We start from the raw sequence: 57,671 nt of genomic DNA, 5'->3' as shown, positions 1-57,671 counted from the left end.
GTTCATTATTTAGATGGTCGTTTCGATTTATATGGAGATTTCCAACTTGGTATGACTGTTAGTACGGTATGGTGGTCTGAAGGTCTTGGTGAGTATATTTCTCAAGGTGACGGTAATGATTTCGCAATTTCTGTGGGTGAATCTCAAGAAGTGGCATTATCTGAAATCTTCAAGAATGACTATAACTCAGGTCAAACACGAATCTATCGTTGGGGTTACCTAGCAGTTCGCTTCATGTTTGAAAACCATAGAAACGATGTTGACCAAATCTTAAGCTTGACACGTACAGGTCAATTCACGGAATATCAAACTTATATGGATAACATCGGTACAAGTTACGATGCTGAGTTTAATGACTGGTTAGTGAATGGTGTTGTGTTAGGTGAAAGCAACATTGTTGAACTTGGTCCTAATGATGAAGACTCTACTACTTCTGGTACAGCAGGCAACTGGGCTGGTGAACCTGTAACAATCAGTACTGATTTCTCTCCTTGTGTAGTGAATGTTCAGGCGAATGCTCATGATCCAGAAAATACAACTGTATCAACAAGCCAAATCGTTGAATGTATTAACTCTTCAGGTGGCCACGCATCATTCTTCATCCGCAATGAAGATGCTTTATCTACTCGCCTTACACTAACAACTTCTGGTGGTTGGGGTAATGCAGACATTATGTTTAAAGCTGATGACTGGCCAACTGCGCAAGATAATGACGGTTATGCAAACGGTGACGGTAACTGGGATAGTTTAGATGTGCAACTAAACCCTGACGTTTACTGGCACTACATCACTTTAGATGGTGAGTTTGGTGGCGTTGAATTAATAGTTTCTGAACGTTAATCAACCGTGACTAACTAAGCATTTAATCGCTTAAATATTAAAAACCCAACACTGATGTGTTGGGTTTTTTTATACCATACTTAAAGTACATTTAACATGCGAGTAGAGATTATCACTATTGCGACAGTTAATATAAAAAAGAAAATTACAAAACATCCTTTCATGATAGAGGCTAACTTATGTTTAAACTTCGCAAGCCATGACTTAGTTTCTATTGAGTCTACTCTTTTACCAGAAAATGTGATGATGATACTGTAAAACAATAAAAGCCAAATCAGCCCTAACAGACAGATTTTCAGTAGATTATCATGTACTGACACCGCAACAGGAAAAATAAGCTGATAAGCTATAAAAAGCATTAAACAAACAGCGGAAAACAATAAGAACTGTCTTAGTGGCATTAGAGCATTAGAAATTTTTTGCAATGTTAAATACATCTTGTTTCCTAGCAAAAGATAACGTTTGAACAAACGTTTTTGATAAAAAAGCTTAAACTGACATTATAAATGTTATGTCTATCAAATAGTGTTATAAAGCCTACAAGCTACCCGATTATAGGTAAAAAGCAGTGATACTAAATTAATGGGGTTGTAATAAGATTATACGGGCTTTTAGCTATTGCCAAATGTCAGATACAAAAATGCGGCTCATTGAGCCGCATTTTATACTAGCTTATATCGTGCGTCCTGCACTAAATATGGTGTTCTCGTTTCTTCCTTGAATAACTATCCTTAGTTTATCCTAATGAGTCCTCTCATTGTCCTTTTACTACTGTCTTCCTGACGTTGATCTTCCTAATCAACCCACATCCATGTTTATTTCGTCCTTTAGCAACATCCTGCCACTATACTTTATCCTTAAAGGTCCTTTAACAAAACATCCCGTTTTGAGTTTCCTAGTTTCCTTACAACATCCTTATTATATCAATCCTTTGATATTTCCATTATCATGGTTTATCCTAAAACCACTCTTGCTTATCCTAAGCAAGTATTCCTGCGAGCGAATCCTTGTTCATAATAAAGCCCCCTGCTCCATGTCGTCCTGACAGTATTAATAATACACCTATTTCAAAATGCGAGAAGCATGATATAACTAAAAACTTAGTTGTAATATGAATGTAACAAAAGCAAAACAATAACAACCCTATACAAAACAATAAGATAGAAATAAAAACCTTCGGTTTTTCAACATCAATTGCCAACATATCTCACGACCTTGTGCGACATGTCTTACATAGTTTACAGAAATACTGAAGTTAAACTTATTAAAATAAGCTAAAAGTCTTACTTAGCCGCTTGTTTTGTTAAAATAATGTATAGTAAGTTAACAATTAAAGGTTAAAATTTCACAAATAAAACGTTAACTTTTCAAAATATTTTATCTGGATTTAAGCATTGCCAAAAAACTTTAGAAACTTCGCATTATGTATTGCAGTTATACTTACTTTGTTCCCATATGGTTATGTTCTGGAGTCTTCTGCAACAAATGTTAAACAATACGCTATTTTGATAATTCAACTTTTATGCTTTGTTTTTACAGTAATCGCGTATAAACACAGTCAGTCTAGAAGTTTGATACAGTTTTGGCAGTTTTTTAGCTTAGCGATTATTTCAGCCTCAATACCTTCTTTTATTGGCCTGTACAATCAAGTTTCGCTTTCCTTTTTTTTTAAAGACTTTACAACGTTACTCAGTTACTTTTTCATTTTACTCGCCATAGAAAGTACTCCTCACTTATCAGGAAATGCACAAAATAAACATATAAGTGGAAAGGTACCTGCTATATGCTTTTCTGTCCTTTGTTTTTGTTATTTTATTATCATGCCATTTGAATTTGCAGAACAAAAATACCAAACTCATTTGCCATCAATATCATTTAATCTTTGTATTACTTTATTTATTGTTATTCGCTTAAGTGTTTTAACAATCGCCAGTCAGCATAACTTTTGGTATAAAACCTATGGCTTAATGACTTTCGGGGCTATCGCGATTCTCCTCAATGAAACAATAAGCTTCATCATGTTTTATCAAATAGCCAACACAGAATATTTTTTCAATAGCTCAATACAGCTATTGCCCTATTGCGCACTATTATTTGCTGCAAACCTTTCTCTTATACAAAAAAGTAAACCTGTAACATATAGACAAGTACCTCAAACCGAAATATACATTTTAATGCTTTCAGTAAGCTTAATCGTGATACATATAGTTGGTATTGAGTTTTCATTGATTTATTTAGTACAAACCAGTTACCAGTCTGGTCTTATTATTATATGGCTATTCATAGCCATCACTTTAACTTCTCTTTCTTTGTATAATAGAAAGAAAATTCATCTCAAATTAAAGAAGCACATAGAAACCCTTAGTGATGAACAGCACTCCCTAAAAACCTTAAATACTCAACTTAACAATTCGTTGGTTCACAGCAAAGATAAAGCCATTGTGAACGCATCTAACAATGCTATATTAACCTGCTCAGTTAAAGGCAAAGTTTTATCTGCAAATCCTGCTGCGGTACAAATATTTCAATGCTTAGAGCAAGAGTTATTAAACTCTGAAATTGCTAATTTATTTTCACTCGATGATAAAATGCATTACTTCTTTAGTTTTAAAAGTAATGTTTATGCCTTACAAAGAAAAGATAACGGTATTTCTATTGAGTGTACTGCAAAACGAACTGACAGCTCAGAGTTTCCAGTTCAAGTAGAGTTACAATGGGCAGAAAGAGAGGAGCAGCCTTTAATTGTTATCACCTTTATTAACTTAACAGCAAGGAAATTAGCTGAAAAACAAACACTTGAATTAAAAGATAAATTCATCGCAAATATTTCTCATGAATTTCGAACTCCACTAACAATTATCAATGGAATATTAGATAGGTATTTAATTGATGCAAAAACTCAGCAAGAAAATGAAGAGCTCACTACGGCAAAACGTAATGGGTTAAGATTAGTGCGCATGGTGGAGCAATTACTAGAATTATCTCGCCTAACAGACAATCCATCATTAACACTGTCGACTTACAGGCTAAGTACCTTAATGTCTATGCCCTCAGATTCATTTTCAAGATTAGCTACACAAAGTAACTTAACCTATGATGCAAATATTGGGGATGATCTTTGGTTAGAATGTGATGCTCAAGCTTTTGAAAAAATAATATTTAACTTATTAGCAAATGCAATAAAATACACCCCTTCAGGCGGCCAAATAAAAGTTAACGCCTATCAAGATAAAGACACAATTATTCTAGATGTAATAGATACTGGTATTGGTATTAATAAAGCCTCCCAAGCTAAAATATTTGATCGTTTTCAGCGCGCCGATGACGATAAGAACCAAGCAATTTTCGGTGTAGGTATTGGATTGTCTCTAGTAAACGAGTTAGTTAAAGCACATCAATGGCGCATTAATTTAGTCAGTGAATACAACCAAGGAAGCAAATTTTCTCTTTCAATACCACTTGCACAACCCGTAAAAATTGAAAGTTCTCTCCCAATGAGTATTTCTGAAAATGAAGTATCATCATTATTGGTTGAACAAAAAGAACAAATAAATAAACAAACAGATCATTCACAACAAGTGATATTAGTGATCGAAGATAACTTAGATATGCAAGGCCATATTAAGCAAGTTATCGAACAAAAACATCATTGTTTATTAGCGAGCAGTGGAGAACTGGGTTTAACATTAGCTGAAGAGTACCTGCCAGATTTAATTGTTTGCGATATTATGCTGACTGGTATCGACGGTTTTGAAGTATTAAAACAATTGAAAGACAACGATATTACTTCACATATTCCAATTATATTATTAACTGCAAGGTCTGATCTTGATAGTCGATTACATGGATTAAATTTACAAGCTGATGATTACTTAAGTAAACCTTTTAACCAACAAGAGCTTTTAGTGAGAATTGACAACTTAATCGTAAATAGAAAACAGCTTCAACAAAGCTTTCAGCAAAAAATTGCTAATACACAAAAAGAAGAAAGAAAAGAAACATCACATCAAAATGTCGCCTATTTATTAGAAAACGATCACAACACAGATTCAATCAATGAACAATTTTTATCAAAATTGGAGCAAATTACCGCAGAAATGTATGCTGAAACAGAGCTAGGAATATCTCATTTAGCCAATGAAATGGCCATGAGTGAAAGACAACTACAACGAAAAATAAAAGTACTATTAGGGACAACACCTAATAACTTCATTAAAGAGTTTCGCTTAAGAAAAGCACAAGCATTATTAAAAAGTGGAACACAAATAGGACGTATTGCATTAGATGTAGGCTTCTCGTCACAAACTTATTTTGGAAGGTGCTTCAAAGAAAGTTTCGGCTGTACACCAAAACAATTCCAACAGAAGCACGTGGAATCCAGTTGATTACTATTTTTGTTATATTATCCCTGTTTAATTACGACTTGCTGCTTTAACACGACAAGCTTATTAACTTTCAACACATTCATGTAATTAAATGGCTGCTCTTTAGGCTCACATAAACCTAACCAAGACAAGTTTGACTCATCTTTAACTAAATTTAACCCTAACTCAATAATTACGTTGACTTGATCCCACGATACATCAACAGGCTGCTCACGGTTAAAAGGATAAAAAGAATACGCCATACTTACCGTTGTTTGAGGCCCCAAAATATCCTCAAGTCGCTTCGTTAAGCGTATAGATAATTCTGCGGCATTATTTTCTTTTTCATAACCAATAATAGCAAAAGTATCAGTTGACCAGCGTATAACTAAATCATCAGAATTACGGCTATAAAGCAGTAAATCAGTTAAGTTAACGAGTTGGCTATTAGTTACATTATCTAGATCATCGATTCTTATCATTAGGATATAAAGCCTAGGCAATATATTACGCTGAACAGGTAACAAATTTTGATGAATATTATTCATTAACTGGCTAGCTTGCTCTATGTAAATATCCAGATAGCGACGGCTTTTTACGCCAGTGACTTTATCGATAGTTGCTGCTTTTTCTAACTGCTTATTAACATGCTCTAGTTCAGAATTTTTTTGCGTATACTTTTCTGTTTTTTCTTCTACTTGTTTCTCTAATAATTGCTTTTGTTGTTGCTCTAACAGCAATTTTCGATTTAAAAAGCGTGAATACATTAAAATAGCAAAAGCAACTATTGAAACATAAATAAAATAAGCCCACCACGTATTCCAAGGTGCAGGCTTCATAATTACATTCAATTGATACGGTTTACTCCAAACATCATCGCTATTGCCTGCAATAATCTGCAACTGATAACTTCCTTGAGGTAAATTTGTATATGTTGCCCGTCTTAATTTATCAGCATTTACCCACTGTTGATCAAAGCCAAGTAATCTATACTTATATCGCGTTGATTCTGGATTGGCATAATTCAAACCAACATACTCAAAAGAAAGAACTTGATCCTTATAATTAAAAATAACTTCGGATAAGTCACTTAAACTTTCATCAAAAACAATCGGCTCATTTAAGTTTAGTATATTTGTTAAACGAACAACTGGTGCTTGCCTAGAACCTTCAATATCGTTTGGGTTAACACTAACAAAACTTTTACCTGCACCAAAATATATCGTGTTATCAGCACTAGAAAAAATTGAACCATGATTGAAATCTAAATCAATTAACCCATGACTAAGCCCAAAATGCTTAAAACGAGAATTTTTACTATCATAACGAGATATTCCTTTATTTGTACTAAACCATAAGAAGCCACGATCATCTTGAGATATCCCATAAACAGTTCGACTTTTCATACCATCTTTTGTATCTAAATACTGAAATGAAAATTGATTATTTTCCATATCATGTTGCTTCATTATGTTTAGTCCAGCAGCTTGTGTGCCAACCCAAAAGTTTTCATCTCTATCCTGGTACATAAACCATGATAAATCACTAGAAATACTTCCAGTTTTCGATTCATCATGACGAATATGAGTAAACTTCATGGTTTTTAGATCTAATCGACTTAATCCTCCACCATATGTCGCAAGCCAAAGCCCACCCTGTTTATCATCTAACATATGTAAAATATGGTTGCTACTTGGCTCGAGTTCAATATTACTTTTGTTATGAGCAAAGCGCGTAAAATTATCATCAGAATTAAGTCTATTTAGTCCTTGATGAAAAGTAGATACCCAAAGATTTTCATCACTATCTTTTAAAATATCAGTAATACTATTAGCAGAAATAGATGTATTGTCGGTTTCAATATGCTTATATGCGGTTATTAATTTACTCTGTAAGTCTATTTTGAATAAGCCAGAAGAGCGGGTTCCCACCCATAAATAATCTCCATCATAAAATAACTTCATTATGCGTAATGATGAAAAGTAATTGTCAAAATCTATACGAGTAACTTTATTATCAGATAATGACAACCGATAAATACCTCCACTGTAAGTACTAAAGATCACTGAGCTTTCATTATCTTGAGCAAAACTGGTGATATTGTCATTTTGTAATTGAGGATGTGTTTGGACACTATATTGTCTAAATTTAGTCATATTAGCATCCCATCGATTAACACCTGTCATAGTGCCTATCCACATCAAATTATTACTATCCTCAAAAAACGTTAAAGTAAAGTCATTACTCAAACTGTAAGGATTTGTCGCTGAATGCTTATATCGAAAGAAGTTATCATTGAGTTCATTGTAAATTAATGCACCTTTATCAGTAGCAATCCATATTTGCCCAGTAGAGTCTTGAAAGACATCTTCAATCGTATTACTAATAATGGATTTTTCATCGCTAATATCAAATTTATAATGCTTAAATTTTTTATCTTTAGGGTGATACCTTATTAAGCCATTATCAACAGTACCAATCCAAACGTATCCTTGCTTATCTGAAAGCAGAGCATTAATAAATTGATCATTACCGATATTTTTTTCCTGTGATTGGTAAGTTAGTGTTGTTAAAAAATTTCCTTTTTTATCAAAGACAGAGATTCCACCACCATTTGTACCAACCAATACTCGATTATCTTCAATTTCAGTAATGGCATGCACAGTATTGTGCGATAAGCTATTAGGGTTTCCTAATTCTTGGTGAATTTGTTTAACCCGCCATTTACCCTCTTCTGGGTAAATAATATTGATACCATTGTCAGTACCAACCCAAAGGTTGCCGTCATTGCTTTCATATAGTGTATTCACACTATCATTTGATAATGGTAAGCTTTTGTTTTTCGTTGAAAAGTGTATAAAATCTTGACTTTTTTCTTGGTAAAGGTTTAAACCTCCTCCTCGCGTTCCAACCCAAAGTTCATCGCGTTTATTTATAATAATACTACTAACAACATTTGAGCTTAAAGAGCTAGATAAGTTTGTATCATGATGAAAGCTCATATAATGGTAACCATCAAACCGATGTAATCCTTCTTGTGACCCTACCCACATAAATCCATTTTTATCCTGAGCTAATGTTCTAACAAAAAGGTAAGACATTGGATTATCTACATTGAACCTTTTGAATAACTTTACCTCTTGAGCAAATGTACTCTGATTAAATAGTAATAATAGTATGATAAGTTTTTTCACGAAGCTTGTACCAACGTCTGAGAAACAATATAAATAAAAATCTATATTAAATGAAAAAGCCACTACTTCAAGTAGTGGCTTTTATATGGAAAGGATAATAACTATTCTTGATCAACCCAGTTATTAACTGCGATTGTAGCGGCTTCACTCCCTTGCAGGTTATTCTTCCATATAAGACCATCAACTAAAGCCTGTTCATCCCAAACTAAAACTTTTGTTTCGAAATTATTTTTCCAAATCAAACCATCTGTAGTTGCAGAGTTTTTCCAAATTAAACCATCCGAAACAAAATGATTTTTCCAAATTAAACCACTACCATCAATTAACTTCTGGTTATGCTGCCAAACATACTCCTCACCCAAACCTTCAATATAAAAATTACCATTTTCATCTATATTTGCAGGTCCAAAGAAATGATTTTCACCAGCTAAATCTTTAGCAATATTTAATGATTGATTTGCACATCCAAAAGCACTGCTTTCAATAGCGTCTTTTGCATTCACTACACCAGCACCTTGCTGAAATACACTGTATGCCAGTTTTCCATTGTTGTCTAAAGCGTGATGAGCACTGTCCATCAATCTGCATTTCACATCATCAGGTGACAAGTTTGGGTTATCTGTTAACATTAATGCCACTACACCTGAAATTACACCAGCAGCTTGTGATGTGCCTGACATTTCAAAGTAACGTCCACCATCATGAAACTCAGGATGTTGAGTTACAATTTCAGAATCAAATGACATTAAACCTGAGATATGACCGCCGGGTGCCAGTATATCAGGCTTAACAAAACCCGAAGGCGTAGGCCCTGCTGAACTAAAGCTCGCGAGTTTATCGTCTTGAGTATTTGACTCTGTATAAAAGTCAGTCATTGCTCCTACAGTAATAATGTAAGGCACATTCCCTGGTACGCCCACAGTCATGGGTTCAGGCCCTTTATTTCCAGAAGATGCGATTACAACAATGCCCGATTGCCAAGCTTTCATCACTGCTTGGTTTAACGGGTCTTGCCAATAAAGTGATCTAACAGGACCACTAAATGACATATTTAATATACGTAAATTTATTTGGTCTTTAACTTGAATTGCCCATTCAATGCCACGAATAACATCTGCATAGGTCGCCTTACCTTCATAATCAAATGCTTTAATACCTACAATAGAAGCATTTGGAGCAACCCCATAAAGCTTCCCGTTAATATCAAAATCACTATTACCTGCAATACTAGCTACATGCGTTCCATGACCGTTAGCTTCATCGTCATAATTATGCAAGGTATTATTAATTGCATCATAAGTTCCCCAAGCTTTATCTTTACCATATAAATCAGTAGATAAGCCTGAAAGTTGATCTAAACCTGTATCTAAGAAACCTATCGTTACCGCATCTCCGAAGTTTCTTACTTGATGGGCTGATGTAGCATCGATAACTTGATTTACTGCTGCTTTTGGCTGCCAACGTCGTTGACCTTTTCTCCAACCATTATTTGCGTAAGCTAATTTAACTTGATAGTTAGGCGTAACAAATAGCTCCACTTTATCTTGAAGTAAAGTTAATTGTTGTTTAGATAATTCTATAGCCAGCGCATTAATAATGGCTAATTCATGGGATGGAGTTAGCCCTAATGAAGCAACATCTTCTTTTAATAAAGAAAAATCTTTTGCACTAAGAATATAAGATTGGGTTGTACTTTCTTGATGACTTATCCTTGTTAAGACATAACTTCCTGTTGCCAAACTTATAATTGTTAATATTATTAAAGGCTTTACAAATCTTTTATAAGATTCAAACAACATATTTTTCCCCTATGGTAAGTACACTAATCTACTGCTTATTACTTACAAGACCCGTGTTATATAACGTACATGCTCACTTGTTAAAATAAAGTAAACCTTTAGTTACTAGCTTTAACTTACCGAGTATCACCCTCACATGTCAATAACAAAGCAAACATAATTGCAATAAATAGCATATTTGGGGTTACTAAAACAAAAATATCCAGCTTACGAGAAGTAAGCTGGATAAGTGCAGTGTTTCTTACTTAAAACGAAACAGACTGTTCATTAGAACAATTATTTGTTCCTTGATCACATACTTTATAAGTATAAGAACCTGATTTTCTAAAGCTTTCAGTGTATGAACCATCATTTGCAGTTGTTGCAACTAAAGAGCCATTGCGGATAATGTCTACATTAGCTGTAGAAGCATCAGCCCAAGATAAAGTTACATTTGTTTTACGCTTAGCTGTTGATGTAGAGATACTTAACGTGATATCACCACCAGTCGGAGGAGGCGTAACGCCACCGCCACAACCATTTGCCGTTAAGTAATCACTAGCTGCTTTTGCTTTAACAATACCACTACCAAAATACACATCATGTCCTGCTGCACCTGAATCTTGTGCAGTTGCTTTGAGCGCCTCACGAATTTCAGTCCCTGTACAACCATTATGATTTGACCAGACTAGAGCTGCAATACCAGAAACAGCTGGTGTTGCCATTGATGTACCGCTCATAAAGCCATAATCACTTGTACCAATAGTAATATTTGCAGTTGAAGCTGAAAGTAATGCAGTGCGGTCTTCAAATGCGGCTCCTACTGCTGGAATAGACGTTGTGTTAGTATCGCCTAATGTAGCGTATAACATACCCGCTTCATTATTAATAATAACTGCGCCAATACCACCAGAGTTTTCACAATTTTGAACTTTATCGTGGAATGAAATGTTTCCGCGGTCAATTAGACATATATTACCATTTGCACCAGAGTCAGTAGCTTCAGCTGTGCCCATAAAGTAAGTATTACCCGATACACTGCCAGAGTTTTCCATTGACGAAGAAGCAAAAGCTTGACCATCAGCAGACATAGACGCACTTGTTGCCATACCTGCTGGGTAAGTTGATAACGTATCTACGCCGCCAGCTGTTACTTCAACACAAATTGTTTCATCTGTAGTTGTAGTTTGTCTTCTACCTTTGCCCGAAGTTGTTGTACAACTAGGGTATTGTGAGAAATCAGCAATATTATTGTCTGCATCATTAGCGCCAATCATCATTACTGATGAGTAACCTGCTGGAAATGAACGCACATTATTACCATCGTTACCAGCTGCTGCTAATACTAATCCACCATTATTTGTGAAAGCGTCAAATGCATTTTCTTCAGTGCTGTTTGCTCCTCCACCACCAAGGCTCATGCTAATAATGTTTGCGCCTGCTGCACTACATTTATCAGCAGCATGAGCTAAATCTGAAGAGTAACCCCAACCATCAGCATTAAATACTTTTACAATATGCATATCAACGCCAGGAGCCATACCTACAACGCCGACATTATTATCTGCAGCACCGATGGTACCAGCTACGTGTGTGCCGTGAGGACCACCATGCTCATCCCAATTGCCAGTGCCTGAGTCGTTATCACCTGAAATATTATTCCACTCAAAATCAGGATTTGAACGATCTAAACCTGAATCTATAACACATACTTTCATGCCAGCAGAAGCATTAAAGTTAACTTGGTTTGCTTGTGATTGGTAAACAGCGTAAGGAGTTAGCTGTGAAGTCATTGGGTTTCCTGCATCATCACTATATGCTGCAGATGGCATACGACGTTGATCTTCTTCAATTACCTTAATATGAGGATTATTCAAAATGCCCTTTACGTCATCTAAACTTTTTCCGTTAAATGAAGCTGCGATAAACCCATTACCGTCAACCTTTAAGTCGCCACCTAATTTTTTAGCAAGGGCTTTCACAACACCTTTCTTACTATTATCAACTTGAATAATGTATCTATCATCGGCAGCTTGTGCTGTAAAAACTGTTGATACTGCTACGGCAACTAACGAACTAGCAAACTTTGAAATTTTCATATATCTCTCCACCCTAGGGCATGTTTATTATAATTATCTTTTGACAAGATTATAGAATTCCATTTTTTTATTAATCGCTTCCTATCTGCAAGTGCTATCGATACTACAGAATACAAACAGGTCACCTAGCAAAAACACGACAAGTTTTCATACAAAAACGACAGCAAGAAAATTAAAGCCTAACAATCAATAACATAAAGAAAATAAAAACTTAATTTCTTTTCTTTCTTAGTCGTAAAGTCACTAAGAAACGTCTGATTATTGCTAGTGACATTACAATATTAATTACATGATGAATAAGGTTGATGTTGATTCAACTAAGGGTAAAAAAACAAGAGTAGTTAAAAGCTATCAATATTCAAAAACATAATGGAGACACCATTAAATGAAGACCCATAATAAATATGTACTCAGCACATTGGCATTAGCTGTAATTGCTTCAGCAAATTCCAATGCTATGTCAGCAAAACTAGAAAAAGCTGAAAAAGCTGTTACTCATAACAGTGCAACACAAACTAGTTTTGCAAACTGGCGTGAACAGCAAAAATTAAATCGCAATGATTATACTGATAGATTAATTATTACTTTTAAAGACAAAAAGCATGGTCCATTTGTACCACCAGGCTTAGCAAAAAAAGTTGGTTTAGACTTATCGCACGTTAAGATTTTGAAGCGTGGTAGCCATGTCATTTCAATGGGAAAATTAACACATGTTAAGGATATTAATAAACTGATAGAAAAGATGCTTAAGCACCCTTCTGTTGAATCAATTGAGCCTGATTATCAACGTTTCCTATTCTCACAAAACGAACCATGGGGTATTAATAACACTCAATCTAATTTATTGACTGATAATGATGCTTCAAACATGACTGTTTGTATTATTGATTCAGGCTACCAACAATCAAACCCAGATCTAAATGCGAATAATGCAACAGGCACTAATAACTCAGGAACAGGAAACTGGTTCCAAGCAGGTGGTTCTCATGGTACTCATGTTGCAGGAACCATTGCTGCAGTAAATAATACTGAAGGTGTAATAGGAATATTACCAAGCACCAATGTAAACCTACATATTGTTAAAGTATTCAATGAAAGTGGATGGGGTTACTCAGGCGACTTATCAGACGCAGTTGACACATGTGTTAACAACGGTGCCAAAGTGGTTAACATGAGCTTAGGTGGTGCTGGTTCATCTAATACTGAAAAAAATGCATTAGAGGCCGCTACAGATTCTGGTGTTCTTTTAATTGCAGCTTCAGGTAATGATGGCAACTCAACACTTTCTTATCCTGCCTCTTACGATACAGTAATGGCAGTTGGTGCTGTTGATCAAAATGGCCAGCATGCAGAATTTTCGCAATATACTAGCCAGGTAGAGATTTCAGCTCCAGGGGAAGCGATTCTTTCAACCGTTGCAGGTGACGGCCGTTTAGGCTCTATCACTTTAGGCTCAACGACTTATGCTAATGATCAGGTAGTACCACAAAGCCGTTACATAGAAAGTGGTGGCAACTTCTCAATTAACAATATAAATGGTAATGCTGCTGGCACATTAACGCGTTGTACAATTTCAGGTAGTAGTTATAGCTGTAGCAGTAATGTTGCTGGCAATATTTGTCTTGCTGAACGAAACGATAACCAAAAAGGAAGTAACTACCCTGAAATTAATCCAGCAAAGGCTTGTGCTGATGCTGGAGCATCAGGCATTATCGTATACAGCAATAGCGATCGCCCTGGTTTACAAAACCCTTTCTTAGTTGATGCAACAAATGCCGTAACAGTACCGACCGTTTCAATAAATAGAACTTTAGGTCAACAACTGGTCTCGCAACTAGGAAGTAACGTAAATCTGAGTGTCAATGCTAATCAAAACTACGCATATTACAATGGTACATCTATGGCAACACCACATGTTGCTGGTGTTGCTGCGCTAGTTTGGAGTAATAACTTTGACTGTACTGCAACTCAGGTACGCGATGCGCTTAAATCAACAGCAACCGATTTAGAAGCCGTGGGAAGAGATGACAAAACGGGTTATGGCTTAGTGCAAGCAAAAGCGGCATCTGATGCTTTAGCAAGTTCATGTAACGGTGGCGGCACAACAACACCTCCAACAACAGGCAACAGCTTAGAGAATGGTATTGCTAAAATTGGCCTCAGCGCTGCTAGTGGACAAGAGTTGAGCTTTACATTAGATGTTCCTGCAAACGCTACCGACCTATCATTTAATATGTCTGGCGGTACCGGTGATGCAGATTTATATGTAAAATTTGGTTCAGCACCTACGACGACTAATTATGATTGTCGCCCTTATAAAAGCGGTAACACAGAGAGTTGCCCTATTACGACAGCGCAGGTAGGTACTTATCATGTTAAGCTTATTGCTTACTCAAGCTTTTCTGGAGTTTCTTTAAGTGCTAGCTATACGGATAATTCTGATGGTGCAACGGGTGGCAGTGCAAATATAACGGATATCAATATTAGTAGAAGGGAGTGGAAATATTACACCATTGATGTACCTGCAGGTATGTCTGCACTAGATTTTAATATAAGTGGTGGTTCAGGTGATGCAGACCTTTACATTAAACGAGGTTCTCAACCAACAAGTTCAAGTTATGATTGTCGCCCTTATAAAAATGGCAACACAGAGTCATGCTCGTTCACAAACCCTATAGCTGATAAGTGGCATATAGGTATATATGGTTACTCAGCCGTGACTGGGTTATCACTTAATGCAGTATACAACCCTTAGCATTCTATTGAGGCATAAAAAAGCCAAAAGCATTGCTAACATTGCTTTTGGCTTTTTCATTTTGTCTAAATGTTAATTGGGATTAGACCAATCAGATCATCAGTTAAAGGTTAACTTCGGTGATGTACCATCACTGAGCCGCTTACATTCCCGACAGAAACTTCCTTAACAAGTTGATAATCAACATTTTCAAAAAATGCTTTAAACTTTCCTGAAGTCGCATAAACAGCAACCCCCTCACTATCAGGGTGTTCTTCAAGCACCGTATTTACCGCAGCCATTAAATAATGACCAAAGCCATGCTGCTGATGCAATGGATGTACTGCGATAAATGAAAGTAAATGAAAAGATTTTAATGGCACAGCAGAAAAAACACTCTCTTCTTTTTGGATCATTTGCTTGGTGCTAAAATATCCAGCATTTAGCAGCATCTTTAATCGCCAGTGCCAAAAGCGTTCACTTGATAAGGTATCATCAGGACTATTTAAACATGCTACGCCCACCATGGTCTCACCCAAATATAAGCCAACCATAGGTTGTTTTGCTTGCCAAAAAGCATTCAACTCTTCTCGAATTGCTGACCTTAAGCGCTGCTCATAATCTTCTTTGTCACCATTAAAGATTTCAAGAAATACAGGGTCGTCATGATAAGCTTGATATAATAATGACGCCGCTAATTTAAGTTCATGAGCTTTGAGGTAAGTGGCTCTGATATCAACGTTTTCAGGTGCTACTACAGTTTCTGTCATTTAATGCTCCAACTCTTATGGTGGATTATATTGTGTTACTTTACGCGTTAGTTTCGCTTTAATAGCAAAAATTAGTAGATAACAATAACAGTATTGTTAAAAATAGGTCAAATATATTGCAATAAATCTGAACCAATTAAGTATTCCATTGCAGTAAAAACCAAAACACCCCGACAGGCGAGGTGTTTGGTAGAGAAATTACTGTGAAATTAATCTTGGAAAATTAACCGCGTGAAAAACTTTCACCATTGCCTGTTTCAACAAGTTCACCATTGACGAATTTCAAATAAGTACACTCATCTTTAGTTGTTAAGCCATCTTTGTGTTTACGCTGTGTACGATAAAATAAAACACGCACCGTATCATCTTCGTTTTTAAAGGTTTCAGAAAAATCAGCAACACCTAATCTTTCTTGCATATCGGCAATGCTTTCACCTAATTGTATTTGCGCAATTTTTTTACGGTTTTGATAAGTTCTATCTTCACTAGCTGACATAAAGCTATGATCAACTTCACCATCTTTTACCGAAATAACACAACCCGATAATGTAAGTGTTAATGGAGCAGCGATTAATAATGCAAGTAATGATTTTTTCATGTTTAAATTCCCTATGGCTTTTTTACTTGTTAGCCTAGCTAACTTTTGTAAATATAATGGTAAGTAAAGCAACCTTTTAGCTACTTTATTTTCTCACACTTAAAATAGCAAAAAGCAAACCATGTTTTTAACTAATTGATTTTTAATGTATTATTAAATTACAGTCTCTGTAAAAACAAACATAAATAGCATTATTGCCTAAAATGTAGTTAAATTTATTAACTCTGATTATGAAGTTAAGCAAAATGACAACTATCGATGAAATTTTAATCTGTGCTAATCAATTAGCCAATCAAGGTAAAAAACCAACTGTCGCTTTGATAAAAGCAAAACTTATCAATCCTGCGCCCTTACCTATGATTATCTCAACTCTTAAATCATGGCAACATGATCCTGATTTCATTACATTAAAAAATGATGAAGTGATTGAACTAAGCAAAGAAAATAACGTAACTACCTCTGAAGAGGTAAAGTTAATAATTCAACAAACCTTAAATGAAGAGCTCGCTGAAATGAAACGTGAACTTAGCGATTTAAAAGACTTAATCAAACAACTAAGTAAACGTATGAACCCATAACGAACTTTTAAGATGTCTTAACTTATTTAGCTACTTTAATTAAAGGTTGAAGCTGCTGTATAAAAGTAGCTAAATTATCACTTAACTTTTTATGGCCTTTACAGCCAACCATTTCTGCCCATACTTCGCCAGTTTCATTATCAAGAGAAATAATAATATCTTCCTCATCAGTTACACCAAAGAATACTGTAATGGGTTGTTTAAGTCTCTGTTTCATCATGACATGACCAATGATATTTTCTTGTAACCGAGCAAAGTCATCCATATTCCATGCAAACAATAAACTCAATTCACCTTCAGAGCAGTTTGCATCTAACGTTTCACTAAACACTGTAGTGAAATAAGTCTTTATATCTGGATGTAAACGTATTTTAAGGGCTGACTCCACATTTTCAAAATTCAATTCTGAAGCGATGGTTTCTTCTAAAAGAAACTCTGTTAATGGTTTAGGTTGCCAATAGCTTTCTTCATCACTCTTGGTTTGTTCGCACGGTGAAATCCACGCTTCATCCTTTTCAATTACGGGTAGATGATGATGCACTTTTTCAAATGCAACAATGTATTGAGTAGAAAATTCAAGCAAAACATTTTTTAAACTAATATTTGAAGATGTCATCTAGAGTAAAGATCCTTTAAAATAACGACTATTCTAGTTAAAGATTTACATATTATGACACCATACCAAAATGCATCACAGCTTAAAGAGCTAACTCTAGGGAAAAAAACTGATTACACCAGTGAGTATGATCCAAGTTTATTACAAGCTGTACCCAGAAGTTTAAATAGAGATGAACTCGCGCTAAACGAAACTAACTTGCCCTTTATAGGGGAAGATGTTTGGTATGGCTATGAGCTTTCTTGGTTAAATGATAAAGGTAAACCTATTGTTGCTTTAGTTGAGTTTAGGTTTGCATGCACTAGTCCAAATATTGTGGAATCAAAATCTTTTAAACTCTATTTAAATAGCTTTAACCAAACTAAATTTACTAGCATTGAAGAAGTAAAGGCTTGTTTGGAGAAGGATGTATCTAATACGTCAGGCAGCCAAGCTCAAGTGACATTATTTCCAGTAGATAAATGCCCCGCACTTGAAATAGCCTGTGATGAATCAGTTTGTATTGATGCTTTAGACATTGAAATTGATAATTACCAATTCAATGCCAAACACTTGCAAAACAGTCAAACACATAGTTCATCAATTATAGAGCAAAACCTAGTCAGTCATTTACTTAAATCGAACTGTTTAATTACTAATCAGCCAGACTGGGCTAGTATTTATATTTCTTACAAAGGAAAAGAGATTAACCAAGAGAAACTATTAATGTATCTTATTTCTTTTAGGCAACATAATGAGTTTCACGAACAGTGTGTTGAAAGAATCTTTTGCGATTTACAACAGTATTGTCAACTTGAGGCGTTAACGGTATATGCAAGGTATACTAGACGAGGTGGGTTAGATATAAATCCATTTAGGAGCACCCATTTAACGAATGCTCCTTGGGGGCGTACATTACGCCAATAACTAAAGTGCTACTTTTTTGTGATTTTCCTATTGTTTAGTAGGAAAATCCAAACCTGTCCACGCTTTAAAAAATGCTTTTTGTTTACGCGACACTTTGGCTAATGGGACAACTTTCAACTTTTCTTTTGCTTCAGCACCTAATGTAATCGACTTGTTGATTAATTGATCTCGCCTGAATAAAGAAAACTCAACCTTTTGCGCCACTTTAAAGTCTTTAAGTCTTGATTTAAGATCATCACTGACTAAACGTAAACCATCAACCGCAATAATAATATCAGTAATAGTAATACCTGCCTGCCACGCTGGAGAGTCTTTTTCAACCGCTATCACTTCTAATCCATGGCTGGACTTTTTAACTTTCAAACCTGTCCATGGTGTTAATTTAGCCTTGCTGATATCACTGACATTGTCTTTTTTATCTTTCCCGTAACTCAATGTCAAACCGGCTTTAGCGAGTAACAAATTAAAATCTATATTCAAATGACTATGAACATGGTCTTGCCACCATTCACTGTAATCTCTATCTGTTATTTTTGTTAAAATATCAATAACATCTTGTTCATCATAACTTTTAGGGAGTGAAAATTGTTGATATAGCGCATTATGAACATCACGATAACTTCGCTTTAAACTTGTTTGGGATAAAATATCGAAATCAAGCAGCCAAGAAACCATAAAACCTTCAGAGTAAATATTTACACTATGATTATTACCATAATCACCACCTTGACTTTGCCACGTATCAAAACTAGCTTCAGCAACCGTTTGACTGCTTGTTCCAGGTTTACCTTGATGTGCTTTAATTCGCTTGGCTAGATCTGTCAAAAATTCTTTAGCCGTTATCACTTCACCACGCATAAGCAACTGACTTTGCAAGTAACTTGTAGAACCTTCTGCCAACCAAATCAAGTTGGAATAATTTTCACTTTGGTAATTATATGGCACAAGCCCTTTTGGCCTGTACTGCTTCACATTCCAGGTATGCACAAATTCATGAGCCGCGGTTAAAATAAAGCCTAGATAATCTTTTCTATCAGAGAACTTAAACCTTGAACGTTGAATAATAGTAGAGTTCAAATGTTCTGTTGCCCCTCTTGCACCACTTGTTGCATGAACCATAAAAACATATCGAGAAAATGGATAACCTTGCCAAATATACTTACTTTTCTGCACCATCACTTTAAGATCAGCAATCATTTTTTTTATATCGTAATTACCTTCTCCCCAAATAACGAGCTCGTATTCACGGCCATCTACAGTAAAGGCTTCAAACTTATTTAGTCCGGTTTCAATAGGTGAATCAGCCAAAACATCATAGTTTTTGGCGATAAATTGATGCGGATTGTCACCTGTTGGTAAGCCTGAAACACTGCGCCATGAAGGCTTAACATCAAGGTTAATAGTATGTTGTAATGGCCGAGTTTCATCGCTGTACATCACAACGGTAGAGTTATCCAAAAATGCATGGCTATCATCAATATGTCGAGTTCTTTTGCCTAACCCGTTTGCATAAAGCTGATATGACACCGTTATTTTCCTATTTTTTGTCCCTGTTATTTCCCAAGCATTTTTATTAATTTTTCTGAAAAGCAATGCTTTATCAAGGTTGTCTTTAGCTGAAAATTTTCTCACGCCGTCAGATAAATTCAGAATTTCATAACGTCCTGTCCGCCAAGTGGGAAGTTTAAGCACTACTGTGTCACTATTTGCTTCAGGTAAGGCTATAGTAACTTGCGCCAAATGATGTTCACTTTGATTAATATTGATATCAACCAAAACCTCTGCATTAGCTACTTGTGTAAAAACAATACTTATTGATATGATAAAAATGAAAGCGATGCAATGAGCAAGAGAAATATTTTTTTGCATAATAAAATAATTAAGAACGAATAATTCTCTTGATTTTAAGTAACAAAAAGCTAATTTAAAACAATAAAGTGTTTTTTTTTCATATTACGTAAAACAAAATAAGTGCTTGTTTGAGAAATTGGCTTATACTCAGGTTTATGTCGTTAACTTCTCATTTTGATGTTGATGTTATTAAACAAAAGATATTGACTTTTGAAGTAGTTTAACTCTCCGTTTTATTTAGGAATGATTTAATTATCATATTATTTTAAGGACATTGAATTTTTATGAATAAGCCTGTAGCTGAGCAGCAAATTGTTGCGATGAAAAAAAAGCTTGATGCAGCAATACAGTCTCGCGGGAAATTAGAAGAAGACTTCAGTACTCAGTCATCTCTCCTTATCCAATTTATAAATAAATTATCCTTAATATCTAAAGGTGTAGATCTTGAGCTGGATAATCGCTTAGCTCAATTGAGAACATTATTCTCAAAGTCAGCCGCTTTTGCAGAGATAGAAGACAAAATTCAAGTCATTAATAAAATACTTCAACAATACAGTATTACGAATGAACAAAACATAAACCGTATTCACGAGCAATTTAATAGTTCTGGCGAATCGCTACAAAAAATAAATGGTTTACCTGCTGATTTACGTAGAAACCTACGTGCGTTGCTAAAAGAAACAGACACAACAAAAGACGCATTAATTCAATATGTTCCCCTTCTTAGTCAACTACTCGAATTATATGGTAAAACGTTAGCAAACCAGTCTGCTCCTCCTAAAGAAGGGCTACTTCAAGCACTTAATAGCAATGCGCAAGAGCCTTCTACCCCAAAAATTGATAGCAGTTTAATTGAAAAAATAACCGAAGCTTTAGGGGCTTTAAACTTATCAAAAGAGCACACAAACAATTTGCAGGCTATCAAGAAAAAGTTGCTTAACGATAAATCTAATGAAGAAGTCCTTGAGCATTTTCTTGAGATTTTTGACCTTATCGTTGCTGACTTTAAAGACGAACAACAGCAAGCAAAGCGCTTTTTAACCAACTTAAGTGAAACACTGACAACGGTACAAAATGCAGTAAAAGAAACCCTTAATGTTCAACAAAAATCGCAAAAAACCAATGATAAAATCAATCATAAGTTACAAAAGCAATTAACTGATATGACAGGGACAGTGTCTAAAGCGCTATCCTTAAACCAAGTTAAAAATGATATTAATGATAAGCTACAAATTATTGCAGGCACTTTAGAGCAAAAAACAAAATTTGAGCAACAAAATCAGCAACTACTTGCAAAACAGTTACAAGAAATGTCTGACAAAGTTGCTCACCTAGAGAAACAAAGTAAAGTCTTTGAGGAAAAACTCGCCGCACAGCAACAAAAGAGCATGCAAGATGCTCTTACCAAACTGGGTAACAGAGCCGCCTTTGATGACTATTTTGCTAAAGCAATGGTTCGATATCATCACCAACCTTATGAATTGGCCATCGTCGTTATTGATATTGATGATTTTAAATTAATTAATGACACATACGGGCATTCAGCGGGCGATAAAACATTGCAAGTAATAGCAAAGACTATACAAAAAAATGCCAGTAAAAAGGCTTTTGTGGCACGTTACGGTGGTGAAGAGTTCGTCTTAATATATTCAGAAACAAATGCGTCAGCGCTTGTAAATGAATTAAACTTAATTAATAAGCATGTTGCTCGTTTACCGTTCAAGTTTAAAAATAATAAAGTATGTATTACCCTTTCTATGGGAGCAACGCATATTCATTCAGAAGATAATATTCATATTGCGTTTGAACGTGCTGATCAAGCCATGTATCAAGCTAAATCTCAAGGCAAAAACCAAGTTATTTATCAAGAGTAACCTCTCACTTTCCTAATCCTGAATTAATTGATGATTTAATCATTAAAGGAGTTTCTATGCATACACAATTGAACCCTGTGGGTAATATGAGCCTGCTTTCTCAATCGGAAGTTGATCAACTTCAGCAATCAGCTAGTAAAGAACTCTATAATTTATACCGAAACTGTTCGTTAGCGGTATTAAATGCCGGCTCTAATACCGATGATGCCGAAGTAATCTATGAGAAATATAAGGATTTTGAAATTCAAGTAGTAAGACGTGAACGAGGCGTTAAAATTGATTTAAAAAATCCACCGTTGCACGCTTTTGTTGATGAAAAAATAATTCGTGGTATTAGAGAACATTTATCTGCCGTTTTGCGCGATATTCTGTTTATTAATAACCGCTACCCTTCAATGCCTGTCTCGTCAGAGAATATCACTGATGCTACCTTTGACATCCTTCGAAATGCCAATGCAATTTTACCTGAAACAGAACCTAATTTAATCACCTGCTGGGGTGGCCATTCAATTGAGCATAAAGAATACAAATACACTAAAAACGTTGGCTACCAACTTGGTTTAAGAGGATTTAACATCTGTACAGGTTGCGGCCCTGGTGCTATGAAAGGACCAATGAAAGGTGCCACAATTGGCCATGCTAAACAACGAAACCAAACGGGTCGATATATTGGTTTAACTGAGCCGAGTATTATTGCAGCTGAACCGCCAAACCCTATCGTTAACGAACTTGTAATTATGCCTGATATTGAAAAACGCTTGGAAGCTTTTGTTCGTATTTCCCATGGTATTATTATTTTCCCAGGCGGTGCAGGTACTGCAGAAGAATTGCTATACATACTCGGCATTATGTTAAACGAGAAAAATAAAACACAAAGATTACCCATAATTTTAACAGGCCCTGCTGAATCGAGCGATTACTTCACCGAAATCGACACCTTTATTGGGGAAACTTTAGGCACTAAAGCACAAGATTTATATAAAATTATTATTGATGACCCCGAACAAGTAGCAAAATCAATGAAACAGGGGCTAGAAGACGTAATAGCTCATAGAAAAGAAACAGGTGATGGATATCATTTTAATTGGTCACTTGTCATTGAAGAAGACTTTCAGCACCCCTTTGAACCTGATCATGACAATATGAAGGCTCTTAATATCAGTTATGACCAGTCAACTGCTGAATTAGCAGCAAATTTGCGTAGAGTTTTTTCTGGAATTGTCGCTGGTAATGTCAAATCAAGCGGCATTAAAGCCATTAGAAAACACGGCCCTTTCATGATTTCTGGTGACAAGAAAATCATGGCCCTAATGGACAAATTGCTCGCCTCTTTTGTTAAGCAACAGCGTATGAAACTGCCGGGAAGTAAATATATCCCTTGTTATCAAGTTGTTAGTTAATATTAATTTATGCCTAATTCACACCTCCTTTTAATCGATGCGCTCAATTTAATACGGCGAATTTATGCTGTTCAAGAGCGCCCTTTCATTCATGCTAAAAACCAAGATACTGGCGAATTATCTACTAGCACACAGCAGCAAGTTATTATTAATTCACAAGCAGCCTGTAATACAGCTCTTGAAAAGTTACTTTATCAACAACAGGCAAGTCATGCTTTAGCGGTATTTGACAGTCAAGCACCTTGCTGGCGTTATCAATTATTTGAAGGTTACAAGAAAGGACGCAAGAAAATGCCTGATGCGCTAGCTAACTCGCTAACCAACATTCAAGATGGTTTCATGGATTTAGGCGTAGACTCGTTAACCTCAGAAGTAGATGAAGCAGATGATTTAATTGCAACCTTAGCAACTAAAATGGCTATTCATGGTAAAGATGTCACGATAATTTCAACTGATAAAGGTTTTTTATCTTTGTTGAGTCCAAGTGTTAAAGTATATGACTATTTTAATCGTCGATATTTAGATCAAGAATATGTTAACAGCAAGTTCAATGTAAAATCATCACAACTTATTGATCTATGGACCTTAACTGGAGATAGCACAAATAAAATCCCCGGAGTACCAGGGATCGGCTCTATTACCGCAGCGAAGCTTCTCAATCAATATGGCTCAATAAAAGCACTAGAGACGGCACAAGACTTAAATCCTGCTATTTCTGAGAAACTAAGCGATAACCAAGAGCAAATGAAATTAGCAAAAACACTACTTACGTTAAAAAATGACATTCCATTAGGCTTTAACCTGAAAGATATTCGATTACCTCATTCACAGCATTAAGTCATTTAAGGGAGACTTAATCAGAACTTTTATGTATTAAATTATGTCAAGGTCTTTAATTATTATTAACATATCGTTATCATTTGCAGCGACTAGAGTTTAGGTTATTAAAAAATGAATAAAAAAGTTATCTCTCGAATATTACTTGCCTTGGCTGCCTACGGCATTTTTGTCGCCTTAGTCGTGACCTTTTATGATGACAGCCCGGATAAAATGGAATGGAAAGATAGAGAATCGTACAACAGGCAGTTTATTGCTAAAATAAAACTTGATGAATTTACCTTTGATCAAGCTTTACAGCAATTAGGAAGCCCAGACATTACCGAAGCTAAAATCGTTGCAAATGATAATTTCCAAGTTATGTTTTACCGCACACAACATGTAAAATCTGATGGCATTACCACCCAAGATGAATGTACCTTTTTGTTATTCATAAACGGCGTATTAAAAGAAATTGGTTTAGGTGAAAATTACCCTGAACAATGGAACATCATAAAAAATTATCAAGGCTCAACATAACACTTACCTAGACTTTAGACTAAAGTCACCTTGATAGCATGACATAATCACTCTAGTATCATATCTAAGCATTAAGCATGTAATATATATGAAAGTTTTCATGCTCGCATACACTTACATTACATGATATAAAGCGCGCCAACATACGTACTTGAAGCTTTTTTCCTAGCATTGGCTACATCTTCTGTACGTACATTATTGCTGTAACAAAGTGAGTAACAGCAAAAACAAATACATAGCACTATTTTGCTAAAAGACAAAATCTACAAGGTGAACTAAATGACTAAGCAGACAATCACGGTTATCCCCGGCGATGGCATTGGCCCAGATATTATAGATGCGACAATTAAAGTATTAGATAAAGCAGGCTGTAATTTTGATTACGAATTTGCTGATGCAGGTTTAACAGCATTAGAGAAGCATGGCGAACTAGTACCTGAAGAAACAATCGCCTTAATTGAAAAAAACAAAATAACCTTGAAAGGCCCACTTACAACACCAGTGGGTGAAGGCTTTACTTCAATCAATGTTACTTTACGTAAGCAGTTTAAATTATACGCTAACCTTCGCCCAGTATTATCATTTAAGGGCACAAAAGCACGTTATGAAAACATAGACATTTTAACTGTACGTGAAAATACACAGGGTATGTATTCTGGTGCTGGGCAAACAACTTCTGATGATGGTACTGTGGCTGAAGCCATGAGTATTGTTACGCGTGAAGGCGCTGAAAAAATTCTAACTTTTGCTTATGAAACCGCTCAAAAAGAAGGCAGAAAGAAAGTTACAGCAGTACATAAAGCAAATATTTTAAAATCAACTTCAGGTTTGTTTTTAAAAGTTGCTAGAGAAGTAGCACAACGATACCCAGAAATTGAGTCAACTGAAATGATTGTTGATAATTGCTGTATGCAATTGGTGATGAACCCTGAGCAATTTGACGTAATTGTAACCACCAATTTATTTGGAGATATTTTATCTGACCTTTGTGCTGGTTTAGTTGGAGGTTTAGGCATGGCTCCTGGTGCCAATATTGGTGAAGACTGTGCAATTTTTGAAGCAGTTCACGGAAGTGCGCCTGATATTGCAGGTAAAAACCTTGCTAACCCAACCTCTGTTATTCTTGCTGCAATTCAAATGCTTGAATACTTAGAGATGACAGACAAAGCCGAGAAAATAAGAAACGCTTTAACTGAAGTGATCGCATCAGGTGACAGAACAACACGTGACTTAGGTGGAACACATGGTACAACAGACTTCACAGCAGCTTTATTAGAACGTCTGTAAACGTTAAATTGTTTACTTAAAAAGTGCCTATCGCAACTTCTGCGATAGGCACTTTTTTTTACGTTAATTTGTAAAGCAATTAATTTGTTATGCCAATTAGATTAATAAATTTATCGCTTAACGAAAGTTCATTATTTCAATTAGTATTATCAGTCAACATAGTACTAATACGATTGTTTGTTAGAGCACTATAACAAACATACAATAGTTAAATTTAGTTTAACCAGTCTGACTATTACTTTTTCTGCGGTGGTGGCGAGAGTAATCTTGCATGCACAGTTACTTCTTCGCGATCGTAATACAAATGTTTTGCGTATAACTCATATCTAACATTAGCTTCGCTAAAAGCGTTTTTTAACGTTTGTAAATCATCAGTAACCTGTTGAAAACGTCCTTTCATAGGTAACTTTAAGTTAAACATTGCCTCTTTACAGTAGCCGTTTAAGAGCCATTCACTCATTAATTTAGCCACACGTTGAGGCTTTTCTATCATATCGCAAACTAACCAATAGACATTTTGCTTCATGGGCGTGTATTTAAAGCCATCCATCATTTTATGTTTAACTTGCCCTGTTTCCATTAAGGATTCAGCCATTGGCCCATTATCAATTGCGGTCACCATCATTCCACGGCGAACTAATTGGTAGGTCCAACCTCCAGGTGCAGAGCCTAAATCAACAGCGTTGAGTCCTGAGCACAGGCGGCTATCCCACTCATCTTTAGGTATAAAATATAGAAAAGCTTCATCAAGCTTTAATGTAGAGCGGCTAGGCGCTTGACTAGGAAATTTTAATCTAGGTATGCCCATAACATGCTCTGAGCTGTTATGGGCAAGTGAGAACCCTAATATAACTTCTTGTCCAGATAAGAATAGTGCATGCAAGTTAGCGCCATCATTATCATTCTTTTGAGTAAGCAATTTAGCTTTCCGCAAGCCTTGCCTTAACGGAACAGCCAATTTTCGACAAAACTTTGCTAAAGATTTCCCGTCATTTGTATCTGGCATTTCCATTCTTAAATCTGCATATTGCCAGTCAGTACCCAAAGCTTCGATAATCGCTTCAACGCGATTGTAGTCAGGTAATTCAATAGTATCGGTAAGCGTTACAAACCATTGTCTCGCAAAAATCAAACGTTTTAATGGCAACTTCCCCATTAATGTTTCGCCATCTTCGCTGTTATGTAAGTGGAAGAAAACAATACCTTGGTTTTTTTTAAGCTCTAAATAGCCATACATTTCATTCCAAGCAGCTTTTTCTTGGATTTCTGCACCGCATTCTTTTTCAAAGCCCGGACGACAAAACAAAACGATAGAAGTCATAAGTTATTTTTCCCCTCAAAAGCGAGTAACAGCCAAGCAAATGCCAATGACATACCTCCAATTGGGGTTAATTTTCCTAAAAATTGAATATCAAATAATGATTTAATGTAAATATTGCCACAAAAGAGCAAAATACCCAGCACAAAAGCCAACATAGAACAGGTTAATATTTTTGATGTTTGCTGATGCCAAGAGAATAACACAATAGCTAATAAGGCAAGCGTATGAATAAACTGGTATTGTAATGCTGTCGTTAAACTTGCATAAACCTTATGTGAGTCGGAAAAATCAGCATGTGCTAACCAAGCGCCGAATAGTACAGAAAAACAGCCACTGATACCAACAAAAACACCCATTACTCGCAATAAAGTATTGCTTCTTTGCCTTTCTTGCATAAGTTTCTTAAAAACCCTTAAAAATTAGTAAAAACATTAATGTTTTACAAACGTTTTAGCAAACTGCGCTATTTCTTTTGCAGCCGTTGTTATGTGTTCAGCAAGGCTGTATCCAGATTTCACTCTTGGTTTTAAGCTATGGTCACCATCAATTAAAAAGAAGCATTGCACCGATGAAGACAAACTGTATTGGCCGACCTCATCTTCAGAACCCAATGTATCTCTACTCCCCTGTAATATTATCACAGGTTTTTCATTCTCCTGTAGAGGTGCTAAACGCAGTTTTTCTGGCTTTTTGGCAGGGTGAAATGGGTAACCTAAGCAAAAAACCCCGTCTATAGATGATAAAGCGCTCATAGCTGGCTCATATGTTGAAGAGACTAAAGTGGCTGCAACTCTTGAACCCATTGACTTACCACCAATTAAAAATGGCATCTCCTGATAATCACTGTCGATACTTTTTAAATAGTTTTCAATGACTTGTTCATAGCATTCCAGTAATTTAGGCATTCTATCTGGTGGATATTTTTTCCCTAATTCTGCTCGTTTATCCATATAAGGAAAATTAAACCGCAACACGCTAATATTTTGTTTATTTAGTGCTATTGCCATAGACTCCATAAACTCATGATTCATGTCCGCGCCAGCGCCATGAGCTAAAACAACATGCGCTATTGGCTGGGAAACTTTATTTTCTATCATGCTTGTCATTTCTAATTTTTGATATCCTGTTCGTTTAAACTAGGTAATTTGCCCATCAGTTATTTGCTCTTGTTCGCTAGCAACCATATCGAGCATCCACTCTCTAAAAGCTTCTATTTTACCCAGCTCTTTTTGATTTTCTCGACAAACAATAAAATAAGCATTTTTACTCACTAATACATCATTAAAAGGACACACTAACCTGCCAGAATCGATGTCAGGCTTTGCTAGTACACTATAAGCTAATGCAACACCTTGGCCATGTAATGCAGCTTGTACGACCATGGCAGAATGGCTAAATATTGGCCCGTGATTTACATTAACTCCTTTAACGCCAACTTGTTTAAACCAACGTTTCCAATCTTTTCGAGAGGTATCATGTAACAAGGTGTGATGAGATAAATCCTCTAAGGAGAGTAAAGCTGGCTTACCATTAACAGCATTTTCTTGCATTAGTAATGGCGAACAAACAGGAATTAAGTACTCTGTGTGTAATTTATCAGCATGGATATTTGGCCAACTTCCTCGACCATAATATATCGCAACATCGACATCTTCAGTAAGAGAGTTTTCCGCTTGATCTACCGCTTTGATCCTTACATCAATTTCAGGGTGCAAAGCATTAAAAGCGGTTAACCTAGGTACTAACCATTGAATAGCAAAACTAGCTTGCGAACTTACCGTGATAGCGCCTTTTGCACCGCGGGCAAGTAACCGCTCTGTTGCTTCATGTATTGAATTAAAAATATCTTTAATATCTAAAAAATATGACTGGCCTTCATCTGTCAGTAATAACGCCCTGTTCTTTCGCATAAACAATTTAATGCCTAAATGCTCTTCTAAAGACTTTATTTGATGGCTTATAGCCGCTTGAGTAACAAAAAGCTCTTCAGCAGCCCGAGTAAAACTAAGCTGTCTCGCTGAGGCTTCAAAAGCCCTCAAAGCGTTTAATGGTGGGAGTCTATTAGCCAAAGGGCATCCTTTTTCATCTTAATAGTATTAAGGAAACACTGCATAAAAAATTAGAATGCAAGCATAACAATTATACATTAGTTTTTCTAATGAATAACATTAAATTTTGTCATTTTATTTTTTTAGATTACTTGCGTATTATCCACGCCGTAGATGAAGGACATCATCTCAACGCTCAAACATGAGAGTGTAGCTCAAGACCCCAACCCTTTAGCTACACTCTAGTTTACCTAAAGTAAATGAATGAGCAAGCGCGAGAAAAGGTCCTAATAAATCTATCGGGAAGCACATATATTTATTATTGCTGATAAGAAAGTCGGCAAAAACTCAGGATCAAAACCATGAAAAAAATTAACACGTTAATCGCATTAAGTATCAGTATTTTAGTGAGCAACACAAGCATTGCAGCAGTACCAACTTCAGAAACAGTGAAGATAGAGCCAGTTATTCAAGAAAATTTACTTGCTCAAGCACAAGTTTCATTAGCAGCCTCATTTTCAAGAATAGAATTGACGAATGAATTACCGAAGTTAAGCACTGAAAATGCTCTAGCTAATAAAAAACATACTGAGAACAAAAACAAAACATCGACTGTTTCAAAAATAACACGAGTCGCTGAATAATTTGTAATGTAAGTTATCGTAAGCCAAATTAACTACAAATAACTTAAAAGGTGTCCTAGGACACCTTTTTGCTTTTCTCTGTACATGATATGCCCTTTAAACTTGATATTAATGCTATAACCCCTTCTATTCATTTAATACTACAATTCATTTTTAAAAATCTAAAAAAAAATAAATAAACATGAAAAACAGTGATATATTACTATCGATTTTAACTTTTCATTAACAAGAAGGAACTTATGAGTACAAAAAACACGCTACTTCTTTTGACAAGCTCTTTAGGTCTTATCGCTTGTGGTAGCACAACAAAAGCACCTGATAACACACCTATCACTCCAACAAGTGTATTAACCGCAAATTATGTCATTAATGGTTATATTATGCCTGACAGTCGCGGAAAACAGACCGTTTACACTTTAAAAGATCGTCGTCGTATTGATTATAATTTTGAGTATGATTCATGGGCCTCCAGTGCTTTTTTAAATGCGTCTGACTCATCAGATGTTGCAAGAATTGATAAAAATTTAAGCTGGAAAATAAACAGAAAAGATAACGAATATACCGAATGTCCTCTATCTGGCTGTACAGGCTCTATTTGGGATAGCTTTGAAGAACTTTCTTCTGAAGATGAAGAGGAAACTTTTGACCCTTCTGCTGGTGAGTCATGTCAATTAACCACTTCTAAATTTAATTTTGAAGTAATTGACCAAAACACAACCCGCCAAGTAAACGGCTTTTTAGCAAAAAAATATACTGCACAATGGCATTTGGTATCAAAAGACGATGCAGGTCGACCTGATAAACACAAAGTCCAAATGGACTTTTGGATGACAACTCCTATGGATAAAATGCGCGATGCATGGAGGATTAATGGTGAGTTTCAAGATAACTATTTAGCAAGCGTTACTAATAATCAAAATCCATTATCAAAATACTTTGGTGAGACTATTTATAAAACTGTGGCGATGGTTTCAGGCGATATTAAAAAAGACGAGATAGACTCTGACTCTCCCGTAATAGCTAAGTTAAACGCAATTGAGGGCTACCCTGTATCAATAAAGCTTGCTTGGTATATGGATAAGCAAAGCTGTCCTGAAGTAAAAGAAGAGAAGCAATCAGCCTCAATAAGCGATATTAGTTTAGATGACCCTATGAACTCGCTAAAAGATATTACCGGGAACTTTTTCAAAGACAAAGCCGAAGAAGCGATTGATGAATACTTTAAGCCAGATCCTAACAAACCTATTTTTAATTACGTATACGATGTAACAAATGTGCAGGTAACTGATAAACGTATGAGCGTTTTCAATTTACCAGCTCAAGCAAAATTAATGAATCGAAGTTAATCCTTTAAATTCATTTAATAAGATAATTTATTAGCTTAAACTAAATGACAGCCAAACCTGACTGTCATTTTTTATTTTTATCTTGCGATTTATAACCGTAAAAAATTATCGTATTTTACCGTTATTTACTACACTGTATTAGCATACTAATCCGTAATTAGCGGCTCAAAACCTTTGACTAAATCATCAATTGCTTTCATTTGAGTTAAATATGGTGCTAGTTTATCTAATGGTAATGCACAAGGGCCATCGCACTTCGCTTGACTTGGATCTGGATGAGCTTCTATAAATAAACCTGCAATGCCTATCGCCATACCGCTACGAGCTAATTGAGCTGCCTGTGCTCTTCTACCGTCAGCGCTATCGCTTCTACCACCGGGTTTTTGCAACGCATGTGTCGCATCGAAAATCACGGGTGCATAACCTTTCATTTCTTCCATCGCCAGCATATCAACGACTAAATTATTATAGCCATAACAGCTTCCGCGCTCACAAAGCATAATCTTTTCATTGTCAGCTTCAGCAAATTTCTTAATGATATGCTTCATTTCATGTGCGGCTAAGAACTGTGGTTTTTTAACATTAATTACCGCTCCCGTTTTTGCCATAGCAACAACAAGATCTGTTTGTCGTGCTAAAAAAGCGGGTAATTGAATAACATCAACCACTTCACTTACAGGTTGGGCTTGGAAAGGTTCATGTACATCAGTGATAATTGGCACATTAAAGGTCGATTTTATTTCCTGAAAAATTTTCAATCCTTCGTCTAATCCAGGCCCTCGATATGAATGAACAGAAGAACGATTAGCCTTATCGAAAGACGCTTTAAAAACATAAGGAATATTCAATTTTTGGCAAACTTCAACGTAATGCTCAGCAATTTTCATTGCTAAATCACGTGATTCAAGCACATTCATGCCGCCAAATAATACAAAAGGCTTATCGTTAGCAACGTCAATATTAGCTACATTTACCGATGAAATCGTCATATGTTTTCCTTTATTAAATGACTCCATATTATAGGAGCCATGTATTAAAATAGTTTATTTACCTAGTGTTTAATTTAGCTACCAACAATACGTAGCAATTGTCCACATAGCCATGCCATATAAGTACCTAATGCATAACCAAGTACTGCTAATAACACGCCAACAGGTGCAAGCGATGGGTGGAAAGCCGATGCAATAACAGGAGCAGATGCAGCCCCTCCAATATTAGCTTTACTACCTACTGCTAAGTAAAATACAGGGGCTTTTATCATTTTTCCTACAGCAAACAATAATATTACGTGAATTGCCATCCAAATAAGACCGATGACTACATACTTAGGTGCTTCAGCAATTTGAGCAATATCCATATGTAGACCGATAGTTGCCACTAAAATATATAAGAAACTACTACCTACTTTTGACGCACCAACAGATTCTAGCTGCCTTGCTTTGGTAAAAGATAACGTTAAACCTATGGTAGTTACCATGACGATGATCCAAAATAGTTTACTATGTAAACTAAACTTTTTAAGTTCTGGGAAGTTAGTTTGGAAGTAAGGTACAAGGAAATCAGCGGCTAAGTGAGCAAATCCTGCTGCACCAAAAGCAACCGCGATAATAAGCATAAAGTCTTTTAACTCTGGCATGCGTTTATTATTACGCTCGTATTCTTCAACTTTGGCAATTAATTTATCAATACCTGAGGTATCAGCACCACTTTTAGCGTCTATCGCTTTGTGATTTGCCGCAATATACAGTAAACCTGCCATCCAAAGATTGGCAACAACAATATCAACCGTCACCATAATGGTAAAAATTTTACCATCAGCTTCATAAATCTCTTTCATGGCCAACATGTTGGCACCACCGCCAATCCAACTACCCGCAAGTGCAGCCATACCACGCCAAACAGCATCTGGGCCTGTAACACCGATAAGATCAGGCCATATTGCTGAAACAGCTAACAAGGCAAGCGGTCCACCAATAACAACGCCAATAGTGCCTGTTAAGAACATAATAATAGCTTTACTACCTAAACCAGCAATCGCCTTAATATCAATACTTAACGTCAATAACACTAAACATGCAGGCAATAGATAATATTTAGCAACTTCATCAATTTGACTCACATCAGCACTAACAACACCAAAGGTATTAAGCAGAGATGGTAATAAATAGCACATGAGTAATGCTGGTACATACTTATAAAAGCGTTGCCAAAATGCATTTTGGCTATTAGACGTATAAAAAACAAAGCCTAATATTAACGCTAGTATTCCTAACACTACGTTGTCGTTAGTGATGAGTGGCGCGTTCGCCACGACTTGCTCTTGCATTGGTTAACCTTTTTATTTTAATTAATGTAATACAGTTTCTTGAATATTAATTTTATCTAATTGCAATTTAAGGAGTTTTGCGGCGGGATCTTTAGGACATTGTTCAACAAAATAGCGATAATCATCAACGGCAACGTTAAAACAATCTAATTGGTGTAGTAAATAGCCTCTATCTCGCCTTTGAAGTGGATCATCAGGTGTTAGCGCTAATATTACGTCAACACAACGTAACGCTTTATCAAAGGCTTTCTCTTTGATTAAAGCGTTTTTAAATGCCGTTAAATGTTCAACTAACACGGCTTCACTTTCAACACTGGCTAATTCATGTTGAGTAGGATCTCCGTTTAACTCGTCTAGGCGTAAGTCAAGCTCACTCCAGTTAAGCGACTCCCCTGTCGTTGCGTCAAATATAATTGCGTATTTTTCATCACAACATATTCTTACCATCATTTTATTGGGTATATATACTAAGTCAGTTTCAAAACCACAAGCGTTGATAATTTCACATATTATAACGGCTTTAAGTACAGGAGACATTAAGCGACTATTAATACCTGAAACAACGCAAAATGCCTCTATAGGGTAAATTTTGCGAAACTTATCAACAAATAAATGTTGAAAATAGAGTTCATTTAATAAAATTTCAGCTCTATCTAAAGGTGACTCTATCTCCTCAATAACCGCTTGGCATTGTTTAATAATCATCTCTAAACCATCTAAAGACGTATCAGAGGCTACATCATTATGGCTAGGGGATTGCTTGGCAAGAATAAAATCTTCCAGTAACACCATCATTTGAAGTAGATCTTTTTCGGTCGAATTTATTTCAGACAACAACAATTCGTTCATAACACCTCTGCTGAATATCAGCGACTTCCTATTTAAATTAATGAGTTAATTAAATTGCAATAAATACTATTTAAAAGAACATTGCTTCACGAGTAACCGCTAATCTATAAATAAGCATTATCCAGCCCATAGCGCCTAAATAACCAATAATTTGCATGCTTTTATTACGCGCTAATTTTAGAGTGAAGTAACCCGTAAAAATATAAGCAACGACTGCCAGTAATTTTTCACCTAACCATAAGTGTTCAAAAGGACTCATACTATATTGATATGCCATCAAAATACCAACACTTAATAACAGGGTATCAATAATATGCGGGGTAATTTTCACCCACTTTTTTTGCAACTGACTTGAGCCAATTAATAGCCATATAAAACGTAAAGTAAATAAGCTGACACTTAACAATGCAAGCGTCATATGAAGATGTTTAAACATTAAAAATTCCTTGATATTAAAGAGGTTAACTAATAATTTGAATAAATCGCCCAGCTTATTCTATCTTGACCATTTAAATCTGTAACAGTTTGTGCATTTTGATAACCAAAGCCTGTCAATATATCACAAACTAATTCACCTTGTGCAAAACCATGTTCAATAAACAAAGCACCGTTCGTTTTTAAGTGTTGTTTGGCATTTTCTATAATGATTTTTATATCTTTTAACCCTTGTTCATCGGCGACTAAAGCTGATTTAGGTTCAAACCTAACATCACCTTGAGCTAAATGCTCATCTTGCTCATCAATATAAGGTGGGTTAGAAACTATAAGGTCGTATTTTTTATCTTCTGCTACATTACTATACCAATCACTTTGAAAAACCTGCACATTAGTTAAGTTTAATTGTTGTGAATTAAGTTTCGCTAAACTTACTGCTTCAGAGCTAAAGTCCACAGCATCAAAATGCCAGCTAGGATTTTCAGAAGCTAGCGCAAGTGCAATAGCACCTGTTCCAGTTCCTAAGTCTAAACAATGAAGGGCTTGCTGAGATTGATATAATTCAAGAACCAACTCAACCAGTGTTTCAGTATCAGGTCGAGGTATTAAGGTTGCAGGTGAAACAAGTAACGGCAAAGACCAGAACTCTTTAGTTCCTACAATATAGGCAATAGGCTCGCCCTTAATTCTACGATTTAATAGTTCAATGAACTTTTCGTACTCACTAAGTGAAAGCTTTTTTTCAGGCCAAGTTAATAGGTAACTAAGGTCTTTGTTAATGACATGGCAGATTAAAATATTACTGTCTAATTGCGCGCTATCTGACAGTGACAACAATTGTTGTTTGCCATATTCAGATAACGCTGCAATTGAAGGAACGTCAACAGACATAAAAACGTTATTCTTGCTCTGCAAGCTCTGCTAATAAATCAGCTTGGTTCTCTTGCATGATAGGCTCCATTACTAATTGTAAATTACCTTCCATGATTTCATTTAAACGATATAACGTTAGGTTAATGCGATGATCACTCATACGACCTTGAGGGAAGTTATAGGTACGTATACGTTCAGAGCGATCTCCACTTGCCACTAAACTACGACGAGATGACTCTTCTTCGCTACGACGTTTTTCATCTTCAGCTTGTTGTAAACGAGCTTGCAAAACTGACATAGCTTGCGCTCTGTTCTTATGCTGTGAACGCTGATCTTGACACTCAACCACAACGCCCGTAGGGATATGCGTAATACGTATTGCAGAATCCGTTTTGTTTACGTGCTGACCACCAGCACCAGAAGCTCTAAAAGTATCAACCTTTAAATCAGCTTTGTTAATTTCAATGGCTTGCGATTCAGGAATTTCTGGCATAACAACTACAGTACAAGCCGAAGTATGCACACGACCCTGCGATTCAGTTTCAGGCACACGTTGTACACGATGGCCTCCTGATTCAAACTTCATCTGACCGTAAACACCTTCACCATTAACCTTCAAGATTAATTCTTTATATCCGCCCTGCTCACTTTCGTTACTGTTCATGACTTCAACTTTCCAGCCCTGCTTTTCTGCATAACGGCTGTACATTCTAAATAAGTCACCAACAAAAATAGCGGCTTCATCTCCACCTGCACCGGCTCTGATTTCAACAAAACAGTTGTTATCATCGTTCGGATCACGAGGCAGTAATAAAATCTGTAATTGATCCGCGATTTCTGCAACCGCTTTTTTAGCGTCTTTAAACTCTTCTTGAGCCATTTCTCGCATGTCAGGATCATCATCTTTTAACATCATTTCAGCCGTTGCAAAATCCTCTTCTGCATTTTTATAGCTGTTAAACGTTTGTGTAACTTCTTCAAGTTGCTTGAACTCTTGAGACAATGTACGAAACTTATCCTGATTACTAATAGTCTCGGGATCAGATAATAGGGCTTGTACTTCTTCGAAACGCTCGACTAATACTTCGAGTTTTTGATAAACAGAGGCTTTCATGAATAATTTCTTATCTTTTAAACAGGTAACGGTCAATTGTTGTTTTAACAATTAACAAAAATTGTCGTTATTCTAACACAGTAATGTTGCGAATGAATATTTACGGAAAGATTTTAATTGGAAAGTCGCCAAAAGCGATAAACTCACTAGATTATAATAATTTATTTTAATCTTGTTGATCTATTTGAAAGATATCACGCAAATAAAGCAGTTTATCTAACTCACCGCCTTGCGCAGCTGACTGCAAAGCACTTGTTGGAGCATGCATAAACTTATTTGACAACTTAGTGGCTAATTCAGCAACAACCGCCTCTGAGTTTTTACCATTTTTTAATTGCACTAAGGCTTTTTCAAGTAATTGATCTCGATGTGCTAGACATTGCTTACGATAACTAATCACCGTATCTTGGGTATTTAACCCTCGAAGCCATGACATAAAGCTGTCAGACTGAGTGTTTACTATACCTTCAGCTTGAACAGCTGCCTTTCGACGATTCTCAATATTTTTTGCAATAATACTTTGTAAGTCGTCAACCGTATAAAGAAACACATCTTCTAACTCTGATACTTGTTCTTCTATATCTCTTGGAACGGCTAAATCAACCATAAAAATAGGTTTATGCTTGCGTGTAATTAACGCTTGTTCAACCATACCTTTACCGATAATCGGTAAAGTAGAGCCTGTCGAACTTATAACGATATCTGCATGACACATTTGCTCTGGAATTTGTGCTAATGTGATTACCTCAGCACCTATTTGTTTTGCCATGTTTTCAGCACGAGCAATCGTTCGGTTTGCTACCGTAATTTTACCCACATTATTTTCATATAAATGTTTAGCAACTAATTCAATGGTCTCACCGGCACCAACAAGAAGAACTCTTGCTTTTTCAAGACTAGCAAAGATGTGTTTTGCTAAATTAACAGAAGCAAAGGCAACTGATACCGCACTTGTGCCAATTTCGGTTTCTGTGCGAACTTGCTTAGCAACACCAAATGTTCGTTGAAATAACCTGTCCATGACTAAAGCCATTGAGCCAGCTGCTTTTGCTTGACTATAGGCTTGCTTCATTTGACCTAGAATTTGTGGTTCACCCAGCACTAATGAATCAAGACCACAAGCAACGCGCATCATATGATTAACGGCTTGCTGGTCTTGGTGCCAATAAAGGCTAGGTAAAATAGTTGAGGCTGGAACATTATGATAATTTTCTAACCATTGAACTAACCGTTCTTGAGTCTGTTCAACATCACCGTCTTGCACTAAATATAATTCAGTACGGTTACAGGTAGAAAGTATGGCTACTTCTTTACATTGAACTTCGTTCAACATTTCTTGTAATGCTATAGAGAGATTATCTGGGTTAAAAGATATTTTTTCTCTGACAGCAACGGGAGCAGTTTTATGATTGATTCCAACGGCAACAATGGACAAAATAATTAACCTATCTTTCTAAGTAGAGAGTATCTATCAATACCCGCTACATTTAATCTTTATGCTATTTAATGCTTTGATGTGATTAAAATCACTCTAATGAATCTAGCAAAGCTGTATAAAATTATCTATTTGTGCATTATACCCCAGTCATCAGGGTATTTCTTTATTATTACTCAGCTTTTATCAATAAACCATGATCTGTGATAAAAACTACATAGATTATAACAACTCACTGATCACACCATAACCTTGAACATCTCTAAGGCCTGTGTTCCAATAGTCAAAATGACCCAGTAAAATTTTCTTATGACTAACCTGATCCCTAATAACTAACATGATCCCTAATCATTGCATTACCACTTTAGTAAAAACATCTTTTTCTTTTCTTATTCTATTTATTACTGCCTGCTCGACAGTTCAGACTGAACAGTCCCTTGTGACTAATGTATCTGCTCAACAGCGAGTTAAGCAGATAGACATCATTTCACAATGGAAATTATCAGGAAAAATAGCTTTTTTACAAGGTGATAGTCGCGAAAGAGCAAATATTTATTGGTCAATTGATGAAAGCATTCCAAGTCAAAAACTTAATTTATCAAGTTACCTAGGCATTAACATTTTACAGCTTAATTCTAAAAAAGATCATCACACAATAAAGCTAGATGGAAAACAATATAATGGTGATAATCTTGATTACCTCATAGAAGAGTTAACAGGGTTAACTTTGCCCACACAAGCGTTAAAATATTGGTTAAAAGGTATCCCTTATAGTAATACTAAAGACTCGATAACGTTTGATGCACAAACTGGTTTTCCAAAATCACTACAAAGTTCTCTAGTCAATAGTTATGGACAAGAGCAGCAGTGGCTTATCAACTATAGCCGATACAAAATGGTTAATAATATCGCTTTGGCAACCAAGTTTACTATTAAAACCCAAGACTTAACGATTAGAATAGCAATCGATAAATGGCAACTTAATACATAAAGAATCACGATATGACTTCGTATATTAATCAAACATTTGAACTACCTTCCCCTGCTAAATTAAATCTCTTCCTCCACATAATAGGCAGGCGTCCTGATGGATATCATGAATTAGAAACCTTATTTCAGTTTCTTGAATATGGCGACACCTTAACGTTAGAAATAACCAATGATAATAAAATTAATTTACTGACCCCCATTAAAGGTGTCGCAAAAAAAGATAATCTAATTTACAAGGCTGCCCAACTTTTAAAAAATCATAGTAAATATCATGGCGAAAATACTTTAGGCGTGAATATCAGTATCAACAAAGTACTGCCAATGGGTGGCGGTTTAGGTGGCGGTTCTTCCAACGCAGCCACCATATTACTTGCCTTGAACACACTATGGCAATGCGAGCTTTCAACTGAAGAGCTAGCCGAACTAGGTTTATCTTTAGGTGCTGATGTCCCCATTTTTGTCCATGGTTATTCCGCCTTTGCAAAAGGAGTTGGAGAAAAACTGATAACAAAACATCCTGAAGAAAGTTGGTATTTAGTGAGCAAACCTAATTGTAGTATATCAACACAAAGTGTGTTTACTGCATCAGATCTACCTCGTAATAGCCCCCCACTTACATCAGATGAATTAATGCACGATGTTTTTGCTAATGATATATTCCATAATGATTGTCAAACCATGGTAATTAATCACTACAGTGAGGTTGCCAAGCTACTGGCTTGGTTGATAGAATACGCGCCGTCAAGAATGACAGGAACGGGTGCATGTATTTTCACGCGATGTTCAAGTCAATCAATGGCGCGCGATTTACAAGCAAAACTCCCAAAAGGAATTAGCTCATTTATCGCTAAAGGGGCTAATAAATCTCCTTTACTAAGTAAAATGGAAAGTTATCAATTGCGCTAAATTGATAAAAGAATACTGAAAAGTTTACTGGAGATAATTTGCGAAGTACTTTGATCGCTTCTAAAGTTAACTCTGTTTTAGTAGTGTTTGAGTGCCATTACCAAAGTGCATTCAAGTATAATATTAATGTCAAAAGTTTCTGAGGAACTGACTGTGCCTGACATGAAGATCTTTGCGGGTAATGCCACCCCTGAACTGGCCAAAGAAATTGCTAATCGCTTATATATTACTTTAGGCGAAGCCAAAGTAGGTAGTTTTAGTGATGGTGAAATTAGCTTTGAAATCACGGAAAATGTTCGTGGTTCAGATGTATTCATTGTGCAATCAACATGCGCTCCAACCAATGATAACCTAATGGAGTTAATCGTAATGATTGACGCTTTACGTCGTGCTTCAGCAGGTCGTATTACCGCCGTTATTCCTTACTTTGGTTATGCTCGCCAAGATAGACGCGTACGAAGTGCTCGTGTACCAATTACGGCTAAAGTTGTTGCAGACTTTTTATCAAGTGTTGGTGTAGACCGCGTATTAACAGTAGACTTACACGCAGAACAAATTCAAGGTTTCTTTGATGTACCTGTTGATAACGTGTTTGGTACGCCTATTCTTTTAGAAGACATGAAAAACCGTGAATTAGACAATCCTGTTGTCGTATCTCCTGACATTGGCGGTGTAGTACGTGCTCGTGCTGTAGCCAAGTTGCTTGATGATACTGATTTAGCCATTATCGATAAACGTCGCCCTAAAGCAAACGTAGCACAAGTTATGCATATAATTGGTGAAGTTGAAGGTCGTGACTGTATTATTGTTGATGATATGATTGATACTGGCGGTACATTAGCAAAAGCCGCTGAAGCGTTAAAAGAGCACGGTGCAAAACGAGTTATTGCTTATGCTACTCATCCAGTTCTTTCAGGTAACGCTGCTGAAAACCTTAAAAATTCTGTGATTGATGAAGTGGTCGTAACCGACTCAATTCCTCTGTCAAAAGAAATTAAAAAACTTAAAATGGTTCGCCAATTAACGTTAAGCGGCATGTTAAGTGAAGCGATTCGTCGCGTTTGTAACGAAGAATCTATTTCTGCGATGTTTGAAAACTCATAACATCACTTGAAACGAATGATTAGACCTAAAAGCCAACAATTGATGTTGGCTTTTTAATACCCTACCCTTTTTAAACCAGCCTCTTGATTATCGTCTATTACAGATAAAATCACCTCTACAAATTAATTTATCAATAACCCAACATTCAATAGCTTTACTCGTAATGAAGTGTTATTATTCGGCGCCTTTTTTATCTGAAGCATTTTCTTTTTAACTTATTATTAAGAATTTTATTTTCGAAAAAGAGCATATTTCCTTGTTTTTGGTCGCAAAAAACAAGGGCTAATTTTAGTTTATATAAAAGAGTATTAAACAATGACTGATTTATTTACTTTGGAAGCAGAAGTACGTACAGACCTAGGGAAAGGTGCGAGCCGCCGCCTACGTCACGCGAATAAAGTTCCTGCAATCCTTTACGGCGAAGGCCAAGACCCTGTTTCTTTAACGTTAGAGCACAAAAATGTTTACCGTGCACAACAAGAAGAAGCTTTTTACTCTCACGTTTTAACATTAAACGTTGACGGTAAAGCTGTTGAATGTCTAATCAAAGACATGCAACGTCACCCGTTCAAAGACGTAATCATGCACTTAGATTTCATCCGTATCGATGCTAAGCACGTTGTTCACACAAATGTTCCTGTTCACTTCTTAAACGAAGATGTAGCAGCGAAAACAGGTGCTAACATTGCTCATCACATCAATGAAATTGCTATTTCTTGTTTACCAAAAGACTTACCTGAGTACATTGAAATTGACTTAGCGGCACTTGAAGTTGGTCAAACATTACATTTATCGGACGTAGTATTCCCTAAGGGCGTTACTTCTGATGAATTAGAAAAAGGTGAAAATCACGACCAAGCAGTTGTTTCTGCAAATGCTCCGAAAGGTAAAGCAAGTGATGAAGAAGAAGCTGAAGAAGAACCTGCAGCTGAATAATAGTTTTAATATATTTATTTAATGTAAAATAATGACTATTAAACTAATTGCGGGGCTTGGTAATCCAGGCCCCGAATATACAAGAACTCGCCACAATGCTGGTGTCTGGTTTGTTGAAGAACTGGCACGACGCAACAATATAACACTTCGTCCTGAAAAAAAATATTCTGGTTTATATGGTAAAGGCATCATAGGTAATGATGTTGTTCATTTATTGATCCCTACTACTTTTATGAATCGTAGCGGTCATTCAGTAGCACCATTAGCTAATTTTTTCCGTATTGAGGTAGATAACATTTTAATCGCACACGATGAAATGGACATGCTGCCTGGAAGTGTAAAAATAAAACAAGGTGGAGGTCATGGTGGTCATAATGGACTAAAAGACATTATTGCTTGCATGGCAAATAATAAAAATTTTTATCGACTAAGAATTGGCATTGGGCATCCAGGTCACAAAGATAAAGTAACAGGCCATGTCTTAGGTAAAGCGCCAGCAACAGAACAAGCACATATCGACGACGCTGTTGATGAAGCGAGTCGTTGCTTTGAAGTCTGGCAAAAAGAGGGGTTAACCAAAGCCCAACAACGCTTACACGCTTTTAAAGCGCAATAAAGACACTCTTTCTCTCATGGTTTAGTAACGATGAGTAAACATAATACAAATAACTGTAGGTAATAATTATGGGATTTAAATGTGGAATTGTCGGTTTACCCAATGTAGGGAAATCAACTCTGTTTAACGCACTCACCAAAGCAGGTATAGAAGCAGCTAACTTCCCGTTCTGTACAATTGAACCGAATACAGGTGTCGTTCCTGTTCCTGATCCTCGTTTAGACAAGTTAGCAGCAATTGTGAACCCTGAACGAGTATTGCCTACCACAATGGAATTTGTAGATATTGCAGGTTTAGTTGCAGGGGCTTCAAAAGGTGAAGGTTTAGGTAATAAATTTTTAGCGAATATTCGTGAAACAGATGCTATTGGTCATGTTGTTCGCTGTTTTGAAAACGACAATATTATCCATGTTGCCAATAAAATCAGCCCTACCGATGATATTGACGTTATTAACACTGAGTTAGCCTTGGCAGATATGGACACTGCAGAAAGAGCGATTCTTCGTCAAACCAAACGGGCTAAAGGCGGCGATAAAGAGGCTAAATTTGAATTACCTGTTCTAGAAAAGATTCTTAAACATGTTGAAGAAGGTAATATGATACGTTCTTTAGAACTATCAGTAGAAGAGTTAGCCGCGGTTAGATACCTTAACTTTTTAACAGTTAAACCAACCATGTATATCGCCAATGTTAATGATGACGGTTTTGAAAACAACCCTTACTTAGATACCGTTAAAGAAATAGCTGAAAAAGAAGGCGCAGTAGTTGTTGCTGTTTGTGCTGAAATTGAAGGCGAGCTGTCTGAAATGGATGAAGAAGATCGCATTGAGTTTATGGCGGAAATGGGCTTAGAAGAGCCTGGTCTTAATCGAGTAATTAACTCTGGTTACGGTTTATTAAGCTTACAGACTTATTTCACTGCGGGTGTTAAAGAAGTAAGAGCATGGACAGTAAAACAAAATGCAACCGCTCCACAGGCCGCTGGTGTAATTCATACAGATTTTGAAAAAGGCTTTATTCGAGCAGAAGTGGTTAGTTATGATGACTTTATTCAATATAACGGAGAATCTGGTGCTAAAGAAGCCGGTAAATGGCGACTTGAAGGGAAAGATTATTTAGTTAAAGATGGTGATGTTGTTCACTTTAGATTTAACGTTTAGGCTCATATGATGTGAACTTAAGTGTCTTTTACAAAAGCTAACTGAAATCAGTTAGCTTTTTTTATATCTAAAATCCAATAAGTTAAGCGAATGTAAACAACATGTCGATAAAAAGTATACCTGCACAATAACTCCTAAAAAACACTAATAAACTCTTGTTTTACAACTTATTTTACATACAATCGTTTATGAAAAACCGCATAAGGCTAGAACCTAACATCATTATATTTAATGTATTCAAATATTAAATATAAATTATGGTCTACACTTTCTGTGTAATAAGAAATTCTTAAAATATAAATAACAAGGGTGAATAATGAAAAAAATTCTTTTACTTTCTGCGTTAATTGCAACAGGTGCTTTCACTGCATTACCAGCTAAAGCAGATAACATGACACTGCGTATTTGTGAGTATGTGCAAGCTAATGATAAAAGTCGCTTAAGATCTTTCTTAAAGCAAAATAAATTAAAAATCCGTAATATTTATGATGGATTAGAATGTAATGGCGATAATTTGCTGATTTTTGCAGCCAAGTCAAAAGCACTTGAAGTGGGTGAGTTTATTATAGGTAAATTACCTTCAAAGAAGGTAAAACCTGAAATAGAGAACCTAGCAAAACATTCTGCGCATTTAGCGGAAGAAGCTAAAGAGAGATAATACCTCTCAATTTCAAGAAAACGAATAACCAATAACTGGTTATTCGTTTTTTTTAAACTTTTATTGCATAGTTATCGGTCAAATTGCACACGCAATAGCCAAACAAACAAAAAGTGCTAAATTTTATAAAAAAACGGTTGACGTATGCCAAGCAGATTTGCATAATACGCGCCACTTGCTACAGAGCAGGTTGGTAAGGCTACATAGCTCAGTTGGTTAGAGCACATCACTCATAATGATGGGGTCCCAGGTTCAAATCCCGGTGTAGCCACCATTTAGAAATGCGGGAGTGGCGGAATTGGTAGACGCGCTGGATTTAGGTTCCAGTATCTATGATGTGAGAGTTCAAGTCTCTCCTCCCGTACCATTTCTAACAACATCAGTTGTAAAACAGTAAGTACATTGCAGGGGTATAGCCAAGCGGTAAGGCAGCGGGTTTTGATCCCGTCATTCAGAGGTTCAAATCCTCTTACCCCTGCCACTTCTTTTAGAAAGAACTCAATGTAATTACAAATTTCTGCAGGGGTATAGCCAAGCGGTAAGGCAGCGGGTTTTGATCCCGTCATTCAGAGGTTCAAATCCTCTTACCCCTGCCACTTTCTTTCCTAAGAAAACATTAACCGAATCGAAAGTGAAAAAGATACACTACTAATCTATTATTAGTTCTGCATCTTAAGTTAAAGTTTCTTTAAAAACTTATTACCTATGCGGAAGTCTCTGAATTGGTAGACGCGCTGCTTATATTAGGTATACACGGTTACAGTACCTTTGATACAAGAGTTCAAGTCTCTTTAAAAACTTACTACCTGTGCGGGAGTGGCGGAATTGGTAGACGCGCTGGATTTAGGTTCCAGTATCTTTGATGTGAGAGTTCAAGTCTCTCCTCCCGTACCATTTCTCAATGCTATTCGATTGCTTCAATTAAAAGAACTGCCTTACATTAATTACCATATAATACTTCCATTACACTATTTCTCTAGCTAAATACTTTATCGTAGCATTAATTTATGGCGGAATTAGTAGACGCGCTGCTTATATTAGACATGTACGGTTCCAGTATCTTTGATGTGAGAGTTCAAGTCTCTCCTCCCGTACCATTTCTCATGGCTTTTCAATTAATTACTTCAATCTTTTTATAGTCTGTTTTTAAAATAGCTATAAACTCATTGTTATGGCGGAATTGGTAGACGGGCTGCTTATATTAGACATGTACGGTTCCAGTATCTTTGATATGAGAGTTCAGGCTTATGCTTACATTTAAATAGCCATTGCCCGAAGATATGAGGCTAAAATTCCTTCATTCTGCGTTAAAAGCTACTGATGTAGCTGGCTAAATTATGCAACTTTTCCTTGATGAAAGGGTTTTACCTCCCAGCTGAATGCTTAAAAAGGTTTAAAGGCCGCATGCGTACGCAAGCGCTTTACTTTTTACCGTAGTGTTCAAGAAAGGTAGTTTATTCAGTGCCATAAAAGCACCGTTTCGAGCCACTTTAACCAGTGAAGATGGGTGACTAAATGATGCATATAAAGCATCCATTGTTGTCATCATTAATAGATTATCTGCTCTTCTGGCTTTTTCATAACGCGACAAAATAGCGGGTTCATACCAGTTTTCTGAGTTAGCAATAGCATTTGCTATAACGGTTTGCAGTGCTTTAACATCTTTAAAGCCAAGATTAACCCCTTGGCCTGCTAAAGGATTAATGGTATGCGCAGCGTCTCCAAGCAGTAATACACGGTGCTTTTGATATTGATTAGCATGACGTCTTGTTAAAGGAAACGCGGCTTTATCAATAACATTAATCGCACCTAATCGTTTTGGAAAATGCTCAAACACAGCTTGCTGAAGTTGTTTATTACTCATTGATGATAATTGTTTAATTTTTTCTTTACTGTCATACCATACTAGTGAAGCATAACCTCCTTGCTCACTTTGCCCCGATAAGGGTAAAAATGCTACCGGACCAGAGGGTAAAAACTGCTGCCATGTAATATCTTGCTGTAATAACACTGTTTCTACATTAATTAGCATCGCGGATTGTTGATAATCCCAACCTGTAATACCAATACCTGCTTGTGAACGTACAATTGAATTAGCACCATCAGCGCCGACAATTAACTTTGCCAATAATGTCGTTTTTGAAAGGTGTACCTCACTATGTTCTTCAAATTGCTCAATACTTTGTAACGTATCAGGGCAATATAGAGTAATACTTTTATGGTTTATCATTTGCTGCCACAAAGAAAGCTGTATTACTCGGTTTTCTATAATGTGACCCAAGTTTTCTGTATTGATTTCTGTTGCATCAAATTCAACATAACTATTTTCACTTTCCCAAACTCCTAACCGCTTATATGGGCATGAACGCCATTGGCTAATTTGAGGCCAACACTCAAGTTGAGTCAATAAGTGTTGTGAAGCTAAAGAGATGGCAGAAACGCGAAGATCATGTGATTGGGTACTTGAAAAAGGCTCAGCTACATACTTTTCGACAACGGCAACTTGTAACCCTAGATGAGCTAAAGCAAGAGCACTAGCGGCTCCAACCATTCCTCCTCCTACTACGACACAATCAAAACTTTCCATAAACAACACTTATTTACATGAATTCTCTATATGCATTCTACCGCTGATATTAAATAAATTCGATGTATTTATTACCTCAAATATCTAAATTTATCAGCTAAAGTACCGGTAGGTTAAATGAACTTAATTCTGTATGTCGTAGTTATTTTTAATAAGTTAAAGGAAAAGTCGAAATCACCTATAAATTGGTATAAAATACGCCTCCATTTATCGGTGCTTGATTAATTTTTAACTAGTATCAACGAAAACCCCGATGACGTTTCATCAAAATAGAGTAGAAATAAATGAGTAAAAAGCTATATATAAAAACTTGGGGCTGTCAAATGAATGAGTATGACTCACAAAAGATGGCTGAACTGTTAGATTCAACCCACGGTTACGTTTTAGCTCAAGAGGCTGAAGATGCTGATGTTATTCTATTAAATACCTGTTCTATTCGTGAAAAAGCACAAGAAAAAGTTTTTCACCAATTAGGTCGTTGGAAAACTTTAAAAGACTCTAAACCTGAATTACTCATTGGTGTTGGTGGGTGTGTAGCTTCACAAGAAGGCGATGCCATTCGCCAACGTGCACCATTTGTCGATATGGTTTTTGGTCCGCAAACTTTGCACCGTCTTCCAGAAATGTTAAATCAACTCCAGCGTAGTAGCAGCCCAATTGTTGATGTTAGCTTTCCTGAAATAGAAAAATTTGACCGTCTTCCTGAGCCTAAAGCTGAAGGTGCGAGTGCTTTTGTATCAATTATGGAAGGGTGTAGTAAATATTGTACTTTCTGTGTTGTGCCATATACTCGTGGCGAAGAGGTTAGCAGACCATTAGATGATGTATTATATGAAATAGCTCAACTTGCCGAGCAAGGCGTTCGAGAAGTAAACCTATTAGGTCAAAACGTAAACGCCTATCGTGGTGAAATGCATGATGGCAGTATTTGTCGTTTTGCTGACTTAATTCGCTTAGTTGCGACTATCGATGGTATTGATCGTATTCGTTACACGACTTCTCATCCAGTAGAGTTTACTGATGACATTATCGATGCCTATGCAGACGTACCTGAGTTAGTAAACCACTTACATTTACCTGTTCAAAGTGGTGCAGATCGTATATTAACTCAAATGAAGCGTGGTCATACCGCCCTTGAGTACAAATCACAAATTCGCAAATTAAAAAAGGTTAGACCTGAACTTTGTATGTCATCTGACTTTATTATTGGTTTCCCAGGAGAAACTGATGAAGACTTCACTGCGACAATGGATCTAATTAAAGCTGTTGATTTTGATCTAAGTTTTAGCTTTATCTACAGTGCTCGCCCGGGTACACCTGCAGCTGATTTACCTGATGACATTAGTGATGAAACGAAGAAACAACGCTTACAAATATTACAAGACAGAATTAGCCAGCAAGCCCTTAGAATTGCTCGTCAAATGCTAAATACTGAACAACGCATTCTAGTTGAAGGTCCATCTAAAAAGAACCCGATGGAACTTCGAGGACGGACTGAAAATAATCGTATTGTGAACTTTGTTGCACCTCACAGTGTTATCGGGCAGTTTGTCGATGTTAAAATCACAGACGTATATTCAAACTCTTTGCGCGGTGAATTGATTCGTCAAGAAAGTGAAATGGGACTTCGCATTGCTCATTCTCCAGCTGATATTTTAGCAAACACACACCATAAAGCTAAACCAAGCAATCAAGACGAATTGGGTGTTGCAACATATACGCCCTAGCGCTTTATGACCTGAACGTAAATTAAACATTATTATTGGATAACAGATTGAATCAAGCCTACTCAAAAGCCACGAATAAAGCTAGCAAGCAGCAATTTGAATTATTGCCGGTAGATAACTACCGCCAAGCAAATTTAACCGGTCCAATGGACGATAATTTAAAAACTATCGAGCGCAGGTTAGGCGTTGAAATAAGCTATAGAGGGCATCATTTTACCGTTGTCGGTAATGAGCTAAATTGCTTAGCAGTTATCTCATTACTTAAAGATCTTTATATCGAAACACAAACGGTTAAAGGTCAAAGTAAACCCGTTACGCCTGAAATGGTTCATTTGGCGATTTTAGATGCAAAAGTATTAGAGCAAGACTGTAAATCATCTGCTGAACCTAAGCTTGATGAAAAGTACGATGACATGGTTACCATTAAAACAAAACGCGGCATGGTTAAACCACGAAATGGCAATCAACAAGACTACGTGCAAAACATTTTAACCAACGATATTAGTTTTGGTATTGGTGTTGCAGGTACTGGTAAGACTTATTTAGCTGTAGCTTGTGCTGTTGATGCGCTTGAACGTCAAGAAGTTCGACGTATATTACTAACTCGCCCTGCCGTAGAAGCTGGTGAAAAGCTTGGTTTTTTACCGGGTGACCTCTCTCAAAAAATAGACCCTTATTTAAGACCTTTATATGATGCATTATTTGAAATGCTCGGTTTTGAAAAGGTTGAAAAGCTGATTGAGCGTAATGTTATCGAGGTAGCTCCTCTTGCTTATATGCGAGGCAGAACACTGAATGATGCATTTGTCATTTTAGATGAAAGTCAAAATACTACCGTTGAGCAAATGAAAATGTTTCTAACCCGTATTGGCTTTAATTCTAGAGCGGTTATTACAGGTGATGTAACTCAAATAGATTTACCCCGTCACCAGTCATCTGGGTTAAGACATGCCATTGAAGTATTACAAGATATTGATGGTATTAGCTTTAATTTTTTCCAAGCTAAAGATGTTGTTAGACACCCAGTAGTCGCTCGAATAGTTGAAGCTTATGAAAGTCATGAACAAAAAGTAAATCGTCAGAAACAGCAAGCTAAAGCTGAACAAAAAGCTAAAGAATCAGTTAACAATTCAGTTAAAGAAATAAACGACCATCAATCAGAGCCTGATGATGAGTAATATTATTGATCTTCAACTGGCTTGCACAGATGAAAATTTACCGACTACTGATGACTTTCAACGTTGGGTTGATGCTGCATTATTAGCTGTATTCAATAATGAACCTTGCCATGAATTAACTATTAGGCTGGTAGATGAAGCAGAAATTCAACAATTGAACAGCCAATACCGCCATAAAGATAAAACAACAAACGTGTTATCTTTTCCTTTTGAGGTACCTGACGGCGTTGAATTAAATTTACTAGGCGATCTCATCATTTGTAGTCAAGTGGTTGCTGATGAAGCAAAAAGTCAAAATAAAGCATTATTTGAACATTGGGCGCATATGGTTATCCATGGGTGCTTGCATTTAGTTGGCTTTGATCATATAAGTGATACTGATGCACAAGAAATGGAATCTTTAGAAATTGCCATTTTAGCGAAGTTAGGGATAAATAATCCCTATTTAACTAATAATTAACCTTATTTCACCTATTATAGGATATCAAACTGCTCTATGAGCGATGACAACCCCCACTCGAGTAACGGCTCTGCCAATAAATCCATATTGAATAAAATTATTCAAGTATTCTCCTCAGAGCCGAAAAATAAAGATGAATTGGTCGAAGTCTTATTAGACGCCCAAGATCGTGAAGTAATCAACCCTGAAACCAAGCAAATGATTGAAGGGGTACTTGAAGTTTCAGAAATGAGAGTTCGAGACATTATGATACCTCGCTCTCAAATGGTCACCATTGACAGAAACCAAAACCTTGATGAGTTTTTACCTATCATTCTCGAGTCTGGTCACTCACGCTTTCCTGTAGTAAATGAAGATATTGACCATGTTGATGGCATTTTACTCGCCAAAGATTTACTCGCCTTTGGTTTTAATCAACAAACTGAGGAAAAGCTCAGTCTGCAAAGTATTATACGCCCTGCTATTATTGTTCCTGAAAGTAAAAAAGTAGAGCCGCTACTAAAAGAGTTTCGCTCTAATCGTTATCATATGGCACTCGTTGTCGATGAATATGGTGGTGTTTCAGGTGTCATTACAATTGAAGATATTTTAGAACAAATTGTCGGCGAAATTGAAGATGAAACCGATGATGATATCGAAGAAGATATCAAGCACCTTGCTGGAACCGTCTACCTTGTTAGAGCTTTAACTGAACTGGAAGATTTCAATGAGTTCTTTAACTGTGAGTTTGATGAAAATGACGCTGATACCATTGGTGGTATCGTACTGCATCAATTTAACCATATGCCGAAAAAAGGCGAGCATATCACGTTAGATAATTTCGAGTTTAAAGTACTCGCATCAGATAGTCGTCGTATGCAAACACTGCAAGTTACAGTAAATAAGTCCCACCAAATTAATGGCAAGATAAACGACTAACTTTTTATAATGCCTATTTTTATAATATCTATGATAAAAAACAAACTTAACTGGCTATGCATGCTAGCGGGGTTAAGTCTTGTTTTTGCTTATGCCCCATACGCTTTGTGGTGGCTTTCTTTGATAGCACCGTTAGTATTAATACATGCGGTTAAAGTATCACCAACAGCAAAGCAAGCGGCTATCTATGGCTTATTTTTTGCCTTTGGCTGGTTTGCTAGTGGCATCAGTTGGGTGCATGTAAGTATCGATCAATTTGGCGGCTTGCCGTTGATAATATCATTACTTTTAATGCTTTTGCTTTGTTTGTATTTGGCCATATACCCTGCTCTAGCTTGCTATTTGACCTATCGTTTATCTCAAAAAAACACCATTAATTTATGGCTTTTTCCTTCGTTATGGTTATTTACTGAATATTTACGCTCTGTCGTCATGACAGGTTTTCCATGGCTGTCATTAGGTTATAGCCAAATAAATAGTCCGTTGTCTGTATTTGCTCCCGTGATTGGTGAAGTCGGTATTACATTTATACTGTTATCTTTGATTGTTGCTATTTATCAATTAATCACGTTTATTGCTGCTAGTGGCTTTCAAAAGAAAATCTGCTCGCCTATTCAAGCAGTTACCGTAATCGCTTTAACTTTTGCTCTAACCTTTATAATTAACACCCAACAGTGGGTTAAAGTTACAGGTAAACAAGTATCTGTCGCTCTTATTCAAGGCAATATCGAACAGTCGATAAAATGGCAGCCTGAGCAAGAGTGGCCAACCATGTTAAAATATTTAGATTTAACCAGAGTTAATTACGACGCAGATATTATTATTTGGCCAGAATCAGCAATTCCCGCTATGGAGCCTGCTGTGCAAGACTTTCTTTCTACTGTTAATCAATCAGCCTTATTTAATGAAAGTACTATTATTACCGGTATCATCAATTACAACTTTGAAAGTAAAGAGTATTTTAACGCATTAATAACTCTAGGAAAGAAAAACGCAGACGATGATTTAGGCTACTTTTATAACCATAGTAATCGTTATTATAAAAACCATTTGCTTCCTATTGGTGAATTTGTACCCTTTCAAGAATGGTTAAGACCAATAGCACCTTTGTTTAATTTGCCGCAGTCCTCCTTTTCTCGTGGTAATTATGTGCAATCAAACTTGATTGCCAATGACTTAGCTATTTTGCCCTTAATTTGTTTTGAAATAGCTTTTCCTAGCCAACTTGCGGCAAACTTAACTCAAGAAACTGACATGATCTTAACGGTCAGTAATGATGCTTGGTTTGGCGACTCTCATGGCCCACATCAGCACTTAGATATGGCGAGAATGCGTGCATTAGAATTTGGAAAACCGTTATTACGATCTACTAATAATGGTATTAGTGCGACTATTGATCATTTAGGAAATATATCGGCAATTATTCCACAATTCGAGGAAGCCGTTTTAAAAGCGAATGTCGCCTTAGTTAGCGGCAGTACTCCATACAGCCAATGGCCCAGACTTATTCTTTGGCTAATGATAATTTTTCCTACAACGTTGATACTGTTATATCAACGCTTTATTGCGAGCAATAAAAAAGCTGCTTAATCACTTTTAAACAGCTTTTTTATTTTATTATAGCGTTATGATTTCACTAGGTTTGCTTTGGATAAAGTGAAATTCTATTTCTGCCTTCATCTTTTGAACGATATAAGGCTGTGTCAGCACACTCAATCCATGCCTCATAGGTGTTAATCGTTTTCTCTATTTCAGCAACTCCGATACTAATAGTATATTGAATTTCAATGTCATTATGTTTAACTATCGACTTTTCCACTTCAGAACGTAACCTTTCTGCAAATATTTGGGCATTCTCAAGAGGGGTATCGGCTAATAATATAGCAAACTCCTCTCCTCCATATCGTCCAGAAACATCGGTTTCACGAACATGTTTTCGAATAAGTCCAGATAGGTGACGTATAACATCATCACCAACAAGGTGCCCGTAGCTGTCATTCACCTTTTTAAAGTGATCTATATCTATCATCACTAATGAGCTAGCATGATCACTTCTAGACCAGCGCTTATACTCTGCTTGCAAGCATAACTCCCAGTGAGCTCTATTAAATAATTTAGTTAAGCCGTCTGTTTGACTTAATATCGCTAATTCCTTATTTGCTTGCTCTAAACTGAGTTTATGAATAGCATTGTCAGTAACATCATAAACCAGTAAACATAAATGAGTAACGTCACCTGAAGCAGATAATAGCGGTATAAACGTGGTGTTTTGATACATAAAATCGGCGCTGCCAGTCACAGGACGATAACTATCAAATTTAAATAAATATGGGCGTTGTTCCCAAATGGTAAATGCCTTATTTTTTAATAAAAAAACAGATTCTGCTTTTCGTATAAACCATTCTGGTTGGATTTCATCAAACAGCTCAAATAAACATTTATCTTTAACTTCTCTTGGCAAATATCCACTGTGATTCTCCATAAAGCCGTTAAAGATTTGAATGTTGTACTCTTTATCCAACACGACTAAACCAACGTCAATGTTATGCAACATTTCCATTAACCAATGTAATTCATTTAATTGTGAAGACTCTAATGTCATTCTATTTTCCTGCTATATCAATAGCTAAAAAGTTTTTCGTCGTTAAGCTAATCAAGTAAATAAGACAATTTATTATTTAATGTTAACATTGACGATTCAGTAAATAATAATAGTAAATCACATTTTATCGGGTAATTTTCAATACTATAACTAATTTCAATCGCAAGTGTTTTCTTCCACTTATTGGCATTATTAGCAATCAACTCTGATATTTTACGATGTTGACCTAATACCTCAGGGTGGCCTTGACTAAATTGAATATCTAATTGCTCTGAGATACCCTTTAAACAAGCACCAATAAGTACATTTGCTAAATCCATAAGCAATTCTAACTCTGTACCCATTTGTGCGTCATATTGATAATTAAGTAAAGAAGCTACATCTTTAAAACTTGAATCATTTAGAATCAATAATGCTTCTCCAGAGATACCTGCACTGATAAACCCTTGGCAAACCCCCGAAGTACTATCGTTTGCTTCTACATCCTTTAATGCCATTCTTATTTCACTAACTTCAATAAAGTTAACATTAGGGATGGGTAGCTCAACAAATACATTTAAAAGGCGCGCAAGCAAATCTCCTGCTCTGCCCATCGCTACATTGGCAATTTCTTGATAACAATCACGCATATCGGGCGATAACGTGACCTCAACAACCTCTTCAGTTTTTTCTGGTTCAGCAGAAGCTTTTTCAATTTCAATTGGTTTGGCCGTTACGGACTCTATAGGTTGAGCCATTGTGGGCGAAGTTTGAACAGGTGTTTTTTGAACAGGTGATGGTGAGGTTGTTGGTTTAGTTTGGACCTCTTCTGTGCGCGCTGCACTATAAACGCCGTATGCACTTAATACATTAGTTAAAATATCTTTACTCACGGGTTTTTGAATAAAATCAAGCGCCCCCATACCCGTTACTCGAGCATGAGCTTCAGGTTGAATATCACCTGAGATAACAATGGTTAACGTTGGAAGATCTTCTTTAAGTATCGTCTCTAGCACCTGATAACCATCCATATTAGGCATATTCAAATCAAGTAAAAGCACATCCCCCTTACCCGCCTTTATGGCTTCTATCCCTTCAACTCCATCACTTGCAAAACTAACATCTACATCCCAACCGTCAGGAAGAGAACGCGCAACTTGCTTGCGTGCCATATTAGAGTCATCACAAATTAATAACTTAGTCGACATATTAATATTGACCCTCAATTAACCAATATAAAGAAACTTTATAACTAAAACTTTTTCAAAAAAATATCCTCTCTATTGATAACAATAGAGTATTCAACATAAAAAACAACGTCTATGTAGGCTATAGATAGAATTTATTTAATTAAACAGATAAACTTCACTTACCGTAACATTAATTATTTCAACTGTGCATGAATTTTACTACTCATTTACTAAAACTAACCATATTTTCACTTTTAACTTGCTCGACAACATTAGCTAATAATTTTCAACAATCAGAACTACCAGCAACAAATAACTTAGTCAAAGCAGGTGATAAATATGTCACATTACTTGGAACACAAGTCAATGTTGGCGAACGAGCTCCGAATTTCAAAGTGGTTGATAAAAACTTTGCTCCGATTACTTTGCAAAACTTTTCAGGTCAAACCATTTTAATTTCTGTGGTACCAAGTTTAGACACAGGAGTATGTTCATTACAAACAAAGCGCTTTAATGAAGAAGTTGGAAAATTACCTAAAAACATTAGCTTAGTAACCATATCTAATGATCTTCCTTTTGCGCAAAAACGTTTTTGTAAAACCGAAAAGGTAGATCAAATTAAAGTACTTTCTGATTCCGTATGGCGTGAATTCGGTATAAATTACGGTTTACTAATAAAAGACATGGGTTTACTCACCCGCGCAATCTTCATTGTAAATCAGGAAGGAAAAGTAGTTTACAAAGAGCTTGTCGCAAATATCTCTGAACACCCAAACTATGACAAAGCGTTAGAATTTATTAAAAACACCGCTCCTGTTGTCGTTCTAGATGAAGATAATGACATTGATGAAGCTGAAAAATCAAGCTAACCATACCAAGGGCTTGGGTTGATTAGAGAGTAAAAACTAATCCAAGCCATACCGTCACCGAAGAAAACAAAATACAAAAAACAAAAAAAATAAACCTTTTAACATCAACAACTTAAAAATATTTTTATTTTTATCCTTGAAAATAATCCTTTCATTCCCATCTTTATAATTGTAGTCGCCATAAGGGGCTACATACACACTTTGCCTGTTCACATTGAAAGGCAACGTTAACAATTTTCTGTAACATAGTTAATAAAGTACTAGGCAAGTTACCTTGGTAGTTCTGACTAAACAGCCTCAATTGAGCGTCTTGCAGAAAATATTTATGTTAACGATTTTTTATTGCTAATTTTTTAGGATATTACATTATGCGTACATCTACAGATTTCAGTCCACTTTATCGTTCATTCATTGGTTTTGATCACCTTGCAGGTCTAATAGACAAAGCTTCAAGAGCAGATAAACAATCGAGTTATCCTCCTTATAACGTTGAATTGCTTGCAGAAGATCAATACCGTATTACCATGGCTGTAGCCGGTTTCAGTGAAGAAAACTTAGAAATTGAATCAAAAGATAATACCTTGATTATTATCGGCAACCGAAACCAAGAAACTGAAGGCAAAACAGAAAGAAAATTTTTACACCAAGGTATCGCTGAAAGGAATTTCGAACGAAAATTTCAACTTGGCGAGCATGTAAAGGTTATTGGTGCTTTCATGGAAAATGGTTTACTGCATGTTGACCTTGAAAGAGAAATTCCCGAAGCCCTTAAGCCTCGTAAAATTGCCATAAACGGTAAGAGCTTATTATCAAGTAATTAACCCGTTAATTAGTCACAATGTTATTGTGTTCCCTTTGTTTTTTGCCCAGTTATTGACTGGGCTTTTTATTTATTCGTTATAAATAGTCAATGTTGTTTGAACGATTATTTCCTACATGAGTAACGTCCAACTTCACAAGAAACTAGAGAAAAAATAGCAATTTACGTTGTAATATTAAAAATCTAGTTTATAAAGTAAGTCTGTTAGATCAGGTTGCCATTGAAAACTTGGCATGCTAATGCGATTACCAATCACGACAACGTGTTCATCTTGTAGGTACTGCTTTTGCTTCAAGTGTTGTTCACTACCGAGCGGGAATGAAATTTTTCCTTGG

48 protein-coding genes and 5 tRNA genes (2 of these 53 cut by a window edge) are annotated in these 57,671 nt (G+C 36.2%); 31 read left to right on the top strand and 22 right to left on the bottom strand.

Annotated features, from left to right (window positions below):
• Both D1094_RS13790 and D1094_RS13780 read left to right on the top strand, forming a co-directional pair.
• Positions 1 to 840, top strand: partial view of a collagenase gene (locus D1094_RS13790; RefSeq protein ID WP_118960694.1) — the 3' end only. 5,388 nt of this gene lie to the left of the window's left edge; the window shows 840 of its 6,228 coding nt (coding positions 5,389-6,228); its start codon lies beyond the left edge, outside the window; its stop codon occupies positions 838 to 840.
• A gap of 1,394 nt (positions 841 to 2,234) precedes the next feature.
• The gene (locus D1094_RS13780; RefSeq protein WP_118960692.1) at positions 2,235 to 5,225 is read left to right on the top strand and encodes an ATP-binding protein; all 2,991 of its coding nucleotides are present in this window, start codon (positions 2,235 to 2,237) and stop codon (positions 5,223 to 5,225) included.
• A 17-nt stretch (positions 5,226 to 5,242) separates the two neighbouring features.
• On the opposite strand, the gene D1094_RS13775 is transcribed toward D1094_RS13780, so the two are convergent.
• The 3 genes from D1094_RS13775 to D1094_RS13765 all read right to left on the bottom strand — a co-directional run bounded on the left by D1094_RS13775 (position 5,243) and on the right by D1094_RS13765 (position 12,275).
• The gene (locus tag D1094_RS13775) at positions 5,243 to 8,305 is read right to left on the bottom strand and encodes a two-component regulator propeller domain-containing protein (RefSeq protein WP_259337966.1); all 3,063 of its coding nucleotides are present in this window, start codon (positions 8,303 to 8,305) and stop codon (positions 5,243 to 5,245) included.
• Positions 8,306 to 8,499: 194 nt separating this feature from the next.
• Positions 8,500 to 10,197, bottom strand: coding sequence for a S8 family peptidase (locus D1094_RS13770; protein ID WP_118960690.1), 1,698 nt, complete (start codon positions 10,195 to 10,197; stop codon positions 8,500 to 8,502).
• A 245-nt stretch (positions 10,198 to 10,442) separates the two neighbouring features.
• Positions 10,443 to 12,275 carry a S8 family serine peptidase gene (locus tag D1094_RS13765; RefSeq protein ID WP_118960689.1) on the bottom strand — a complete coding sequence of 611 codons (1,833 nt, stop codon included), beginning with the start codon at positions 12,273 to 12,275 and terminating at the stop codon, positions 10,443 to 10,445.
• Between the two features lie 385 nt (positions 12,276 to 12,660).
• Here D1094_RS13765 and D1094_RS13760 point away from each other — a divergent pair, with 385 nt between their 5' ends.
• Positions 12,661 to 15,030, top strand: coding sequence for a S8 family serine peptidase (locus D1094_RS13760; protein ID WP_118960688.1), 2,370 nt, complete (start codon positions 12,661 to 12,663; stop codon positions 15,028 to 15,030).
• A 110-nt stretch (positions 15,031 to 15,140) separates the two neighbouring features.
• Here the strand turns inward: D1094_RS13760 and D1094_RS13755 are convergent, their stop codons facing one another.
• Both D1094_RS13755 and D1094_RS13750 read right to left on the bottom strand, forming a co-directional pair.
• Complete coding sequence (locus D1094_RS13755; RefSeq protein WP_118960687.1) at positions 15,141 to 15,779, bottom strand: GNAT family N-acetyltransferase; 639 nt, start codon at positions 15,777 to 15,779, stop codon at positions 15,141 to 15,143.
• A 223-nt stretch (positions 15,780 to 16,002) separates the two neighbouring features.
• Positions 16,003 to 16,377, bottom strand: a complete 375-nt coding sequence (locus D1094_RS13750; protein WP_118960686.1) for a DUF3192 domain-containing protein — start codon at positions 16,375 to 16,377, stop codon at positions 16,003 to 16,005.
• A 245-nt stretch (positions 16,378 to 16,622) separates the two neighbouring features.
• Here D1094_RS13750 and D1094_RS13745 point away from each other — a divergent pair, with 245 nt between their 5' ends.
• On the top strand, positions 16,623 to 16,955 hold the full coding sequence (locus tag D1094_RS13745; RefSeq protein WP_118960685.1) for a hypothetical protein: 333 nt from the start codon (positions 16,623 to 16,625) through the stop codon (positions 16,953 to 16,955).
• A 22-nt stretch (positions 16,956 to 16,977) separates the two neighbouring features.
• On the opposite strand, the gene syd is transcribed toward D1094_RS13745, so the two are convergent.
• Positions 16,978 to 17,571 (bottom strand): SecY-interacting protein, encoded by a 594-nt coding sequence (gene syd, locus D1094_RS13740; protein WP_118960684.1) that lies wholly within the window; start codon positions 17,569 to 17,571, stop codon positions 16,978 to 16,980.
• Between the two features lie 54 nt (positions 17,572 to 17,625).
• Here syd and queF point away from each other — a divergent pair, with 54 nt between their 5' ends.
• On the top strand, positions 17,626 to 18,477 hold the full coding sequence (queF, locus tag D1094_RS13735; RefSeq protein ID WP_118960683.1) for an NADPH-dependent 7-cyano-7-deazaguanine reductase QueF: 852 nt from the start codon (positions 17,626 to 17,628) through the stop codon (positions 18,475 to 18,477).
• A 27-nt stretch (positions 18,478 to 18,504) separates the two neighbouring features.
• On the opposite strand, the gene D1094_RS13730 is transcribed toward queF, so the two are convergent.
• The gene (locus tag D1094_RS13730; RefSeq protein WP_118960682.1) at positions 18,505 to 20,346 is read right to left on the bottom strand and encodes a M61 family metallopeptidase; all 1,842 of its coding nucleotides are present in this window, start codon (positions 20,344 to 20,346) and stop codon (positions 18,505 to 18,507) included.
• A 266-nt stretch (positions 20,347 to 20,612) separates the two neighbouring features.
• Between D1094_RS13730 and D1094_RS13725 the strand changes: the two genes are divergently transcribed.
• The 5 genes from D1094_RS13725 (at position 20,613) to D1094_RS13705 (ending at position 26,245) form a co-directional block, all read left to right on the top strand.
• Positions 20,613 to 22,202: a GGDEF domain-containing protein gene (locus D1094_RS13725; protein WP_118960681.1), complete on the top strand. Its 1,590-nt coding sequence runs from the start codon at positions 20,613 to 20,615 to the stop codon at positions 22,200 to 22,202.
• A 56-nt stretch (positions 22,203 to 22,258) separates the two neighbouring features.
• Positions 22,259 to 23,602, top strand: coding sequence for a nucleotide 5'-monophosphate nucleosidase PpnN (ppnN, locus tag D1094_RS13720; RefSeq protein ID WP_118960680.1), 1,344 nt, complete (start codon positions 22,259 to 22,261; stop codon positions 23,600 to 23,602).
• 9 nt (positions 23,603 to 23,611) lie between these two features.
• On the top strand, positions 23,612 to 24,439 hold the full coding sequence (xni, locus tag D1094_RS13715) for a flap endonuclease Xni (protein ID WP_118960679.1): 828 nt from the start codon (positions 23,612 to 23,614) through the stop codon (positions 24,437 to 24,439).
• Between the two features lie 114 nt (positions 24,440 to 24,553).
• A complete protein-coding gene (locus tag D1094_RS13710) occupies positions 24,554 to 24,958 on the top strand; it encodes a DUF3192 domain-containing protein (RefSeq protein WP_118960678.1) in 405 nt (134 codons plus the stop codon).
• A 279-nt stretch (positions 24,959 to 25,237) separates the two neighbouring features.
• Complete coding sequence (locus D1094_RS13705; protein ID WP_118960677.1) at positions 25,238 to 26,245, top strand: isocitrate dehydrogenase; 1,008 nt, start codon at positions 25,238 to 25,240, stop codon at positions 26,243 to 26,245.
• A 235-nt stretch (positions 26,246 to 26,480) separates the two neighbouring features.
• Here the strand turns inward: D1094_RS13705 and rlmM are convergent, their stop codons facing one another.
• Genes rlmM through D1094_RS13685 form a run of 4 tightly spaced genes read right to left on the bottom strand, consistent with a single transcriptional unit; the run spans position 26,481 to position 29,635 of the window.
• Positions 26,481 to 27,566: a 23S rRNA (cytidine(2498)-2'-O)-methyltransferase RlmM gene (gene rlmM, locus D1094_RS13700; RefSeq protein ID WP_118960676.1), complete on the bottom strand. Its 1,086-nt coding sequence runs from the start codon at positions 27,564 to 27,566 to the stop codon at positions 26,481 to 26,483.
• Positions 27,563 to 27,961, bottom strand: coding sequence for a DUF423 domain-containing protein (locus D1094_RS13695; RefSeq protein WP_118960675.1), 399 nt, complete (start codon positions 27,959 to 27,961; stop codon positions 27,563 to 27,565). The genes rlmM and D1094_RS13695 overlap by 4 nt, the downstream gene beginning before the upstream one ends.
• Before the next feature lie 36 nt (positions 27,962 to 27,997).
• A complete protein-coding gene (locus tag D1094_RS13690) occupies positions 27,998 to 28,663 on the bottom strand; it encodes an alpha/beta family hydrolase (RefSeq protein ID WP_259337965.1) in 666 nt (221 codons plus the stop codon).
• A 39-nt stretch (positions 28,664 to 28,702) separates the two neighbouring features.
• Positions 28,703 to 29,635 (bottom strand): transcriptional regulator GcvA, encoded by a 933-nt coding sequence (locus D1094_RS13685; RefSeq protein WP_118960673.1) that lies wholly within the window; start codon positions 29,633 to 29,635, stop codon positions 28,703 to 28,705.
• A gap of 341 nt (positions 29,636 to 29,976) precedes the next feature.
• Between D1094_RS13685 and D1094_RS13680 the strand changes: the two genes are divergently transcribed.
• Together D1094_RS13680 and D1094_RS13675 are read left to right on the top strand one after the other, a co-directional pair.
• Positions 29,977 to 30,258 carry a hypothetical protein gene (locus D1094_RS13680; protein ID WP_118960672.1) on the top strand — a complete coding sequence of 94 codons (282 nt, stop codon included), beginning with the start codon at positions 29,977 to 29,979 and terminating at the stop codon, positions 30,256 to 30,258.
• Between the two features lie 239 nt (positions 30,259 to 30,497).
• Positions 30,498 to 31,604: a hypothetical protein gene (locus D1094_RS13675; protein ID WP_118960671.1), complete on the top strand. Its 1,107-nt coding sequence runs from the start codon at positions 30,498 to 30,500 to the stop codon at positions 31,602 to 31,604.
• Between the two features lie 146 nt (positions 31,605 to 31,750).
• Here the strand turns inward: D1094_RS13675 and kdsA are convergent, their stop codons facing one another.
• From kdsA to hemA, 7 genes are all read right to left on the bottom strand, one after another.
• Complete coding sequence (gene kdsA / locus D1094_RS13670; protein ID WP_118960670.1) at positions 31,751 to 32,593, bottom strand: 3-deoxy-8-phosphooctulonate synthase; 843 nt, start codon at positions 32,591 to 32,593, stop codon at positions 31,751 to 31,753.
• Between the two features lie 74 nt (positions 32,594 to 32,667).
• A complete protein-coding gene (locus tag D1094_RS13665) occupies positions 32,668 to 33,930 on the bottom strand; it encodes a DUF819 domain-containing protein (RefSeq protein ID WP_118960669.1) in 1,263 nt (420 codons plus the stop codon).
• A 21-nt stretch (positions 33,931 to 33,951) separates the two neighbouring features.
• Positions 33,952 to 34,779, bottom strand: a complete 828-nt coding sequence (locus D1094_RS13660) for a tetratricopeptide repeat protein (protein WP_118960668.1) — start codon at positions 34,777 to 34,779, stop codon at positions 33,952 to 33,954.
• A 70-nt stretch (positions 34,780 to 34,849) separates the two neighbouring features.
• Positions 34,850 to 35,215, bottom strand: coding sequence for a SirB2 family protein (locus D1094_RS13655; protein WP_118960667.1), 366 nt, complete (start codon positions 35,213 to 35,215; stop codon positions 34,850 to 34,852).
• Positions 35,216 to 35,244: 29 nt separating this feature from the next.
• Complete coding sequence (gene prmC / locus D1094_RS13650) at positions 35,245 to 36,105, bottom strand: peptide chain release factor N(5)-glutamine methyltransferase (protein WP_118960666.1); 861 nt, start codon at positions 36,103 to 36,105, stop codon at positions 35,245 to 35,247.
• A 7-nt stretch (positions 36,106 to 36,112) separates the two neighbouring features.
• The gene (gene prfA / locus D1094_RS13645) at positions 36,113 to 37,201 is read right to left on the bottom strand and encodes a peptide chain release factor 1 (protein WP_118960665.1); all 1,089 of its coding nucleotides are present in this window, start codon (positions 37,199 to 37,201) and stop codon (positions 36,113 to 36,115) included.
• Between the two features lie 166 nt (positions 37,202 to 37,367).
• On the bottom strand, positions 37,368 to 38,636 hold the full coding sequence (gene hemA, locus D1094_RS13640) for a glutamyl-tRNA reductase (protein WP_118960664.1): 1,269 nt from the start codon (positions 38,634 to 38,636) through the stop codon (positions 37,368 to 37,370).
• A 337-nt stretch (positions 38,637 to 38,973) separates the two neighbouring features.
• On the opposite strand from hemA, the gene lolB reads away from it, so the two are divergent.
• From lolB to D1094_RS13580, 12 genes are all read left to right on the top strand, one after another.
• Positions 38,974 to 39,627: a lipoprotein insertase outer membrane protein LolB gene (gene lolB, locus D1094_RS13635; protein ID WP_118960663.1), complete on the top strand. Its 654-nt coding sequence runs from the start codon at positions 38,974 to 38,976 to the stop codon at positions 39,625 to 39,627.
• An 11-nt stretch (positions 39,628 to 39,638) separates the two neighbouring features.
• Positions 39,639 to 40,532 carry a 4-(cytidine 5'-diphospho)-2-C-methyl-D-erythritol kinase gene (gene ispE, locus D1094_RS13630; protein WP_118960662.1) on the top strand — a complete coding sequence of 298 codons (894 nt, stop codon included), beginning with the start codon at positions 39,639 to 39,641 and terminating at the stop codon, positions 40,530 to 40,532.
• A gap of 153 nt (positions 40,533 to 40,685) precedes the next feature.
• Positions 40,686 to 41,636, top strand: coding sequence for a ribose-phosphate pyrophosphokinase (locus D1094_RS13625; protein WP_118960739.1), 951 nt, complete (start codon positions 40,686 to 40,688; stop codon positions 41,634 to 41,636).
• Between the two features lie 315 nt (positions 41,637 to 41,951).
• Positions 41,952 to 42,572: a 50S ribosomal protein L25/general stress protein Ctc gene (locus tag D1094_RS13620; RefSeq protein ID WP_118960661.1), complete on the top strand. Its 621-nt coding sequence runs from the start codon at positions 41,952 to 41,954 to the stop codon at positions 42,570 to 42,572.
• 31 nt (positions 42,573 to 42,603) lie between these two features.
• On the top strand, positions 42,604 to 43,188 hold the full coding sequence (gene pth / locus D1094_RS13615; RefSeq protein ID WP_118960660.1) for an aminoacyl-tRNA hydrolase: 585 nt from the start codon (positions 42,604 to 42,606) through the stop codon (positions 43,186 to 43,188).
• Between the two features lie 68 nt (positions 43,189 to 43,256).
• Positions 43,257 to 44,348 carry a redox-regulated ATPase YchF gene (gene ychF, locus D1094_RS13610; protein ID WP_118960659.1) on the top strand — a complete coding sequence of 364 codons (1,092 nt, stop codon included), beginning with the start codon at positions 43,257 to 43,259 and terminating at the stop codon, positions 44,346 to 44,348.
• A gap of 316 nt (positions 44,349 to 44,664) precedes the next feature.
• Positions 44,665 to 45,006, top strand: a complete 342-nt coding sequence (locus tag D1094_RS13605) for a DUF3718 domain-containing protein (RefSeq protein WP_118960658.1) — start codon at positions 44,665 to 44,667, stop codon at positions 45,004 to 45,006.
• A 197-nt stretch (positions 45,007 to 45,203) separates the two neighbouring features.
• Positions 45,204 to 45,280: transfer RNA gene (locus D1094_RS13600), tRNA-Met, on the top strand.
• Positions 45,281 to 45,289: 9 nt separating this feature from the next.
• Positions 45,290 to 45,373: transfer RNA gene (locus D1094_RS13595), tRNA-Leu, on the top strand.
• A 39-nt stretch (positions 45,374 to 45,412) separates the two neighbouring features.
• Positions 45,413 to 45,487 (top strand) — tRNA-Gln (locus D1094_RS13590).
• 40 nt (positions 45,488 to 45,527) lie between these two features.
• A tRNA-Gln gene (locus tag D1094_RS13585) sits at positions 45,528 to 45,602 on the top strand.
• A 214-nt stretch (positions 45,603 to 45,816) separates the two neighbouring features.
• Positions 45,817 to 45,900, top strand: a tRNA-Leu gene (locus tag D1094_RS13580).
• A gap of 499 nt (positions 45,901 to 46,399) precedes the next feature.
• On the opposite strand, the gene D1094_RS13575 is transcribed toward D1094_RS13580, so the two are convergent.
• Positions 46,400 to 47,593 carry an FAD-dependent oxidoreductase gene (locus tag D1094_RS13575; protein WP_118960657.1) on the bottom strand — a complete coding sequence of 398 codons (1,194 nt, stop codon included), beginning with the start codon at positions 47,591 to 47,593 and terminating at the stop codon, positions 46,400 to 46,402.
• A gap of 284 nt (positions 47,594 to 47,877) precedes the next feature.
• Between D1094_RS13575 and miaB the strand changes: the two genes are divergently transcribed.
• The 5 genes from miaB (at position 47,878) to lnt (ending at position 53,466) form a co-directional block, all read left to right on the top strand.
• A complete protein-coding gene (gene miaB, locus D1094_RS13570) occupies positions 47,878 to 49,320 on the top strand; it encodes a tRNA (N6-isopentenyl adenosine(37)-C2)-methylthiotransferase MiaB (RefSeq protein ID WP_118960656.1) in 1,443 nt (480 codons plus the stop codon).
• 146 nt (positions 49,321 to 49,466) lie between these two features.
• Positions 49,467 to 50,498, top strand: a complete 1,032-nt coding sequence (locus D1094_RS13565) for a PhoH family protein (RefSeq protein WP_118960738.1) — start codon at positions 49,467 to 49,469, stop codon at positions 50,496 to 50,498.
• The gene (gene ybeY, locus D1094_RS13560) at positions 50,491 to 50,958 is read left to right on the top strand and encodes an rRNA maturation RNase YbeY (protein ID WP_118960655.1); all 468 of its coding nucleotides are present in this window, start codon (positions 50,491 to 50,493) and stop codon (positions 50,956 to 50,958) included. Before D1094_RS13565 ends, ybeY begins: the two co-directional genes overlap by 8 nt.
• A gap of 36 nt (positions 50,959 to 50,994) precedes the next feature.
• Positions 50,995 to 51,876 (top strand): HlyC/CorC family transporter, encoded by an 882-nt coding sequence (locus D1094_RS13555; RefSeq protein WP_118960654.1) that lies wholly within the window; start codon positions 50,995 to 50,997, stop codon positions 51,874 to 51,876.
• Between the two features lie 30 nt (positions 51,877 to 51,906).
• Entirely contained in the window at positions 51,907 to 53,466 is a 1,560-nt protein-coding gene (lnt, locus tag D1094_RS13550) for an apolipoprotein N-acyltransferase (protein ID WP_259337964.1), read from the top strand.
• 46 nt (positions 53,467 to 53,512) lie between these two features.
• Here the strand turns inward: lnt and D1094_RS13545 are convergent, their stop codons facing one another.
• Both D1094_RS13545 and D1094_RS13540 read right to left on the bottom strand, forming a co-directional pair.
• Positions 53,513 to 54,478, bottom strand: a complete 966-nt coding sequence (locus D1094_RS13545; protein WP_118960652.1) for a sensor domain-containing diguanylate cyclase — start codon at positions 54,476 to 54,478, stop codon at positions 53,513 to 53,515.
• Positions 54,479 to 54,525: 47 nt separating this feature from the next.
• The gene (locus tag D1094_RS13540; protein WP_118960651.1) at positions 54,526 to 55,665 is read right to left on the bottom strand and encodes a response regulator; all 1,140 of its coding nucleotides are present in this window, start codon (positions 55,663 to 55,665) and stop codon (positions 54,526 to 54,528) included.
• Between the two features lie 191 nt (positions 55,666 to 55,856).
• Here D1094_RS13540 and tpx point away from each other — a divergent pair, with 191 nt between their 5' ends.
• Together tpx and D1094_RS13530 are read left to right on the top strand one after the other, a co-directional pair.
• The gene (gene tpx / locus D1094_RS13535) at positions 55,857 to 56,516 is read left to right on the top strand and encodes a thiol peroxidase (RefSeq protein ID WP_118960650.1); all 660 of its coding nucleotides are present in this window, start codon (positions 55,857 to 55,859) and stop codon (positions 56,514 to 56,516) included.
• A 368-nt stretch (positions 56,517 to 56,884) separates the two neighbouring features.
• On the top strand, positions 56,885 to 57,337 hold the full coding sequence (locus tag D1094_RS13530; RefSeq protein ID WP_118960649.1) for an Hsp20 family protein: 453 nt from the start codon (positions 56,885 to 56,887) through the stop codon (positions 57,335 to 57,337).
• Between the two features lie 174 nt (positions 57,338 to 57,511).
• On the opposite strand, the gene D1094_RS13525 is transcribed toward D1094_RS13530, so the two are convergent.
• A protein-coding gene (locus D1094_RS13525) for an MGMT family protein (protein ID WP_118960648.1) crosses the window boundary here: on the bottom strand, positions 57,512 to 57,671 show its 3' end. Its footprint extends 191 nt past the window's final position; 160 of the gene's 351 nt are visible here — the last part of the coding sequence; the start codon falls outside the window, past its right edge — the gene reads right to left on this strand; the stop codon is at positions 57,512 to 57,514.

It is taken from the genome of Colwellia sp. RSH04, from assembly GCF_003545765.1.
Taxonomy (GTDB): domain Bacteria; phylum Pseudomonadota; class Gammaproteobacteria; order Enterobacterales; family Alteromonadaceae; genus Colwellia.
This window is presented reverse-complemented; position numbering and strand designations above follow the sequence as displayed.

Bases quoted from the DNA above. Each gene is read 5' to 3' on its own strand.
- D1094_RS13775 (WP_259337966.1), bottom strand. From the start codon at position 8,305: ATGTCTTACCTTTTTGTTAGAACATTAGCTCAGGATAAAAATGGATTT.
- D1094_RS13770 (WP_118960690.1), bottom strand. From the start codon at position 10,197: ATGTTGTTTGAATCTTATAAAAGATTTGTAAAGCCTTTAATAATATTA.
- D1094_RS13765 (WP_118960689.1), bottom strand. From the start codon at position 12,275: ATGAAAATTTCAAAGTTTGCTAGTTCGTTAGTTGCCGTAGCAGTATCA.
- D1094_RS13760 (WP_118960688.1), top strand. From the start codon at position 12,661: ATGAAGACCCATAATAAATATGTACTCAGCACATTGGCATTAGCTGTA.
- D1094_RS13755 (WP_118960687.1), bottom strand. From the start codon at position 15,779: ATGACAGAAACTGTAGTAGCACCTGAAAACGTTGATATCAGAGCCACT.
- D1094_RS13750 (WP_118960686.1), bottom strand. From the start codon at position 16,377: ATGAAAAAATCATTACTTGCATTATTAATCGCTGCTCCATTAACACTT.
- D1094_RS13745 (WP_118960685.1), top strand. From the start codon at position 16,623: ATGACAACTATCGATGAAATTTTAATCTGTGCTAATCAATTAGCCAAT.
- syd (WP_118960684.1), bottom strand. From the start codon at position 17,571: ATGACATCTTCAAATATTAGTTTAAAAAATGTTTTGCTTGAATTTTCT.
- queF (WP_118960683.1), top strand. From the start codon at position 17,626: ATGACACCATACCAAAATGCATCACAGCTTAAAGAGCTAACTCTAGGG.
- D1094_RS13730 (WP_118960682.1), bottom strand. From the start codon at position 20,346: ATGCAAAAAAATATTTCTCTTGCTCATTGCATCGCTTTCATTTTTATC.
- D1094_RS13725 (WP_118960681.1), top strand. From the start codon at position 20,613: ATGAATAAGCCTGTAGCTGAGCAGCAAATTGTTGCGATGAAAAAAAAG.
- ppnN (WP_118960680.1), top strand. From the start codon at position 22,259: ATGCATACACAATTGAACCCTGTGGGTAATATGAGCCTGCTTTCTCAA.
- xni (WP_118960679.1), top strand. From the start codon at position 23,612: ATGCCTAATTCACACCTCCTTTTAATCGATGCGCTCAATTTAATACGG.
- D1094_RS13710 (WP_118960678.1), top strand. From the start codon at position 24,554: ATGAATAAAAAAGTTATCTCTCGAATATTACTTGCCTTGGCTGCCTAC.
- D1094_RS13705 (WP_118960677.1), top strand. From the start codon at position 25,238: ATGACTAAGCAGACAATCACGGTTATCCCCGGCGATGGCATTGGCCCA.
- rlmM (WP_118960676.1), bottom strand. From the start codon at position 27,566: ATGACTTCTATCGTTTTGTTTTGTCGTCCGGGCTTTGAAAAAGAATGC.
- D1094_RS13695 (WP_118960675.1), bottom strand. From the start codon at position 27,961: ATGCAAGAAAGGCAAAGAAGCAATACTTTATTGCGAGTAATGGGTGTT.
- D1094_RS13690 (WP_259337965.1), bottom strand. From the start codon at position 28,663: ATGATAGAAAATAAAGTTTCCCAGCCAATAGCGCATGTTGTTTTAGCT.
- D1094_RS13680 (WP_118960672.1), top strand. From the start codon at position 29,977: ATGAAAAAAATTAACACGTTAATCGCATTAAGTATCAGTATTTTAGTG.
- D1094_RS13675 (WP_118960671.1), top strand. From the start codon at position 30,498: ATGAGTACAAAAAACACGCTACTTCTTTTGACAAGCTCTTTAGGTCTT.
- kdsA (WP_118960670.1), bottom strand. From the start codon at position 32,593: ATGACGATTTCATCGGTAAATGTAGCTAATATTGACGTTGCTAACGAT.
- D1094_RS13665 (WP_118960669.1), bottom strand. From the start codon at position 33,930: ATGCAAGAGCAAGTCGTGGCGAACGCGCCACTCATCACTAACGACAAC.
- D1094_RS13660 (WP_118960668.1), bottom strand. From the start codon at position 34,779: ATGAACGAATTGTTGTTGTCTGAAATAAATTCGACCGAAAAAGATCTA.
- D1094_RS13655 (WP_118960667.1), bottom strand. From the start codon at position 35,215: ATGTTTAAACATCTTCATATGACGCTTGCATTGTTAAGTGTCAGCTTA.
- prmC (WP_118960666.1), bottom strand. From the start codon at position 36,105: ATGTCTGTTGACGTTCCTTCAATTGCAGCGTTATCTGAATATGGCAAA.
- prfA (WP_118960665.1), bottom strand. From the start codon at position 37,201: ATGAAAGCCTCTGTTTATCAAAAACTCGAAGTATTAGTCGAGCGTTTC.
- lolB (WP_118960663.1), top strand. From the start codon at position 38,974: ATGATCCCTAATCATTGCATTACCACTTTAGTAAAAACATCTTTTTCT.
- ispE (WP_118960662.1), top strand. From the start codon at position 39,639: ATGACTTCGTATATTAATCAAACATTTGAACTACCTTCCCCTGCTAAA.
- D1094_RS13620 (WP_118960661.1), top strand. From the start codon at position 41,952: ATGACTGATTTATTTACTTTGGAAGCAGAAGTACGTACAGACCTAGGG.
- pth (WP_118960660.1), top strand. From the start codon at position 42,604: ATGACTATTAAACTAATTGCGGGGCTTGGTAATCCAGGCCCCGAATAT.
- ychF (WP_118960659.1), top strand. From the start codon at position 43,257: ATGGGATTTAAATGTGGAATTGTCGGTTTACCCAATGTAGGGAAATCA.
- D1094_RS13605 (WP_118960658.1), top strand. From the start codon at position 44,665: ATGAAAAAAATTCTTTTACTTTCTGCGTTAATTGCAACAGGTGCTTTC.
- D1094_RS13575 (WP_118960657.1), bottom strand. From the start codon at position 47,593: ATGGAAAGTTTTGATTGTGTCGTAGTAGGAGGAGGAATGGTTGGAGCC.
- miaB (WP_118960656.1), top strand. From the start codon at position 47,878: ATGAGTAAAAAGCTATATATAAAAACTTGGGGCTGTCAAATGAATGAG.
- D1094_RS13565 (WP_118960738.1), top strand. From the start codon at position 49,467: ATGGACGATAATTTAAAAACTATCGAGCGCAGGTTAGGCGTTGAAATA.
- ybeY (WP_118960655.1), top strand. From the start codon at position 50,491: ATGAGTAATATTATTGATCTTCAACTGGCTTGCACAGATGAAAATTTA.
- D1094_RS13555 (WP_118960654.1), top strand. From the start codon at position 50,995: ATGAGCGATGACAACCCCCACTCGAGTAACGGCTCTGCCAATAAATCC.
- lnt (WP_259337964.1), top strand. From the start codon at position 51,907: ATGATAAAAAACAAACTTAACTGGCTATGCATGCTAGCGGGGTTAAGT.
- D1094_RS13545 (WP_118960652.1), bottom strand. From the start codon at position 54,478: ATGACATTAGAGTCTTCACAATTAAATGAATTACATTGGTTAATGGAA.
- D1094_RS13540 (WP_118960651.1), bottom strand. From the start codon at position 55,665: ATGTCGACTAAGTTATTAATTTGTGATGACTCTAATATGGCACGCAAG.
- tpx (WP_118960650.1), top strand. From the start codon at position 55,857: ATGAATTTTACTACTCATTTACTAAAACTAACCATATTTTCACTTTTA.
- D1094_RS13530 (WP_118960649.1), top strand. From the start codon at position 56,885: ATGCGTACATCTACAGATTTCAGTCCACTTTATCGTTCATTCATTGGT.